The following is a 55941-nucleotide window of genomic DNA, read 5'->3' as shown; positions in this document are numbered from 1 at the left end:
CGCGGCCAAGATCGGCGCCGCCTGGACCACCTTCATGGACGAGGCCGGCGCTGAAAAGCTCGATGCCAAGCCGATCGCTCCCAAGCTTGCCGCCATCCGCAAGGTGAAGAGCCATGACGACATGGCCGCGCTGCAGGGCAAGTCGCTGGGCGGCGGCGGCTACCAGTCGATCCTCGGCGTCGGCATCGCGGACGATGCCAAGAACCCCAGCCGTTACGCGGTCTACGCCGGGACCGGCGGCATGGGCCTGCCCGATCGCGACTACTATCTGGACGCCAAGTTCGCGGACAAGAAGGCCGCCTATGAGGCCTACATTGCCCAGATGCTGACCATGGTGGGATGGGACAACCCCGCCCAGGCCGCCAAGGACATCGTCGCCTACGAGACGCGTATCGCCGAGGCGACCTGGTCCCGCGCAGAGCGTCGCAACCGCGACAAGACCTACAATCCCAAGACCCTGGCCGAGCTGCAGCAGATCAGCCCCGGCTTTGCCTGGAACCGCTATTTCGCCGAGAGCGGCCTGCCGGCGCGTGAACAGGTGATCGTCACCACCGATACCGCCTTCCCCAAACTGGCGGCCGTCTACGCCGAGACCTCGCTCGACACCCTCAAGGCCTGGCAGGCTTTCCACATCGCCGACGGCGCCGCCCCGTTGCTGTCCAAGCGCTTCGTGGACGCTCATTTCGAATTCCGCGGCAAGACCCTGAATGGCCAGCCGGAGCAGCAGCCCCGCTGGAAGCGCGGCGTCGCCTACGTCAACGGCCTGATGGGCGAGAGCGTCGGCCGCGTCTATGTCGCCCGCTACTTCCCGCCGGAGTCCAAGGCCAAGATGGACGCCCTGGTCGGCGACATCCGCATGGCCATGAAGCTGCGCATCGAAAAACTTGAGTGGATGGGCCCGGAGACCAAGGTCAAGGCGCTCGACAAGCTGGCCAAGTTCGGCGTGAAGATCGGCTATCCGACCGTCTGGAAGGACTATTCCAAGCTCAAGGTCGTCTCCGGCGACCTGTACGGCAACGCCAACCGCGCCGCCGCCTGGGACTGGGACCGCCGCGTCGCCCGCATCGACAAGCCGGTGGACAAGGCCGAATGGTCGATGACGCCCCAGACGGTCAACGCCTACTACAACAGCGTCAAGAACGAGATCGTCTTCCCGGCCGCCATCCTGCAGGCCCCCTTCTTCCACCCCGACGCCGATCCGGCCATCAACTACGGCGGCATCGGCGGAGTGATCGGCCACGAGATCAGCCACGGCTTCGACGATCAGGGCAGCAAGTCCAACGGCGACGGGGTGCTGACCAATTGGTGGGCGCCCGAGGACGAGGCCAAGTTCAAGGCCCAGGGCGACCGGCTGGACGCCCAGTACAGCCTGTTCGAGCCGCTGCCCGGCCACAAGGTCAACGGCCGCCTGACCCTGGGCGAGAACATCGGCGACATGGGCGGCCTCAGCCTGGCCCTCGACGCCTACCGAATCTCGCTGCACGGCAAGCCCTCGCCGGTCCTGGACGGGACCACCGGCGACCAGCGGGTGTTCTACGGCTGGGCGCAGGTGTGGCGCTCGAAGATTCGCGACGAGGCGCTCAAGCAGCGCCTGGTCAGCGACAGCCACAGCCCCGGCTACTACCGCGTCAACGGCACCATCCGGAACATCGACGCCTGGTACGAGGCGTTCGGCGTAAAGGAAGGCGACAAGCTGTACGTCAAGCCGGAAGACCGGGTCCGGATCTGGTAGGACCCAGGCAAATCAACGGGAACAGGGCGGCCTGACGGGCCGCCCTTTTTCTATCCGGTCAGGCGATCTTGCCCTCGAACCCCTGGCGCAACAGCCCGGCAATCTCGCGGCAGGCGATGTCGGCCGGCGGGATGGCGCCGCCGAAGGCGGTAAAGCCGTGGCCCAGGCCGTCGTAGCAGCGATAGAGCACCGGAACGCCGGCGGCCTTCAGCCGCCGGGCGTAGGCCTCGCACTGGTCGACCAGGGGATCGAATCCGGCGGTGACCACGATGGCCGGGGCCAGGCCGCTGAGGTCCTCTGACCGGATCGGCGACAGGCGCGGGTCGGCCGGATCGTCCTGCGGGCTCATGTAGTGGTCCATGAACCAGCTCATAGTCTCGCGCGACAGCGGGTAGGCGTCGGCATAGGTGCTCATCGACTGGGTCTCGGAGGCCACGTCGACGGCAGGATAGACCAGCAGCTGCAGCGCCGGCTGCGGCTCGCCGGTGCGCTTCATCTCCTGACAGAGGATGGCGGCGAAATTGCCCCCCATCGAGTCGCCTGCGATGGCCAGGCGGCCGCTCTCGGCCCCGAAGCGGGCAGTGTTGTCCCGGGCCCAGCGCCAGGCGGCCAGCATGTCGTCCAGCCCGGCCGGGAACTTGTGTTCGGGCGCCAGCCGATAGTCCACCGAAAGCACCGCGCAACGCGCCAGCTTGCTGAGGATCGAGCAGAAGGCGTGGTGGGTCTCCAGGTCGCCGATCACCCCGCCGCCCATATGAGCATGGACCAGCAGCGGCGCGTCCGGATCCTGATCGGTTGGCCGGTAGGCGCGGGCCCTCACCTCGCCCTCGCCGCCGGGGACCATCAGGTTCTCGATCGTCACCCCGGGTTCGGCCCCGGCCGCCAGCAGGGCCATGCCCTGGGCGGCGCCGGCGCGGCCCTCCTGGGCGGTCAAGGTCGACATGGCTGGCATGGCCCTGGCCTGGGCGGCCAGGAACTGGAACCGGGGATCGAGCGTCCGCCCCCCCTGGTAGACCGCCGAGCCCCCCGACATCAGCCGCAAGACCGGAGTCGGCAGGGACAGCAGGGTCTTCAGCACCAGCTTGCGGACGTCGGCCATCTCAGGGCTCCCGCAGGCGCGGCAGGGCGGGCAGGCCGCCCAGGATCATCCGCGCCGCAAAGTCCGCCGCCGCCGCCGTGTCGATCGGCCGGCGCATCAGCATCCGCTCTCCCACCTCCCGCGCCATGGCGATGCAGGCGGCGGTCAGATAGTCGGCATCGACGCGCGGCGCCCCGCCCCGCTCGATGGCGGCGGTGAAGGCCTCGCGCACCTCCTCGAACACCCGCTCCATTTCGGGCGTCTCCATCGAGACATGCGGGTGACGCTCGCCGATCGGCCGGCGGGCCTGCCAGCTCTCATGCTCATCGGCGAGAAAGTCGAAATAGGCCTGGATGGCGGCGCGCAGATAGCCTTCGAAGTCCTCCGCCTGCTCCCAGCAGGCCCGTAGGATCGGGCGGAAGCGCCGGGCGCCGTCGTCGGCCAGGGCCTCGAAGACCTCCTCGCGTGACCGGAAGTAGTTGTAGAAGGCGCCCACCGACAGCTCGGTGCGCCGGATGATGTCGCGCACCGTCGCCGTCTCATAGCCAAGCTCTGCGAACACCTCCCGCGCCGCATCGAGGATCGCCTGGCGATTGGCCAGCTTGGTCTGTTCGCGCTTACCTGTGGAAAGGACAGTGGTCGGACTCATCGTCCCGCGAGGCTAGCAGGCCTTGGCGCGGTCGCGAAAAGGAATTGCGTCGCACTCCCGCTTTGCGCGAAAGGGAGGTAGGGTCACGAGTACCCGGCGCGTAGAGCCGGATTTTGGGGTGCGGGGAAGATGTCTATCGCCGATCAAGGCGAGCTCCGGGAGCACCGCAGCGCGCGCGCCGACCAGCGCCGCCGCCAGATTCTCGACGCCGCCCGCAAGCTTGTGAACGAAAAAGGCTTCGCCTGCCGGATGGACGAGGTGGCCGCCGCGGTCGGTGTCACCAAGCCGGCGGTCTATCGCTATTTCCCCGGCAAGGACGTGCTGATCCAGGCGATGCTGGAGGAGGATCTGGTGATCCCCACCCGCGCCCTGACCGCCAGGATCGCCGCCTACAAGGGGCCGATCCGGGGCCTGCTGGAAATCTTCGCCGAGGGCACCCTGAAGATCCAGGAGGGCGGCCTGGCTCGCGGCTACATGGCCCTGGCGATGGACGAATCGGCCCGACGGCCAGACGTCGCCAGCCTGATCCGCGACCAGGTGCTGGGCCCCAGCGTCGGCACGGTTTCCCATGCCTTCGCCAAGTCCATCGCCTCCGGCGAGCTCAAGCCGACCAGCGACCCGGTCATGATGGTGCGCCTGTTCTTCGCCCCCTTCATGCAGATCGCCCTGGTGCGCGGCGGCTTCGGGGTGCCCATGACCCCCGAGGAATACCGCCCCTACGCCCAGTTCCACATCGACGCCTTCCTGCGGGCGTTCGGGGCCGAGGGGGCGTAACCACTGTCGTCCCCCGCAAGCGGGGGAGGATGGGGCCAGCCTAGTCCTCGCGGTAGACCACCCCGCCCTTCATCACGAAGCTGACCCGTTCCAGCACCGTCACATCGGCCAGGGGATCGCCCTTTACCGCCACGATGTCGGCCGCCTTGCCGGCGGTGAGCGAGCCGACGAGGCCTGACAGGCCCAGGTGCTCCGCCGCCCAGACGGTGGCCGCTCGGATGGCGTCCAGCGGGCTCATCCCGGCCTTGACCAGCAGGGCGAACTCCTGGGCGTTCTGACCATGCGGCGACACACCGCTGTCGGTGCCGAAGGCGATCTTCACCCCGCCGGTGTGGGCGCGGCGGGCCATGTCCAGCATCTTCGGCCCGGCCTCCAGGGCCTTGGCCTTTACGGCGGGCACCATCCAGGTGTCGGGCTTGGCCGCTTCGCGGGCCACGAAATCGCCGGCCAGCAGGGTGGGCACCAGCCAGGCGCCGCTCGACTTGAACAGCTTGATCGATTCCGCATCCAGGTAGGTGCCGTGCTCGATGGAATCGCCGCCGGCCTTGAGGAAGGTGTTGATGCCGTCCCCGCCGTGGGCGTGGGCGGTCACCTTGCGGCCCATGGAGTGGGCGGCCTCGACGATGGCCTCGATCTCGTCCTCGCTGAACTGTTGGGCCAGGCCCGCGGCTGTCGGCGACAGCACCCCGCCGGTGGCGGTGATCTTGATGATGTCCGCCCCGGCCCGCACCTGCTCGCGGGTGGCCCGGCGGCAGTCGTCCGCCCCCGAACAGACCGAGGAGCCGCGGAACAGGTGGACATAGCCTTCCGGCACGCCGTTCGCATCGTCCCCATGGCCGCCATGCACCGACACCGAATCCCCGGCCGCGATCAGCCGGGCCCCGGCCACCTTGCCGGACGCGATGGCCCCGCGCAGGGCGAAGATCACCTCATTGGGGGCGCCGAGGTCGGCCACGGTGGTGAAGCCGGCGCGCAGGGTGATGCCCGCATAGTTGGCGCCGTCCAGCGCGAGGTCGGATTTGGTCTTGGTGTAGCGCTCAAGCGCCCCGGCTGGCCCGTTCTGGCTGGTGATGTGCACGTGGCTATCGATCAGGCCAGGCAGCACGAAGCTATCCTTGAGGTCGACCACCTTGGCCCCCGGCGCCGAGGTGTAGCCGTTCTCGACCCGCAGCACCTTGCCGTCCTGGATCACCAGGGTCTTCTGCGTCTCCACCTTGCCCGAGGCCGGATCGGCCAACAGGCGGCCGGCCTGGACGTAGGTCAGCGGACTGGCCGGCGCCTGGGCGGTGGCGCCGGTGGTGAGCGCGATCGCGCCGAACGCGGCGGCGACGAGGCCAGCCTTGAGGGTGGATTTCATTTGATACGGCCCCTGAATAGTTCGGCGCACACTGCACTGTCAGAGCCACCCCAAACAACCCTTCTCCCTGAGGGAGAAGGAGGGGCCCGCCCCAACGTTGTGATTACGCCCCCGCCTTCTGGGCGAACTCCCAGGCGCCCTTGGCCAGCACCGGCACCCGGGCTTCCATTGTCGCGGCATGGGCCGAGTTGGCCGTGCCGTCGCGCACTCGCCCGACGATGCCCTGGCAGATGCCGGCCAGGCGGAACAGGTTGTAGGAGAAGTACCAGTCGAGGTTGGGCAGGCCGTCGCGGCCGGTTGCCTTGCAGTACTGCGCCACCGCCTCGTCGATGGTCGGGATGCCATAGGCGGTCAGGTCGTCGATGCCCGACAGCCCGCCGCGCTCCTGGCTGGGCATGACCCAGCTCATCAGGAAGTAGCTGAAGTCGGCCAGCGGGTTGCCCAGGGTCGACAGCTCCCAGTCCAGCACCGCCGCCACCTTCTGTTCGGTGGGGTGCAGGATCATGTTGTCGAGCCGGTAGTCGCCATGGACGATCGAGGTCTGGTCGTCCTCGGGCGTATGGTCCGGGAACCAGGCGATCAGCTTGTTCATCTCGGGGATGACGCTGGTTTCAGACGCCTGGTACTGCTTGGTCCAGCGGCTGACCTGGCGGGCGAAATAGTTGCCGGGCTTGCCGTAGTCCTCCAGCCCGATGGCCTTGTAATCGACGTTGTGCAGGGCCGCGAGCGTGCCGATTTCGGCCTCATAGATCTTGCGGCGGTCGGCGGGGCTGTAGTCGGGCAGGGTCCCGTCCCACAGGATGCGGCCCTCCACCTGCTCCATGACGTAGAAGATGGTCCCCAGCACGCTCTCGTCGAGGCAGAGGGCATAGGCCTTGGCGACAGGGAAGTTGACCTTGTTGAGGGCCGAAATCACCGTGTACTCGCGGTCCACCGCATGGGCGCTGGGCAACAGTTTGCCCGGAGGCTTGCGGCGCAGGACGTAGCGTTGGCCGGGGGTGACCAGCTGATAGGTCGGGTTGGACTGGCCGCCCTTGAACTTGCGGATTTCCAGCGGACCCTTGAAGCCCTCGACGTTGGCCTGCAGCCACGGCAGCAGCTTCTCGGCGTCGATCCAGGTGCGTTCGTCGAGCGGCTCGGTGCCGCTGTTCAGGTCCTGGGCGCTCGGCGCGGCGTCAGCCATGGTCGTTTCCCGTTTCGTACGCTTGTTTGAAGTTGGCGCACTTTAGCGGGGGCGATGGGGGGCGCAAGGATGACCATGCGGCGGGTCATCTCAGCGGCTTAGGCGGGCGAGAAGCCCGGCCACCTTTGGCTCAGCCCAGCCCACATACATCGGCCAGAACGGCAAGATGAGAAACCAAGCCGCCACGACAGCCACCCACGGTCCGAAATCGGAGCCCAGGTCGAGGGAGACAGTCCGCGCAAGAAAGTCGTTTATCAGCGCGCCAGCGGCGCGGAAGAGCGGCTCGCCGATATAAAGGACGGCACTCCAGACCAAGACAACGGGAGCCAGCAGGCCTAGTTGGACCAGCAGGCCCGGCTCGCCTGGCTTCTCGGTCATTCGATCAGCCCAGCATCAACGCGGCGACGAAAAGGGCCACCGCCCCGACCAACCCGACCGCCGTAAACTGGGTCCAGAAGCGCAGCGGTTCCTCGGCCCGCTCGATGTCCGGTCGCTTGGTGAAGAACACCGCCAACCGGCCCGTGCTCAATGATCGCACCAGCACCGCCGCGCAGAGCAGCCCGATGGCCGCCAGGCTGATCCCGACCGGCAGGTCGATCACAGCGCGACCTCGGCCCGCACCGCCGAGGCGATGAAGCCGCCGCCGAGCACCCTGTCCGGAGCCTCGGGCGCGTAGAGGACGCAGGCCTGACCCGGCGCGACGCCTTCCTCGTGGGTGTCGAGGGCCACGGCGATCTGGCCCTTTACCAAGGACAACCTCCCGGGCACGGGCTCACGGGTCGAGCGGACCCGGGCCAGCACCGGGCGGCCGGCGGCGGCGGCCTCGTCCAGCGTCTCGCCACCCAGCCAGTTGGTTTCCTTCAAGGTCAGGGCCGTGGTCAGCAGCGCCTCGCGCGGGCCGACGATCACCTGGCGCTTGTCGGCGTCGATGCGGGTGACGAACAACGGATCGCCCACGGCGATGTTCAGGCCCCGGCGCTGTCCGATGGTGTAGCGGGTGACCCCCTCATGGGTCCCCAGCACCCGGCCGTCCATATGCACGATCTCGCCCGGCAGCGCGCCTTGCGGCCGGATGCGGTCGATCACCGTGTGGTACTTGCCCTCGGGAACAAAGCAGATGTCCTGGCTGTCGGGCTTGTCGGCCGCGGTCAGGCCCAGTTCGGCGGCGATGGCCCGCACCTGTGGCTTGCTCATCCCGCCCAGGGGGAAGCGCAGGAAGTCCAGCTGCTCGGCCGTGGTGGCGAACAGGAAGTAGCTCTGGTCCTTGGCCGGGTCGGCGGCGCGCAGCAGCTGGGCGCGGTTGCCGGACTCCACCCGCTGGACGTAGTGGCCAGTCGCCATCGCCTCGGCGCCCAGGTCGCGGGCGACGTCCAGCAGGTCGCGGAACTTGACCGTCTGATTGCAGCGCACGCAGGGGATCGGCGTCTCGCCGCGCAGATAGGCGTCGGCGAACTCCTCGATCACCTGGTCGCGGAACCGGCTTTCGTAGTCGAGGACATAGTGCGGGATGCCGATCGCCTCGGCCGCCGTCCGGGCATCCAGGATATCCTGACCCGCGCAGCAGGCGCCCTTCTTCTGGACCGCCGCCCCGTGGTCGTAGAGCTGCAGGGTGACCCCGACCACGTCATAGCCGGCCCGGTGCAGCAGGGCGGCGGTCACCGTCGAGTCCACCCCGCCCGACATGGCCGCCACGATCCGCGTCCCGGCCGGCAGGCGCACGGCCTCGCGCACCGCGTCGAGCGCGGCGTCGATGGCAGAGGGGGCCAGGGCGGTGGTCATCGCCCGCTATGTAGAGGTTCGGGGCCTGTTTTGCGAGGCGCCCGCTAGAAGCGCCAGGCGATCCCCGCCCGGAAGTTCCGCCCCGGCTGCGGCGCCAGGTCCTTCAGGAAGGAGGCGTGCTCGCGGATCTCCTCGTCCGTCAGGTTGCGGACCTCGGCATAGAGCTTCACGCCTTCCAGGGCCGGCGGGCTCCAGCTGCCGCCCAGATTCACCTGGGTATAGCTGTCGGTCGGCAGTTCGAAGGCAGCCAGCCGATCCTGTTCGGCCACATGGCGCACCTCCAGCTTGGCCGCCAGCTGCGGGCCTTCCCAGACGAGGCGCCCGGTCAGCGACCACGGCGGGATGCGGGGCGGCGGCCCCAGATCGCTGTCGGCCTTCACATAGTCGGCCCCGGCTTCCAGCTTCAGCTTGCGCTCGCCGTTCTGCCAGGCGGTCCAGGAGCCCTCGGCCTCGAATCCGTAGAACTCGGCGTCGGTCTGGACATATTGGAAGACGTCCAGGTCATCGATCACCGCCCCGGTCGGGGTCAGGTCGATAAAGCCCTCGTACCGCACGCCATAGACATGCAGGTCGGCGCTCAGCCGCTCGCCGCCATAGTGGGCGGTGAATTCCAGGGAGGTGGCGACCTCTTCCTCGAGCGCGGCGTCGCCGATCTCGTAGCCGCGGGTGGCCACGTGCGGGCCATCGGCGAACAGCTCGGCCTCGGTCGGGGCGCGGCTGGTGCGCGAGATGCTGGCCCCCAGGAACCAGTCGTCGGCCGGCCGCACGAAGACACCGGCGGAGGCCGAGACATTGGTGAAGTCCCGCTCCCCGACCACGCTGTCCAGCTTGCGGCTATCCACCCGCAGGCCGCCCTCGTAACCCCAGCCGCCGAGGTCCACCCGCTGCAGGGTGAAGACGCCCAGCTCTTCGATCCGTGTGCGCGGTACATAGGCCTCGTCGCCCTCGGCGTCGAAGTTGCGGCGCAGGGCCTGAACGCCGACCGCCCCGTTCCAGCCGTCGCGCTCGATCTGGACCAGCTCCAACCGGCCCTCCAGGCCCTTGGAGGTGAACACCGTGCCCACCTCGGCGCCCTCGAACTCGGTGTGGGTATAGTCGGCATAGCCGCCGCTGAACCGGATGGTCTGGAACGGGCCGAGGGCGACGTTGCGCTTGCCGCGCATGTCCAGACGCGTCTGCTCCAGGCCGATGGTGACGAACTCTTCCGGCTCGGGGATCGGCGGCGGGACGGGCGGCTCCTCATGGGCGTGGCCGGGCACGCCGTAGGTGGTGTCGACGGTCTTCAGGGCGAGGCCGAAATAGCCCTCGTCGCCGACGAAGGAGACGCCGAGGCCGAAGGTGTCGAGGCTGACCGCCGAGTTCTCCAGCCGGTCGGGGAAGGGCTTTTCGGCGGTCTCGCCCTCGGCGGCCAGCTGCTGGCGCGATTCCGGATAGGCGGGGATGCGGTAGTCGTCGCTCTCCCGGGTCAGGAAGTCGAAGGAGAAGACGATCGGGCCGGTGGTCAGCCGCAGCGCGCCGGAGGTGGAGTAGCCATCGTCCACCGAGCTGACCGAGGCGTTGAACCGGCCGCTCACCGGGCGGTCCGGTAGGGTGCGGGCGATGCGGTCGTCGAAGATGTTGACCACGCCGCCGATCGCCGAGCCGCCGTAGAGCAGGGCCGCCGGCCCGCGCAGCACCTCGATCCGCGAGGCCTCGCCCGGATCGGAGGCCACTTGGTGATCCGGCGACAGGGCGCTGGCGTCGATCAGCCCGACACCGTTGGTCAGCACCGAGACGCGCGGCCCCGCCAGGCCCCGCACCACCGGCCGGCTGGCCCCCGGACCAAAGCTGGTCGACCGCAGCCCGGGCATACCGCCCAGCAGATCGCCCAGGCCGCCGGCCGGGGCCACGTCCAGGGCGTCGCGGTCGATGATGGCCACGCTGGTCGTCGCCGAGTCTTCGGAGATGGCATAGGGGGCGGCGGTGACCACCACCTCGGCGACATCCCCGCGCGGCGCGGCGTCCTGCGCCAGGGCGGGAACGGCGGAAAGGGCGGCAAGGCTGGCGCCGGCCAGCAGAACAGACATGCGCATCGGCGCCTCCAGGGAAGAACTGCGCAACTGTTATGAAATAACATATCTGCTCGTCAAGCGCTTCCGGCTTGACGCTGTTCGCCGACCGCGCTCTGTCGGCCTCAGCAGACTTGGGAGGCAGCGGATGATCGGTTCGAAGGCAGGACGTATCGCCCTGGTGGGCGCGGCGATTGCGGTGTGCGGCGGGCTGGCCCTGGCGCAGCAGGCGCGGCCGACGGGTTATCTGACCGCCGAGCAGCTGCCCGACAGCGTGGCCATCCTCTCCGCGCCACCGGCCGATGGCTCCGAGGCAGCCAAGGCCGACCGCGCCGCCTTCGAGGCCAGCCGGTCCCTGGCCGGCTCGCCCCGCTGGGCCCAGGCCATCGAGGATGTCGAGCTGTTCGGCCCCAAGGCGCACAGGAGCTTCGCCTGCGCCGCCGGCAAGGCGATCACCCCGGAGGCCACGCCGGTGCTCTCCCGGATGCTGGGCAAGCTGGTGATCGACGCGGGCGGCAGCACCAACAAGGCCAAGGCCAAGTACAGCCGCACCCGCCCGCTGATCGGCCATGACGACGCCCCGATCTGCGTGCCGCGCGAGGAATGGATGAAGACCAACGGCTCCTACCCCTCCGGCCATGCCGCCGCCGGCTGGGCCTGGGGCCTGGTGCTGACCGAGCTGGTCCCCGAACGGGCCACCCAGATCACCCTGCGGGCCCGCGAGTTCGGCGACAGCCGCTGGATCTGCGGCGTCCACTTCCCCAGCGACGTCGAAGCCGGCCGCATCATGGCCGCCGCCACGGTGGCCCGCCTCCACGCGGAACCGGGCTTTGTGGCCGACCTGGCCACCGCGAAGGCGGAACTGGCCAAGGCCCCGCCGGCGGAGGGGTGTGGGGTGTAGTGGGGACTGGTTACCCGCAGGGCTACCTGTCCCCGGTCAGCGTCGGTGGCTGATCGTTTCTCTATCCAGACGGATCGCGCGAAGGCGTCTGGAACGCGCATGGGGTCTCAGCCGGCGCTGACCGGGGACAGGTACGCCTATGGCGAACCAGTCCCCTAAGCCCTCGCTTCCCAGACCACATGCCGCTCGAGCGGATGGCCCTTGGGCAGTGCGGGGTGGTCGAAGTCGAGGTCCTTGCGGCGGATCATGCCGATGCGGGTCATCACTGCCTGGGAGGGCAGGTTGTCGGTCGCGGTGAAGGCGACGATGCTCTTCAGCCCCAGCGGCCCGAACCCATGCGCCAGCGACGCCCGCGCCGCCTCGGACGCATAGCCCTGCCCCCAGGCGTGGCGCGATAGTCGCCAGCCGGCTTCGACGCCGGGGGCCAGCGGATTGTCGGGGGCCAGGGTCTTCAGGCCGGTGAAGCCCAGGAGCAGGCGGTCGGCCTTGCGCTCAACCGCCCAGAAGCCAAAGCCGTGCTCGTCGATATGCGCTTGCGCGCGGACCATCACCGCCTCGGCTTCGGGCCTGGTCAGCACGGCGGGGAAATAGCGCATGACCTTCGGATCGGCGTTCATCGCCGCCCAGGGCTCCAGGTCCTCCGACCGCCAGTCCCGCAGGATCAGGCGCTCGGTCTCGATCACGCCGGCCGCCCGCTGCTCAGGGCGCCGTAGAGCTCAGGCCGCCGGTCGCGGAAGAAGCCCCAGGCGGCGCGGTGGGTGTCGAGGAAGTCGAGGTCGACCGTGGCCGTCACGATCCCCTCCTCGTCGCGGCCCATGTCGCCGATCAGGTCGCCGCGATGGTCGGCGATGAAGCTGGAGCCGTAGAACTGCTGACCGCCATTGGGGTAGCCGTCCCAGGGCTCGAAGCCGATGCGGTTGGCCCCCACCACAGGGATCACGTTGCTGACCGCATGGCCCTGCATGGCCCGGCGCCACGGCAGGGCGGTGTCGAGGCTGGCGTCATGCGGCTCGCTGCCGATGGCGGTGGGATAGAGCAGCGCCTGGGCGCCCATCAGGGCCATGGCGCGGGCGGCCTCCGGGTACCACTGGTCCCAGCAGATGCCGACGCCGATCCGTCCGTGCCGGGTGTCCCAGACCTTGAAGCCGGTGTCGCCGGGCCGGAAATAGTACTTCTCCTGGTAGCCCGGCCCATCGGGGATGTGGCTCTTGCGATAGACGCCCATCAGGCTGCCGTCGGCGTCGGCCATCACCAGGCTGTTGAAATAGTGCGGCCCCTCGCGCTCGAAGATCGAGATCGGCAGCACCACCCCCAGTTCCTGAGCCAGCGGCGCCAGGGCGGTGACGCAGGGGTGCTCGCGCCAGGGCTTTGCGGTGGCGAACCAGCGCTCCTCCTGGGCGATGCAGAAATAGGGTCCCTGGAACAGCTCGGACGGCAGGATCACCTGGGCGCCGGCGGCGGCGGCCTGGCGGATCAGGTCCTTGGTGCGGGCGATGTTGTCCTCCAGGTCCATCCCGTAGTGGGTCTGGAGGGCGGCGAGGGTCAGCGTCTTGGTCATCACACAGGCTCCTGCTGGGTGATGCAGTGGAAGGATCCACCGCCGGTCAGGATGGCCTTGGACGGCAGGCCGATCACCTTGCGCTCCGGGAACAGGCTGGCCAGGGCGTCGATCGCGAAGGACGCGGCCTTCTCGTCGTCATAGGTCGGCATGATCACCGCCTGGTTGGCGACGATGAAGTTCATGTGGCTGGCCGGAACCATCTCGCCCTCGGCGTCGACGGTCCAGCCGGGCGAGGGGATGCGCATCACCTGCAGTTTCTGGCCTCGGCTATCGGTCATGGCGCGCAGCAGGCCGGCGGTCTCGTCATAGAGGTCGGCGTTGGGATCGCGCTTACCCCAGGCGATGGGGCAGGCCACCACCCCCGGCGCCACGAAGCGGGCCAGGTTGTCGACATGACCATCGGTGTGGTCGCGGCGCAGGCCATCGCCCAGCCACAGCACCTTCTTCGCCCCGAGCGCGGCGGTCAGGGCGGCTTCCGCCTCGGCCTCGCCCCAGCCGGGGTTGCGGTTGGGGTTGGTCAGGCACTGGCGCGTGGTCAGCACCGTGCCGTGGCCGTCGTGGTCGAGGGCGCCGCCCTCCAGCACGAAATCGTTGCGCACCAGGGGCGCCCCGGCGGCCGCGGCGAGCTGGTCGGCGACCGTATCGTCCCCGTCCAGCTGGTATTTTCCGCCCCAGCCGTTGAACCGGAACCCCAGCGCCCGGCCATCGCCGGAGAAGATCGGCCCGGTGTCGCGCAGCCAGATGTCGCCGAACTGCCCCCGCACGATCTCGATGCCGGAAACCTCGCCCAGCCGCGCCCAGGCGCTGGCCTCGGCCTCGTCGCCGCAGACCATCAGCCGCACCCGCTCGGCCCCCGGCCCGGCCATGGCCGCGGCCAGGGCGGCCACCTCCTCGCGGGCGGGCTCCAGGTCCTCCTCCCACAGCTCGCCGTGGCTGGGATAGCCCAGCCACATGGCGCGGTGGGGAGACCATTCGGCGGGGATGACGGGGGTGGTGCTCATGGGTTGGCGCAAGTGGCCCCGAGGGGCGATGTCGTCAAGAGTGCAAAAGAAAAGGGCGGCCCGTGAGGACCGCCCTTCCCTGTACTCTGCCGTTCTCTCGTCCGGGTCTTAGAACCGGATGTTGAGGGTCGCCTGGAAGGTGCGCGGGGCGCCGATCGAGACGAAGGCGGTGTTGGGGTTGCGCGGCGTGACGGCCGGACCCGGGTTCACGTCCGGGATGATCAGGTTGTTCGTACCCGAGCTGATGTTGCCGTAGTACTTTTCGTCGAAGGCGTTGGTGACGTTGAACTGCACGTACGAACCCTTGCCACCGAAGAACGGCAGGTCGTAGCGGATGTCGAAGTCGACCACGGTGTATTCCGGGGTCTCTTCGTCGTTCACGTCGGTGGTGAAGCGCTTGCCGACGTACTTGGCCTGACCGCCGATGCTCAGGGCTTCGGTGATGTTGTACTGGGCGCGCAGGCCAGCCATCCACTCCGGCGTCTCGACCAGTTGCTTGCCCTTGATCGGCAGTTCGGTCGTGGCGCTGAGGATCAGGTTATCCTGCAGTTCGCTGTTGGTGTAGGTCACCGAGCCGTAGAGGCTGAACTTCTCGTTCGGGGTCCAGCCGGCCTGGGCGTCGAAGCCCCACAGGTCGACGGTGCCGACGTTCCGGTCGACGCTGAAGCCGAGGTCCGGGTCGAAGGACGAGACGATGCGGTTCTCGAAGGTGTTGTACCACAGGGCGGTCGAGACGATCACTTCCGGCGAGCGGAAGCGGTAGCCCAGGTCGATCGCCTTGCTGGTTTCCGGCTCGACGTCGGCGTAGGTCACGCGGTTGGTCACGGTGTCGAAACCGACGGTGTAGAGGTTGTCGGTCCGCGGGGCCGAAAGGCCTTCGGCGTAGCTGGCGAAGATGGTGTGGTTTTCCAGGAAGCGGAACGACACGCCGACGTTCGGCAGAACGGCGTCATAGCTGACGCTGCGCTTGTAGGGCACGATGTACTGGGTGCCGGTGCCGGCGGCGACCAGGGCCACCACGTTCGGGTTCGACTGGACGCCGGCAGTGGCCGAGTCCAGATCGGCCGCGAACAGCGGTTGGGTCGTGCAGAGCACGGTGGTCGAACCACGCTGGCTGAGGCAGAACTGGTTCAGATCGCGGTCGAAGGTCGGGGCGCGCAGGCCGATGTTGACCTGCAGGGCGTCGTCGAAGAAGCGGCCGCGGTATTCCAGCGAGATCTGGTTCAGGGTCGCGAACGACTGACGGTCGCGGGTGCGCAGGGCGTAACCGTCGGCGCCGAGGACCTTGCGGCCTTGGCCATCCTTGCCGCCGAACACGTTTTGCGGCTCGCCACGCCGGGTCAGGTAGCCGTAGTGGCCGGTCTGACGGTGGTCACCGTAGTCATAGGTGTAGGACAGGCGGACGGTGTTGTTGTCGTTGATGTCCCAGATCAGCGAGCCGAGCGTGGTGTAACGACGGGTGTTGGTGGTGTTCGGCGCGTAGACGCGAACGGTGTCCAGCACGTCCCCATCGCCGTTGTAGTCGACGCCGGGCAGGGCCGAAGAGCCGCGCACCAGGGCCGAGTTCTCGGTGATGGTGGTGGAGCCGCCGCCGTTGGCCAGGGTGTACTGGACGGCGCTGTCCAGGGTGAAGGTCAGGCGATCGGGAATGATCGTGAACTTCGACTGGCCACGGATGTTGCCGGTGTTCGACGGGTTGATCCGCAGACCGTAGAAGTTGGCGCAGCTGCCGGTGTAGGCCGGGTTGTCAGCCGGGGCCCGGCCGTTGTCGAGGCCCGGGTTGAAGTTCTGGCCGATCACGGCGCCGGCCGGCACGCCGAAGGGCGCGGCGGGGGCCGTGGTGAAGTTGTCGTTGTCGGCGACGCCGGGGGTCGCCGGGTCACGGGTGCAGCGGCTCAGGTTGTCATAGCCGCGGCCGAAGGTCTCGAAGTTGGCGATCGTGGTGGTGCGGTAGAAGTCGTTGCGGTTCTCGTTGTAATGGACCGCCAGCGAGACGAAGTCGCCGTTGTCACCGATCGGCTGGTAGACCTTGGCGTTGACCTGCCACTTCTTCAGGTCGCCCGGGCCCTTGAACTTGTCGTACTTCTGTTGCGAGGCCGAGAACCAGGCGGTGGTGCCGAACGGGGTGAACTCGCCGGTTTCGATCAGGCCGAACACGCGACCGTAGGCGTAGGAGCCGACCGAGACCGAGCCGCGGCCGCCGAACTCGGTGCCGGGCTTCAGGGAGATGTAGTTGATGGTGCCGCCGGTGGCCGAGGCCGTCGGGCTGTCCACGTCGGTGGTGCCCATGTTGACGCTGGCGCGGGCGACCAGTTCCGGGTCGAGCTGCTGGTTGGTGTAGATGGCGTAGTTGCCGGTGTCGTTCAGCGGGACGCCGTCGAAGGTCAGGCTGATGCGGTTGCCGTCGAAGCCGCGGATGCGGAGGTTACCGCCCGACGAGCCGTAGGGGTCGCTGTTGGTGAAGTTCAGGCCCGGGGTCAGGTTCAGGGTCTGGATGATGGTCTGGCCGGACGCCTGGGTGGAGATGAACTCCTGGTCGACCGAGGCCTTGGCCTTCGGCGCGGTTTCGGCGGTGATCACCCCATCGATGCTGGGCTGGCCGGCGGTCGAGATGATCTCGATCTCTTCGACCTCGGTGGTGCCGGTGGATTGCGCGAAGGCGCCGGTGGCGGCCAGCAGGCTGCCGACCAGGGCGGTCGTCGCCACGGCGGCGAGCTTGAACGTTCTCATTGATATCCCCTTGTCATCCCGACAGGCGCCCGACTTGGATCGCCCGAAATTTGCGGACTTGGCCGCCCCATTAGCGCCCGATTGCAAAGCTTTGGTGACCGATCTGATGCCCCGGCACCACACCACCGCCTTGTAATGACACGGCTTCCAGTGACAAGCAGCCGTTAACACTTGAAGGCGGAATTGAGACGCCTTGTCGCAAGATTGCGACACCTTTTGCCGGACCCTGCCCTATAGAAGGGCGGAATCGGCCCTTTAGACGATTTGCCCAAATTAGAGAATCGTCGGGAGACGGAGCGTTGACCCTCACGGACACGGAGCGACTCGCCCGGCTGGAAGCCACCCGTCCCTGGCGGTTCGCCCTGGCGGCCACCATGCTGCTCACCGGGCTTCGGCTGTTCGCCCTGTTCGCCACCCCACTGGAGCTCTACCCGGACGAGGCGCAGTACTGGCTGTGGTCGCGCGACCTCGACGTCGGCTACTTCTCGAAGCCGCCGATGGTCGCCTGGCTGATCCATCTGACCACCCGGCTGGGAGACGCCGAAGCCTACGTACGGCTGGCCTCCCCGCTGTTGCATGCCGCGACCGGCCTGGCCCTGTTCGCGGTCGGCCGGCGGCTGTTCGGCGCCTGGACCGGGTTCGGCGCCCTTTTGGTCTATCAGCTGATGCCGGGCGTGGCCGTCTCCAGCGGGATCATCTCCACCGACGCGGCCCTGCTCTGCTTTCTCAGCTTCGCCCTGCTGGCCTATGTCGACCTGCCCAGCGCCAAGCGGCCGCTGTTCACCGCCGCCGGCCTGGGCGCGGCCATGGGCTTGGCCATGCTGTCGAAATATGCGGCCCTCTACGCGGTGGCCGGCATCGTCCTGCACCTGATCCTCGACCGCGAGGCGCGGCGGCCGTGGACGTTGAAGACGACCCTCACGGCCATCCTCGTCTTTCTGGTCGTCATTGCCCCCAACCTGATCTGGAACGCCTTGCACGGTTTCGCCACCGTCGGCCACACGGCGGCCAACGCCAGCTTCGAGTCCGGTCTGACCTTCGACGTCGCCGAGACCCTCCGCCTGTTGCTCGAACAGTTCGGGGTGTTCGGCCTGCCCTTCGCCATCCTGATCTGGGCCACCGTGCTGGCCTTCCGCCGACGGCTGGAGCCGGGTGAACTTCTGTTGCTCTGCTGGACCGCCCCGCCGATCCTGTTCGTCACCGTTCAGGCCTTCCTGACCCGGGCCAACGCCAACTGGACGGCGGCCGCCTATGTGGCCGGGGCGGTGCTGGCGGCGGGAATGATGCGGCGGCTGAAGCCCTGGTGGATCCTGCCGGCCGGTCTGATCCCGCAGGCGACGTTCGCCGTCATCCTGCTGGTGGTCATGCTCAATCCGCGCACGGCCGAAACCCTGGGCCAGGAAAACGCCATCAAGCGGCTGAAGGGCTGGGAGGACACCGCCCAGGCCATGGTCCTCCGGGCCGAGGTGGAGATGGCCGACCAGGGCCTGAGCGCCATCGCCGTGGACGACCGTTTCCTGTTCAACGCCATGGCCTATTACGGCCGCGACTTCTTCGCCAAACCGGGCGCCCCGCCCCTGACCATCTGGCTGCGGAAGAACCGGGCTGGGAACCAGGCTGAGGCCAGCGCGCCGCTGACCCCGGCGCTGGGCTCGCGGGTGCTGGTGGTCACGGCGGCCGAGGTGCGGCTGGCCGAAGACCCCGACATCAAGATGAAGCCGCGCGAGGACCTGATCGTCGCCGACTTCGCCCGCGTCCAGACCGTCGACGTCAGCCGCAGCCGGCTCGACTCCAAGCGCATGCGCCGGGCAGTGCTGATCCTGGGCGAGGAATTCCGGCCCAAGCCAAAGGACTAGAGGCGGGCGATCCGGAAGCCGAAGGGCCCGGCTGCTTCCAGCAAGGTCTCCCCCTCCTGCCAGGCCGGATCGGCCGGCGGCGCCTCCGCCCCAAGGCTGAAGGCGCAGAGCAGCCGCTCGCCTTCCCACGACCGCTCGAAAACCGCCATCGGTGACGGGGCGTCCCGAAAGGTCAGACCCCCCAGCCGCAGGGCCGGATGGGCCCGGCGCAGGGCCAGCAGCGCCTTCGACAGCGCCAGGGCAGAGTCGGGGTCGGCCTCCTGGGCGGCGACGGTCAGCCCGGCATGCTCCGGCGCGGCGGGCAGCCAAGGCGTGGCAGTCGAAAACCCCAGGTGCTCACCCGGCGCCCAGGGCATCGGGGTGCGGCAGCCGTCGCGGCCCTTGTGGGCCGGCCAGTAGAGGTCGCCCACCGGGTCCTTCAGCTGCTCACGGGTCAGGTCCGCCTCCGGCAGGCCCAGTTCCTCGCCCTGGTAGAGCAGGATCGAGCCGCGCAGGGTCAACAGCAGGGCAAGCATCACCTTGGCCACCGGCAGCGAGCCGTCGCCAAACCGGCTGGGCGTGCGCGGCACGTCATGGTTGGAGAAGGTGATGCAGGGCCAGTGGTCCGGATAGCGAGCCAGAAGCTCCATATGATTGCGGATGAAGTCCGGCCCCATCCGCCGGGCGATCAGCAGCGGAAAGCTGTAGCCGGCGTGCAGCCCCTCGTCCGGGGCCGCGAACCCGCCGCAGCGGTCGGCTTCCTCCGAGAACTCGCCGAATACGAACCGGTCCGGATGGGCGTCGACCGTGCGCCGCACCGCATCCAGCGCCTCGATGTTCTCCACCAGGTTCGAATCGTTGAAGTGGCGCTGGAAATTGGCCGCCGCCGACCAGCGCAGCCCCGTGTCGCTGTCATCCACCGGATTGTCGGTCAGGGCGGGGTCGTGGAGATAGGCGTTGGCCACGTCGAGCCGGAACCCATCGACCCCCTTCGAAAGCCAGAAATCCAGCACCTCCAGCGCAGCCGCCCGCGCCGGCGCATGGCGCCAGTTCAGCTTCGGCTGCTGGCGCAGGAACTTGTGGTGATAGGCCTGGCGCATCAGCGGCTGGTAGGCCCAGGCCGGCCCGCCGAAGGCGCTGAGCCAGTTGTTGGGCGCCGTGCCGTCGTCCTTCAGCGGCGCCCAGACATACCAGTCGGCCTTGTCGCCGCCCTTCAGGCTCTCGCGGAACCAGGCGTGCTCGTCGCTGGTATGGGCCAGCACCTCGTCGAGCAGCAGCTTCATGCCCCGCGCATGGGCGCCGTCGATCACCGCCTGCAGGTCGTCCATCGTCCCGTAGTCGGGATGGACCCCGTGGTAGTCGCTGACGTCATAGCCCCAGTCGCGGTTGGGCGAGGGGTGCACGGGGCTCAGCCAGATAGCGTCGACGCCGAGCGACTGGATGTAGTCGAGCTTGGCCAGCACGCCCTGCAGGTCGCCATGGCCGTCCCCATCGCTGTCGAAGAAGCTGCGGACGTAGATGTGATAGACGCTCGCGCCGCGCCACCAGGGTGTCGATTGAGTCATGGCGCGAGCCTAGCCTTTTCGCTCTCCGCCCGCGAGAGCGGGCGGAGGACGGTTCGGAGCGTGAGCGACGGACCAGGAGGCGGGCCCGCGCCGGCGGCGGGAGGTTCATCCTCAACTGGCGGCGGACCCCCTCGGTTTGGCTCGCTTGCAGCGCTCGCCAAATCCACTCCCCCATTTCATGGGGGAGAGCGACCGCCAGGCATCCTTCCCTTAAGCCAACCACACCATCATCCGCGTCGCCGCCTCTTCGCCGCGCGCCAGGCTGTGCTTGAGCTGCACCTCGCCGGTGTAGAGGAAGCCAGCCTTGCACAGCACCGCGCCCGACGCCGGGTTGTCGCTGAAGTGGCCTGCCACGACGTATCGCTTACGCCAGCTAGCCTTGGCCCAGGCCAGCGCCCCCTGCAGGGCCTCCGAGGCGAAGCCCCGGCCCCACCAGTCGCGGCCGATCCAATACCCCACTTCCAACGGCTCGCCGGGCGGGGTGAAGAAGCCGATACCGCCAACCATGCCGTCGTCCTCGGTCTCGATGACGAAGTTGTGGTCCTTCGCTGGATCGTTCCCCTGCACCTTCTCGACGAAGGCCGCGGCATCAGCCAGGGAATAGGGGTGCGGCACCCGGCTGGTCATCCTGGCGATGGCATAGTCGGCCATCAGTTCGGCCAGCCGCGACTCGTCGCCCGGCGCCGGGCTGCGCAGCGCCAGCCGCCGTGTCTCGATCCTTGGGGTCTGTTCGATCAGACACATGGTTAGCCTCCCAGGTCCTCTGGCGGGACCCTGAAATAGAAAGAGGGGAGCCCGGCGATCCGGACTCCCCTCTGGAAGCTCTAGGTCCGGAACGCTTTTCGGCGATCCGGAGGGTGGCTTGCGCCTTACTCGGCGGCTTCAGCCATCTTCGGAACCACCGTCGCGTAGGTGCGGTCGTTCTTCTTGGTTACGAACTTCACGTTGCCGGTTTCGAGGGCAAAGAGGGTGTGGTCCTTGCCGATGCCGACGTTGTCGCCCGGCCAGAACTTGGTGCCGCGCTGGCGCACGATGATGTTGCCGGCGAGCACAGCTTCGCCGCCGAACTTCTTCACGCCGAGACGGCGGCCGGCCGAGTCGCGCCCGTTGCGCGAGGAGCCGCCTGATTTCTTGTGAGCCATATCGCTCTCCTATCCTCTATCGACGAGGCCCTTAGGCTTCGTCGGCGTCCTTCTTGGCGGCCTTTTTCGGGGCGGCCTTCTTGGCGGGGGCGGCGTCACCGTCTTCGGCCTTGGCGGCCTTCGGAGCGGCGGCCTTCTTGGCCTTCGGAGCCTCGTCCTTCACTTCCACTTCGGGAGCGGCGGCGGCGGCTTCAACGACCGGAGCCTCGGCGGCCACGATGGTTTCTTCCTCGGTCACCACGGCCTTGGCCTTGGTCGCCTTCTTCGGCGCGGGCGCGGGCGCTGGGGCGGCCTCGGCCTTTTCGGCGAATTCCGGCAGCTTCAGGCCGCGCGAGCGGGCGTTCAGCTCGGCCTTGGTGGTCAGGTCCACCTTGCCGTCCCACTTGGCGTCGCCGATGGCGGTAACGCGCAGGACAGTCTCTTGCTGGCGGTGGCCGCGGGTGCGGCGGTAGCCCTGGCGGCGGATCTTCTTGAAGACCTTCACCTTCTCGCCCTTGCGGGTCTCGACCAGGGTCGCGGTGACGGCGGCGCCGGCCACCATCGGGGCGCCCACGGTGACCGTGTCGCCATCGCCCAGCATCAGGACTTGGTCGAAGGAAACTTCAGCGCCGGGTTCACCAGCCAGTTTTTCGACAACCAGCAGGTCACCGGGGGAGACCCGGTATTGCTTGCCGCCGGTTTTGATCACCGCGTACATCGGTCCGTCCTGAACGTGAGATAGCAAAAAACGAATGCGCCCGCGGACGGGGCCCGCGAGCGAAGGGTCGCGTCTTATACAGAGGGACTCGCCTGAGTCAACGCTCGCGGGACAGGCTTTCAGGCCGGCCGCAGCCCCACGACCAGCAGAAACAGGCCCAGCGCCAGGGCGGGTAGCGACCAGGTTTCCATGGGCAGGCCGCAGAATCGGTGCCGGGCCGGATAGCGGAACCGGCCGGTGGTGTGGCCCTTGCGTGGATCGAGCGGCCGCATGTTGAGCCGGCAGCCCGCATACCAGTTCACCGCCGCCGCCAGAAACCAGCCGACACCCCACAGCCAGGGCCAGCGCTCCATGCCCTGGCCACCGGTCGAGAAGCTGACGATCGCGCCGAACGCCCCGAAGACGCCGATTACCGTCAGCAGCACCAGAAAGCCCCGCCCGGTCCACCAGAACACCATGGATCACCCCCATCGTCGAACCAAGGCTCGACCGGCGGAGCGTGAAAGTAAAGCCGACGCCGATGCCCGCTGGCGCGTTACAATGTAACAGGCTATAGCCCGCCCGTGACCCTGACCGTCCTCGCCTCCCTGGCCGCCGCCGGCTTCTTCGTGGCTTTCATGCACGCGATCCTGCCGACCCATTGGCTGCCCTTCGTGCTGGTCGGGCGCGAGCAGGGCTGGACGGCGCGCAAGACCCTGGGCGTCGCCGCCCTGGCCAGCGTCGGCCATGTGGCCTTCACCGTGCTGATCGGGGCCGTGGTGGTGGCCGTGGGCATGGCCGCCGCGCCGGAGCTGGACCGCTATTTCAAATGGCTGGTGGCGGGCCTGCTGGTGGCGCTGGGCGTCTTCTGCCTGACCCGCCAGGCCCACCGGCATCCGGAGGCGCCGCGCCGCTACCTCTCCGATCGGGCGGCGATCGCCGGTCTGGTGCTGCTGCTGACCCTGTCGCCCTGCGAGGCCTATTTCGGGGTCTATACCACCGCCATCAAGCACGGCTGGCCGGCCTTCGCCCTGCTCAGTTTTGTGCTGCTGACCGCCACGGTGGGAGCCATGCTGCTGTTCACCGGCCTGACCCTGGCGGGCGCCCGCTTCATCCGCCTGGACGCCCTGCAGGAACGGGAGTCGATGATCCTCGGCTGGGCGCTGATCCTGATGGCCGGGGCGGTGGTGCTGTTCGATCTATAGATCAGGGAAGCGCGCGACCCGTTTCACAACGGCGCGCGAACCCCTAGATAGGCGCGATGACGTCCTCGACCGCTTCCAAGACCCCCGTCACTGTCCTCACCGGCTACCTCGGCGCCGGCAAGACCACCTTGCTCAACCGCATCCTCACCGAGGACCACGGCAAGCGCTACGCCGTGATCGTCAACGAGTTCGGCGAGGTGGGCATCGACAACGACCTGGTGGTCGGCGCCGACGAGGAAGTGTTCGAGATGAACAACGGGTGCGTCTGCTGCACGGTGCGCGGCGACCTGATCCGGGTGCTCTCGGGCCTGATGAAGCGCAAAGGCGGCTTCGATGCCATCATCGTGGAGACCACCGGCCTGGCCGATCCCGGCCCGGTGGCCCAGACCTTCTTCGTGGATGACGATGTAAAGGCCCGGACCCAGCTGGATTCGGTAACCACCGTGGTCGACGCCAAGCACCTGCCGCTTCGCCTGGCCGACTCCAAAGAGGCCGTCGAGCAGATCGCCTTCGCCGACCAGATCGTGCTCAACAAGACCGATCTGGTGACCGAGGCCGAGCTGAAGGCCGTCGAGGCCTCCATCCGCAAGATCAACCCCCTGGCCCCGATCCACCGCACCACCCGCAGCCAGGTTCCCCTGGACGCCATCCTCGGCCGCCACAGCTTCGACTTGGACCGGATCACCGACATCGCCCCGGAATTCCTCAACCCCGCCCACGGCGAGGAAGGCCATGTGCACGATGAGCATTGCGAGCACGACCACGGGCACGACCATCACCACCACGATCACGGACATGACCATGTCCACGACCACGCCGCCGAGGCCGGGATCAAGGGCATCAGCCTGACCTCGCAGAAGCCGCTCGACGGCATCAAGGTGACGAACTGGCTGAACCAGCTGCTGGCCGAGAAGGGCGTCGACATCCTGCGGGCCAAAGGCATCCTGGACATCAAGGGCGACAACCGCCGGCTGGTCTTCCAGGCGGTGCACATGATCCTGGAAGGCGACTACCAGCGCGATTGGACCGACAAGGACCAGCGCTACAGCCGCATGGTGTTCATCGGCCGCGACCTGGACGAAGCGGCCCTGCGCGCCGGCTTCGAGGGGTGCGTGGCTTAGGGGGCGAGACTTCAGGCGCTTCGCTCTCCCCCCGCGAAGCGGGAGGAGGACAGGTTTCGAGCCTAAGCGAGAAACCAGGAGGCGGGCCCCACCGGCGGTAGGGAGGTTCCTCCTGAAACGGACTTGCCCCCCTCCTGCTCTGTCGCTGAGCGCTCCAGAGCGGTCCTCCCCCCGCGAAGCGGGGGGAGGGGGCAACGAAAAAGGGCCCGGATTGCTCCGGGCCCTTTCGCGTCTTTCAGGCGTGAGCCCTACTCGATTTCTTCGTTGATGATCCCGACCTTGAAGTAGCCGTTCTCCTGCAGGATGTTCAGCACTTCCATGAACTTGTCATAGGTCACGTCCGGTTGGGCCTGGAGGAACACGCGCTCCTCCTGGGGAACGCCGGTGACGCCCTTCTTGGTCATGTCGGCCGGAATGTCGGCCGGCAGATTCTCGAGGCGGGTCTGGACGCCGTCGATGAACAGGGCGCCGGTGTCCTGGATGAAGACGATGGTCGGATCCGGCGGCTTCTTCTCGCTCGGGGGCGGCGGGATGGCCGGGGGCAGGTCGATCGCGATCGACACCGTGGCCATAGGCGCCGCGACCATGAAGATGATCAGCAGCACAAGCATGACGTCCACGAACGGCGTGACGTTGATCTCGGAGTTCTGACCGAGATCCCACTTCTTGCCGCCGCCGCCGCCGAGTTTCGCACCCATTCGAACACTCCTTCGCGCGGTCCGTCGGCACGGCCCGCTGTCTTTGTTGCCTCACCCATTGCGCACGAGAGCCGGCTTGTAAAGCCTGTCTCGCGCACCGGGGGAATCTGAACGCCGCTCTGGCAAGGCGGGGTCCATCTGGTCTAAGCCGCCGATCATGAACGCCCAATTCGACGCCTATGTGACCGCGGCCCTGTTCGACGCCAAGGGCATACCAATGTTCGCTCTCGGCGACGGGACCGTGCGCCTTGTAACGCTTGAAGGATTCATCACGATTCAGGCCCACGACGGCGCGGTGCTGAGCGCCTGCGCCCACCCATCGGGCCAGGGGATGATCACCGGCGGGGACGACGGGAAGGTGGTCTGGACACGCGCGGAAGGCGATGAAATGGCCGCCACCGAAATTGCCAAGATCAAGGGCCGATGGATCGACGCCGTGGCCGCCAGCGCGGAATCGGGCCTGATCGCCTTCACCGCCGGGCGCGACCTGCACGTCCGCGATTCGAAGGACGCCGCCTTCGAACGAACCTTCACCCATGACAAATCGGTGGCCGACGTCGCCTTCGATCCGAAGGGCCGCCGCCTGGCCGCCGCCACCTATGGCGGGGCCGCCCTCTGGTACGCGCGAATCGAGAAACAGCAGCCGCAGATGCTGAAATGGGCCGGCAGCCACCAGCTGGTCCTGTGGAGCCCGGATGGCAAGTTCCTGATGAGTTCGATGCAGGAGAACAGTCTGCACGGCTGGCGCATGTCCGACTCCAAGGACATGCGGATGGGCGGCTATCCGGCCAAGGTGAAGAGCCTGGCCTTCCTGTCCGGCGGGCTGATGCTGGCCACCGCCGGGGCCAACGGGGCGGTGATCTGGCCGTTCCAGGGCGCCAACGGCCCGATGGGCAAGGAAGCGGCGGAGATCGCCTACGACCAGGACGCCATGGTGGTCCGGGTCGCCGCCACGCCGGCCGGGGCCGTGCTGGCCGGGGGGCTGGACGATGGCCGAGTCTGGGCCTGCGAGCTCAAGAGCGGCCGGCGCGAGATGCTGAAGGCCGAGAAGGGTCCGCCGATCAGCGGCCTGGCCATCACCCCGGACGGACGCAGCGTCGCCTGGGGCGACGAGGACGGCGGCGCGGGGGTGCTCCCCAGCGGGCTCTAGGCCTTGGGGGTCGCCGGGTCTGGCAGCAGGTTCTTGTCGGCGAAACTTTCCGCATAGGACTGCGGATCGACCCACTTGCGACCCGCCTTCTGCTCGGCGGCCAGGTGGGCGTCCCAATGACCCTTCACCCGCGCGCCGTAGTCGGGCGGCAGGCGCAGCACGCCCTCGATGACCTGCTCCCACGTCCCCTCGACCTTGAAGGTGGCCGAGAGCTTCGGCGCCATCTCGGCCATCCGCCGGGCGCGTTCCTTGTCCAGCCGGCCGATCTTGGCCAGGATGTACATCTCGACCAGCTGCAGCAGCGGCTTGCCGTCATAGCGGCCCATAGCGATCCCTTCAGGCGAACCCGCGCATGTCGGCCCAGACGTCGAACGGATCGCGCCGAGTGCGCAGGCCGTTGATCGGAGCCGTCTCGTCCGCATAGCCGAGCGCCATGCCCGAGAACAGCATGTGATCGTCGGGCAGGCCGACGAACTCGGCGAAGGTCTTGGGATAGCGGGCCCAGAACTCCTGGGCGCAGGTGGACAGGCCCCGCTCCACCGCCAGCAGCATCACCGTCTGCATATACATGCCGACGTCCGCCCACTGTGGCGGTCCCAGGTTGCGGTCGAGGCTGAAGAACAGGCCCACCGGGGCGCCGAAGAACTGGGTGTTCTTGAACAGCTGGCCGATCCGGGCCGGCTTGTCCTCACGGGGGATGCCGAGGGTGGCGTAGAGGTCCTCGCCGCATTCGAACCGGCGGGTGCGGAAGGGGTCCCAGAGGTTGGCCGGATAGACGTCGTATTCCGGCTCCTCGCCGGACAGATTGGTCGCCACCTTGGCCTTGAAGGCCTCCAGTGGCTCGCCGGCCAAGGCATGGACCCGCCAGGGCTGCAGGTTGCCGCCGCTGGGCGCGCGGTGGGCGGCCTCGAGGATCTCGCGCACCAGGGCGCCGGGGACGGGGTCGGGCTTGAAGGCGCGGATCGACACCCGGGCGGCGACAGCTTCGGTGACGTTCATGCGGGGGCTCCAGCCAACCAAGACAAGACGAGGCCGGCTGGTTACCATGGCGTCCTAACGTCATGGCAAGGGGCGCTGCGCTTGGCCGACCAGACTTCCGAGGACGAGGTTCCGGAAACGCCGCAGGCGCCGCCCGAACCCGAAACCTCCGCCCCCTGGTCCGGGCTGGAGCCGGGCGAGGATGCGGGACCGCCGCCGCGGGCCGAGCAGACGGACCTGCCGCCTAACGCCGCCCCGGCCGAGGTCGAGCCCCAGCCGGCGCCCGAACCCCCGCTGGCCATCGGGCCGCCGGCGGCCCGATGGCCAGCGGGGGTTCGGGCGCCGGCTGGGGCTCGACCTCGGCCGGGGCGGCGTTAGGCGGCAGGTCCGTCTGCTCGGCCCGCGGCGGCGGTCCCGCATCCTCGCCCGGCTCCAGCCCGGACCAGGGGGCGGAGGTTTCGGGTTCGGGCGGCGCCTGCGGCGTTTCCGGAACCTCGTCCTCGGAAGTCTGGTCGGCCAAGCGCAGCGCCCCTTGCCATGACGTTAGGACGCCATGGTAACCAGCCGGCCTCGTCTTGTCTTGGTTGGCTGGAGCCCCCGCATGAACGTCACCGAAGCTGTCGCCGCCCGGGTGTCGATCCGCGCCTTCAAGCCCGACCCCGTCCCCGGCGCCCTGGTGCGCGAGATCCTCGAGGCCGCCCACCGCGCGCCCAGCGGCGGCAACCTGCAGCCCTGGCGGGTCCATGCCTTGGCCGGCGAGCCACTGGAGGCCTTCAAGGCCAAGGTGGCGACCAATCTGTCCGGCGAGGAGCCGGAATACGACGTCTATCCGGCCAACCTCTGGGACCCCTTCCGCACCCGCCGGTTCGAATGCGGCGAGGACCTCTACGCCACCCTCGGCATCCCCCGTGAGGACAAGCCGGCCCGGATCGGCCAGCTGTTCAAGAACACCCAGTTCTTCGGCGCCCCGGTGGGCCTGTTCTTCAGCCTCGACCGCAACCTGGGACCGCCACAGTGGGCGGACGTCGGCATGTATATGCAGACGGTGATGCTGCTGGCGGTGGAGCGGGGCCTGTCCACCTGCGCCCAGGAGTTCTGGGCCCGCTATCCCAAGACCTTCGCCGAGTTCGTCGGCCTGCCCGACGATCACATGCTGTTCTCGGGCATGGCGCTCGGCTATGCGGACGAGACGGCTCCGATCAACGGCCTGCGCACTCGGCGCGATCCGTTCGACGTCTGGGCCGACATGCGCGGGTTCGCCTGAAGGGATCGCTATGGGCCGCTATGACGGCAAGCCGCTGCTGCAGCTGGTCGAGATGTACATCCTGGCCAAGATCGGCCGGCTGGACAAGGAACGCGCCCGGCGGATGGCCGAGATGGCGCCGAAGCTCTCGGCCACCTTCAAGGTCGAGGGGACGTGGGAGCAGGTCATCGAGGGCGTGCTGCGCCTGCCGCCCGACTACGGCGCGCGGGTGAAGGGTCATTGGGACGCCCACCTGGCCGCCGAGCAGAAGGCGGGTCGCAAGTGGGTCGATCCGCAGTCCTATGCGGAAAGTTTCGCCGACAAGAACCTGCTGCCAGACCCGGCGACCCCCAAGGCCTAGAGCCCGCTGGGGAGCACCCCCGCGCCGCCGTCCTCGTCGCCCCAGGCGACGCTGCGTCCGTCCGGGGTGATGGCCAGGCCGCTGATCGGCGGACCCTTCTCGGCCTTCAGCATCTCGCGCCGGCCGCTCTTGAGCTCGCAGGCCCAGACTCGGCCATCGTCCAGCCCCCCGGCCAGCACGGCCCCGGCCGGCGTGGCGGCGACCCGGACCACCATGGCGTCCTGGTCGTAGGCGATCTCCGCCGCTTCCTTGCCCATCGGGCCGTTGGCGCCCTGGAACGGCCAGATCACCGCCCCGTTGGCCCCGGCGGTGGCCAGCATCAGCCCGCCGGACAGGAAGGCCAGGCTCTTCACCTTGGCCGGATAGCCGCCCATCCGCATGTCCTTGGAGTCGGACATGCGCCAGCCGTGCAGACTGTTCTCCTGCATCGAACTCATCAGGAACTTGCCATCCGGGCTCCACAGGACCAGCTGGTGGCTGCCGGCCCATTTCAGCATCTGCGGCTGCTGTTTCTCGATTCGCGCGTACCAGAGGGCGGCCCCGCCATAGGTGGCGGCGGCCAGGCGGCGGCCCTTCGGATCGAAGGCGACGTCGGCCACCGATTTGTCATGGGTGAAGGTTCGTTCGAAGGCGGCGTCCTTCGAATCGCGGACGTGCAGGTCGCGCCCGGCGGTGAAGGCGATCAGGCCCGATTCCGCGCTGGCGGCCACGGCGTCGATCCATCGGCCCTTGATCTTGGCAATTTCGGTGGCGGCCATTTCATCGCCTTCCGCGCGTGTCCAGACCACCTTCCCGTCGTCCCCGCCGGTGATCATCCCCTGGCCCGATGGGTGGGCGCAGGCGCTCAGCACCGCGCCGTCGTGGGCCTGAATCGTGATGAATCCTTCAAGCGTTACAAGGCGCACGGTCCCGTCGCCGAGAGCGAACATTGGTATGCCCTTGGCGTCGAACAGGGCCGCGGTCACATAGGCGTCGAATTGGGCGTTCATGATCGGCGGCTTAGACCAGATGGACCCCGCCTTGCCAGAGCGGCGTTCAGATTCCCCCGGTGCGCGAGACAGGCTTTACAAGCCGGCTCTCGTGCGCAATGGGTGAGGCAACAAAGACAGCGGGCCGTGCCGACGGACCGCGCGAAGGAGTGTTCGAATGGGTGCGAAACTCGGCGGCGGCGGCGGCAAGAAGTGGGATCTCGGTCAGAACTCCGAGATCAACGTCACGCCGTTCGTGGACGTCATGCTTGTGCTGCTGATCATCTTCATGGTCGCGGCGCCTATGGCCACGGTGTCGATCGCGATCGACCTGCCCCCGGCCATCCCGCCGCCCCCGAGCGAGAAGAAGCCGCCGGATCCGACCATCGTCTTCATCCAGGACACCGGCGCCCTGTTCATCGACGGCGTCCAGACCCGCCTCGAGAATCTGCCGGCCGACATTCCGGCCGACATGACCAAGAAGGGCGTCACCGGCGTTCCCCAGGAGGAGCGCGTGTTCCTCCAGGCCCAACCGGACGTGACCTATGACAAGTTCATGGAAGTGCTGAACATCCTGCAGGAGAACGGCTACTTCAAGGTCGGGATCATCAACGAAGAAATCGAGTAGGGCTCACGCCTGAAAGACGCGAAAGGGCCCGGAGCAATCCGGGCCCTTTTTCGTTGCCCCCTCCCCCCGCTTCGCGGGGGGAGGACCGCTCTGGAGCGCTCAGCGACAGAGCAGGAGGGGGGCAAGTCCGTTTCAGGAGGAACCTCCCTACCGCCGGTGGGGCCCGCCTCCTGGTTTCTCGCTTAGGCTCGAAACCTGTCCTCCTCCCGCTTCGCGGGGGGAGAGCGAAGCGCCTGAAGTCTCGCCCCCTAAGCCACGCACCCCTCGAAGCCGGCGCGCAGGGCCGCTTCGTCCAGGTCGCGGCCGATGAACACCATGCGGCTGTAGCGCTGGTCCTTGTCGGTCCAATCGCGCTGGTAGTCGCCTTCCAGGATCATGTGCACCGCCTGGAAGACCAGCCGGCGGTTGTCGCCCTTGATGTCCAGGATGCCTTTGGCCCGCAGGATGTCGACGCCCTTCTCGGCCAGCAGCTGGTTCAGCCAGTTCGTCACCTTGATGCCGTCGAGCGGCTTCTGCGAGGTCAGGCTGATGCCCTTGATCCCGGCCTCGGCGGCGTGGTCGTGGACATGGTCATGTCCGTGATCGTGGTGGTGATGGTCGTGCCCGTGGTCGTGCTCGCAATGCTCATCGTGCACATGGCCTTCCTCGCCGTGGGCGGGGTTGAGGAATTCCGGGGCGATGTCGGTGATCCGGTCCAAGTCGAAGCTGTGGCGGCCGAGGATGGCGTCCAGGGGAACCTGGCTGCGGGTGGTGCGGTGGATCGGGGCCAGGGGGTTGATCTTGCGGATGGAGGCCTCGACGGCCTTCAGCTCGGCCTCGGTCACCAGATCGGTCTTGTTGAGCACGATCTGGTCGGCGAAGGCGATCTGCTCGACGGCCTCTTTGGAGTCGGCCAGGCGAAGCGGCAGGTGCTTGGCGTCGACCACGGTGGTTACCGAATCCAGCTGGGTCCGGGCCTTTACATCGTCATCCACGAAGAAGGTCTGGGCCACCGGGCCGGGATCGGCCAGGCCGGTGGTCTCCACGATGATGGCATCGAAGCCGCCTTTGCGCTTCATCAGGCCCGAGAGCACCCGGATCAGGTCGCCGCGCACCGTGCAGCAGACGCACCCGTTGTTCATCTCGAACACTTCCTCGTCGGCGCCGACCACCAGGTCGTTGTCGATGCCCACCTCGCCGAACTCGTTGACGATCACGGCGTAGCGCTTGCCGTGGTCCTCGGTGAGGATGCGGTTGAGCAAGGTGGTCTTGCCGGCGCCGAGGTAGCCGGTGAGGACAGTGACGGGGGTCTTGGAAGCGGTCGAGGACGTCATCGCGCCTATCTAGGGGTTCGCGCGCCGTTGTGAAACGGGTCGCGCGCTTCCCTGATCTATAGATCGAACAGCACCACCGCCCCGGCCATCAGGATCAGCGCCCAGCCGAGGATCATCGACTCCCGTTCCTGCAGGGCGTCCAGGCGGATGAAGCGGGCGCCCGCCAGGGTCAGGCCGGTGAACAGCAGCATGGCTCCCACCGTGGCGGTCAGCAGCACAAAACTGAGCAGGGCGAAGGCCGGCCAGCCGTGCTTGATGGCGGTGGTATAGACCCCGAAATAGGCCTCGCAGGGCGACAGGGTCAGCAGCAGCACCAGACCGGCGATCGCCGCCCGATCGGAGAGGTAGCGGCGCGGCGCCTCCGGATGCCGGTGGGCCTGGCGGGTCAGGCAGAAGACGCCCAGCGCCACCAGCAGGCCCGCCACCAGCCATTTGAAATAGCGGTCCAGCTCCGGCGCGGCGGCCATGCCCACGGCCACCACCACGGCCCCGATCAGCACGGTGAAGGCCACATGGCCGACGCTGGCCAGGGCGGCGACGCCCAGGGTCTTGCGCGCCGTCCAGCCCTGCTCGCGCCCGACCAGCACGAAGGGCAGCCAATGGGTCGGCAGGATCGCGTGCATGAAAGCCACGAAGAAGCCGGCGGCGGCCAGGGAGGCGAGGACGGTCAGGGTCACGGGCGGGCTATAGCCTGTTACATTGTAACGCGCCAGCGGGCATCGGCGTCGGCTTTACTTTCACGCTCCGCCGGTCGAGCCTTGGTTCGACGATGGGGGTGATCCATGGTGTTCTGGTGGACCGGGCGGGGCTTTCTGGTGCTGCTGACGGTAATCGGCGTCTTCGGGGCGTTCGGCGCGATCGTCAGCTTCTCGACCGGTGGCCAGGGCATGGAGCGCTGGCCCTGGCTGTGGGGTGTCGGCTGGTTTCTGGCGGCGGCGGTGAACTGGTATGCGGGCTGCCGGCTCAACATGCGGCCGCTCGATCCACGCAAGGGCCACACCACCGGCCGGTTCCGCTATCCGGCCCGGCACCGATTCTGCGGCCTGCCCATGGAAACCTGGTCGCTACCCGCCCTGGCGCTGGGCCTGTTTCTGCTGGTCGTGGGGCTGCGGCCGGCCTGAAAGCCTGTCCCGCGAGCGTTGACTCAGGCGAGTCCCTCTGTATAAGACGCGACCCTTCGCTCGCGGGCCCCGTCCGCGGGCGCATTCGTTTTTTGCTATCTCACGTTCAGGACGGACCGATGTACGCGGTGATCAAAACCGGCGGCAAGCAATACCGGGTCTCCCCCGGTGACCTGCTGGTTGTCGAAAAACTGGCTGGTGAACCCGGCGCTGAAGTTTCCTTCGACCAAGTCCTGATGCTGGGCGATGGCGACACGGTCACCGTGGGCGCCCCGATGGTGGCCGGCGCCGCCGTCACCGCGACCCTGGTCGAGACCCGCAAGGGCGAGAAGGTGAAGGTCTTCAAGAAGATCCGCCGCCAGGGCTACCGCCGCACCCGCGGCCACCGCCAGCAAGAGACTGTCCTGCGCGTTACCGCCATCGGCGACGCCAAGTGGGACGGCAAGGTGGACCTGACCACCAAGGCCGAGCTGAACGCCCGCTCGCGCGGCCTGAAGCTGCCGGAATTCGCCGAAAAGGCCGAGGCCGCCCCAGCGCCCGCGCCCGCGCCGAAGAAGGCGACCAAGGCCAAGGCCGTGGTGACCGAGGAAGAAACCATCGTGGCCGCCGAGGCTCCGGTCGTTGAAGCCGCCGCCGCCGCTCCCGAAGTGGAAGTGAAGGACGAGGCTCCGAAGGCCAAGAAGGCCGCCGCTCCGAAGGCCGCCAAGGCCGAAGACGGTGACGCCGCCCCCGCCAAGAAGGCCGCCCCGAAAAAGGCCGCCAAGAAGGACGCCGACGAAGCCTAAGGGCCTCGTCGATAGAGGATAGGAGAGCGATATGGCTCACAAGAAATCAGGCGGCTCCTCGCGCAACGGGCGCGACTCGGCCGGCCGCCGTCTCGGCGTGAAGAAGTTCGGCGGCGAAGCTGTGCTCGCCGGCAACATCATCGTGCGCCAGCGCGGCACCAAGTTCTGGCCGGGCGACAACGTCGGCATCGGCAAGGACCACACCCTCTTTGCCCTCGAAACCGGCAACGTGAAGTTCGTAACCAAGAAGAACGACCGCACCTACGCGACGGTGGTTCCGAAGATGGCTGAAGCCGCCGAGTAAGGCGCAAGCCACCCTCCGGATCGCCGAAAAGCGTTCCGGACCTAGAGCTTCCAGAGGGGAGTCCGGATCGCCGGGCTCCCCTCTTTCTATTTCAGGGTCCCGCCAGAGGACCTGGGAGGCTAACCATGTGTCTGATCGAACAGACCCCAAGGATCGAGACACGGCGGCTGGCGCTGCGCAGCCCGGCGCCGGGCGACGAGTCGCGGCTGGCCGAACTGATGGCCGACTATGCCATCGCCAGGATGACCAGCCGGGTGCCGCACCCCTATTCCCTGGCTGATGCCGCGGCCTTCGTCGAGAAGGTGCAGGGGAACGATCCAGCGAAGGACCACAACTTCGTCATCGAGACCGAGGACGACGGCATGGTTGGCGGTATCGGCTTCTTCACCCCGCCCGGCGAGCCGTTGGAAGTGGGGTATTGGATCGGCCGCGACTGGTGGGGCCGGGGCTTCGCCTCGGAGGCCCTGCAGGGGGCGCTGGCCTGGGCCAAGGCTAGCTGGCGTAAGCGATACGTCGTGGCAGGCCACTTCAGCGACAACCCGGCGTCGGGCGCGGTGCTGTGCAAGGCTGGCTTCCTCTACACCGGCGAGGTGCAGCTCAAGCACAGCCTGGCGCGCGGCGAAGAGGCGGCGACGCGGATGATGGTGTGGTTGGCTTAAGGGAAGGATGCCTGGCGGTCGCTCTCCCCCATGAAATGGGGGAGTGGATTTGGCGAGCGCTGCAAGCGAGCCAAACCGAGGGGGTCCGCCGCCAGTTGAGGATGAACCTCCCGCCGCCGGCGCGGGCCCGCCTCCTGGTCCGTCGCTCACGCTCCGAACCGTCCTCCGCCCGCTCTCGCGGGCGGAGAGCGAAAAGGCTAGGCTCGCGCCATGACTCAATCGACACCCTGGTGGCGCGGCGCGAGCGTCTATCACATCTACGTCCGCAGCTTCTTCGACAGCGATGGGGACGGCCATGGCGACCTGCAGGGCGTGCTGGCCAAGCTCGACTACATCCAGTCGCTCGGCGTCGACGCTATCTGGCTGAGCCCCGTGCACCCCTCGCCCAACCGCGACTGGGGCTATGACGTCAGCGACTACCACGGGGTCCATCCCGACTACGGGACGATGGACGACCTGCAGGCGGTGATCGACGGCGCCCATGCGCGGGGCATGAAGCTGCTGCTCGACGAGGTGCTGGCCCATACCAGCGACGAGCACGCCTGGTTCCGCGAGAGCCTGAAGGGCGGCGACAAGGCCGACTGGTATGTCTGGGCGCCGCTGAAGGACGACGGCACGGCGCCCAACAACTGGCTCAGCGCCTTCGGCGGGCCGGCCTGGGCCTACCAGCCGCTGATGCGCCAGGCCTATCACCACAAGTTCCTGCGCCAGCAGCCGAAGCTGAACTGGCGCCATGCGCCGGCGCGGGCGGCTGCGCTGGAGGTGCTGGATTTCTGGCTTTCGAAGGGGGTCGATGGGTTCCGGCTCGACGTGGCCAACGCCTATCTCCACGACCCCGCCCTGACCGACAATCCGGTGGATGACAGCGACACGGGGCTGCGCTGGTCGGCGGCGGCCAATTTCCAGCGCCACTTCAACGATTCGAACCTGGTGGAGAACATCGAGGCGCTGGATGCGGTGCGGCGCACGGTCGACGCCCATCCGGACCGGTTCGTATTCGGCGAGTTCTCGGAGGAAGCCGACCGCTGCGGCGGGTTCGCGGCCCCGGACGAGGGGCTGCACGCCGGCTACAGCTTTCCGCTGCTGATCGCCCGGCGGATGGGGCCGGACTTCATCCGCAATCATATGGAGCTTCTGGCTCGCTATCCGGACCACTGGCCCTGCATCACCTTCTCCAACCATGACGTGCCGCGCACGCCCAGCCGGTTTGGCGACGGCTCGCTGCCGGTGGCCAAGGTGATGCTTGCCCTGCTGTTGACCCTGCGCGGCTCGATCCTGCTCTACCAGGGCGAGGAACTGGGCCTGCCGGAGGCGGACCTGACCCGTGAGCAGCTGAAGGACCCGGTGGGCGACCTCTACTGGCCGGCCCACAAGGGCCGCGACGGCTGCCGCACCCCGATGCCCTGGGCGCCGGGTGAGCACCTGGGGTTTTCGACTGCCACGCCTTGGCTGCCCGCCGCGCCGGAGCATGCCGGGCTGACCGTCGCCGCCCAGGAGGCCGACCCCGACTCTGCCCTGGCGCTGTCGAAGGCGCTGCTGGCCCTGCGCCGGGCCCATCCGGCCCTGCGGCTGGGGGGTCTGACCTTTCGGGACGCCCCGTCACCGATGGCGGTTTTCGAGCGGTCGTGGGAAGGCGAGCGGCTGCTCTGCGCCTTCAGCCTTGGGGCGGAGGCGCCGCCGGCCGATCCGGCCTGGCAGGAGGGGGAGACCTTGCTGGAAGCAGCCGGGCCCTTCGGCTTCCGGATCGCCCGCCTCTAGTCCTTTGGCTTGGGCCGGAATTCCTCGCCCAGGATCAGCACTGCCCGGCGCATGCGCTTGGAGTCGAGCCGGCTGCGGCTGACGTCGACGGTCTGGACGCGGGCGAAGTCGGCGACGATCAGGTCCTCGCGCGGCTTCATCTTGATGTCGGGGTCTTCGGCCAGCCGCACCTCGGCCGCCGTGACCACCAGCACCCGCGAGCCCAGCGCCGGGGTCAGCGGCGCGCTGGCCTCAGCCTGGTTCCCAGCCCGGTTCTTCCGCAGCCAGATGGTCAGGGGCGGGGCGCCCGGTTTGGCGAAGAAGTCGCGGCCGTAATAGGCCATGGCGTTGAACAGGAAACGGTCGTCCACGGCGATGGCGCTCAGGCCCTGGTCGGCCATCTCCACCTCGGCCCGGAGGACCATGGCCTGGGCGGTGTCCTCCCAGCCCTTCAGCCGCTTGATGGCGTTTTCCTGGCCCAGGGTTTCGGCCGTGCGCGGATTGAGCATGACCACCAGCAGGATGACGGCGAACGTCGCCTGCGGGATCAGACCGGCCGGCAGGATCCACCAGGGCTTCAGCCGCCGCATCATTCCCGCCGCCAGCACCGCCCCGGCCACATAGGCGGCCGCCGTCCAGTTGGCGTTGGCCCGGGTCAGGAAGGCCTGAACGGTGACGAACAGGATCGGCGGGGCGGTCCAGCAGAGCAACAGAAGTTCACCCGGCTCCAGCCGTCGGCGGAAGGCCAGCACGGTGGCCCAGATCAGGATGGCGAAGGGCAGGCCGAACACCCCGAACTGTTCGAGCAACAGGCGGAGGGTCTCGGCGACGTCGAAGGTCAGACCGGACTCGAAGCTGGCGTTGGCCGCCGTGTGGCCGACGGTGGCGAAACCGTGCAAGGCGTTCCAGATCAGGTTGGGGGCAATGACGACCAGAAAGACGAGGATGGCCGTGAGGGTCGTCTTCAACGTCCACGGCCGCCGCGCCTCGCGGTCGAGGATCAGGTGCAGGACGATGCCGGCCACCGCGTAGAGGGCCGCATATTTCGACAGCATGGCCAAGCCCATGGCCGCGCCCAGGCCGGCGGCGGTGAACAGCGGCCGCTTGGCGCTGGGCAGGTCGACATAGGCCAGCAGGGCGAAGCTGAGAAAGCAGAGCAGGGCCGCGTCGGTGGAGATGATCCCGCTGGAGACGGCCACGCCCGGCATCAGCTGATAGACCAAAAGGGCGCCGAACCCGGTCCAGGCGCCGAACAGCCGCCGGCCGACCGCGAACAGGGCCAGGCCGGTCGCGGCATGCAACAGCGGGGAGGCCAGCCGTACGTAGGCTTCGGCGTCTCCCAGCCGGGTGGTCAGATGGATCAGCCAGGCGACCATCGGCGGCTTCGAGAAGTAGCCGACGTCGAGGTCGCGCGACCACAGCCAGTACTGCGCCTCGTCCGGGTAGAGCTCCAGTGGGGTGGCGAACAGGGCGAACAGCCGAAGCCCGGTGAGCAGCATGGTGGCCGCCAGGGCGAACCGCCAGGGACGGGTGGCTTCCAGCCGGGCGAGTCGCTCCGTGTCCGTGAGGGTCAACGCTCCGTCTCCCGACGATTCTCTAATTTGGGCAAATCGTCTAAAGGGCCGATTCCGCCCTTCTATAGGGCAGGGTCCGGCAAAAGGTGTCGCAATCTTGCGACAAGGCGTCTCAATTCCGCCTTCAAGTGTTAACGGCTGCTTGTCACTGGAAGCCGTGTCATTACAAGGCGGTGGTGTGGTGCCGGGGCATCAGATCGGTCACCAAAGCTTTGCAATCGGGCGCTAATGGGGCGGCCAAGTCCGCAAATTTCGGGCGATCCAAGTCGGGCGCCTGTCGGGATGACAAGGGGATATCAATGAGAACGTTCAAGCTCGCCGCCGTGGCGACGACCGCCCTGGTCGGCAGCCTGCTGGCCGCCACCGGCGCCTTCGCGCAATCCACCGGCACCACCGAGGTCGAAGAGATCGAGATCATCTCGACCGCCGGCCAGCCCAGCATCGATGGGGTGATCACCGCCGAAACCGCGCCGAAGGCCAAGGCCTCGGTCGACCAGGAGTTCATCTCCACCCAGGCGTCCGGCCAGACCATCATCCAGACCCTGAACCTGACCCCGGGCCTGAACTTCACCAACAGCGACCCCTACGGCTCGTCGGGCGGTAACCTCCGCATCCGCGGCTTCGACGGCAACCGCATCAGCCTGACCTTCGACGGCGTCCCGCTGAACGACACCGGCAACTACGCCATCTACACCAACCAGCAGCTCGACCCGGAACTGGTCGCCCGCGCCAGCGTCAACATGGGCACCACCGACGTGGACAGCCCGACGGCCTCGGCCACCGGCGGCACCATCAACTACATCTCCCTGAAGCCCGGCACCGAGTTCGGCGGCCGCGGCTCGGTCTCGGTCGGCTCCTACGCCTACGGTCGCGTGTTCGGCCTGATCGAAACCGGCGAGTTCACCCCGTTCGGCACCACCGCCTGGTTCTCGGCCTCGCAACAGAAGTACGACAAGTTCAAGGGCCCGGGCGACCTGAAGAAGTGGCAGGTCAACGCCAAGGTCTACCAGCCGATCGGTGACAACGGCGACTTCGTCTCGCTGGCGGTCCATTACAACGAGAACCGCAACGACTTCTACCGCACCACCACGATCGCCAACTTCGAGACCTTCGGCCGCGGCTATGACAACCTGAGCCGCTGCACCCGTGACCCGGCGACCCCCGGCGTCGCCGACAACGACAACTTCACCACGGCCCCCGCCGCGCCCTTCGGCGTGCCGGCCGGCGCCGTGATCGGCCAGAACTTCAACCCGGGCCTCGACAACGGCCGGGCCCCGGCTGACAACCCGGCCTACACCGGCAGCTGCGCCAACTTCTACGGTCTGCGGATCAACCCGTCGAACACCGGCAACATCCGTGGCCAGTCGAAGTTCACGATCATTCCCGATCGCCTGACCTTCACCCTGGACAGCGCCGTCCAGTACACCCTGGCCAACGGCGGCGGCTCCACCACCATCACCGAGAACTCGGCCCTGGTGCGCGGCTCTTCGGCCCTGCCCGGCGTCGACTACAACGGCGATGGGGACGTGCTGGACACCGTTCGCGTCTACGCGCCGAACACCACCAACACCCGTCGTTACACCACGCTCGGCTCGCTGATCTGGGACATCAACGACAACAACACCGTCCGCCTGTCCTACACCTATGACTACGGTGACCACCGTCAGACCGGCCACTACGGCTACCTGACCCGGCGTGGCGAGCCGCAAAACGTGTTCGGCGGCAAGGATGGCCAAGGCCGCAAGGTCCTCGGCGCCGACGGTTACGCCCTGCGCACCCGCGACCGTCAGTCGTTCGCGACCCTGAACCAGATCTCGCTGGAATACCGCGGCCGCTTCTTCGACGACGCCCTGCAGGTCAACATCGGCCTGCGCGCCCCGACCTTCGACCGCGATCTGAACCAGTTCTGCCTCAGCCAGCGTGGTTCGACCACCGTGCTCTGCACGACCCAACCGCTGTTCGCGGCCGATCTGGACTCGGCCACTGCCGGCGTCCAGTCGAACCCGAACGTGGTGGCCCTGGTCGCCGCCGGCACCGGCACCCAGTACATCGTGCCCTACAAGCGCAGCGTCAGCTATGACGCCGTTCTGCCGAACGTCGGCGTGTCGTTCCGCTTCCTGGAAAACCACACCATCTTCGCCAGCTACGCCGAAGGCCTTTCGGCCCCGCGGACCGACAACCTCTACACCGTCGGTTTCGACACCGTGACCAACCGCGTGACCTACGCCGACGTCGAGCCGGAAACCAGCAAGGCGATCGACCTGGGCTACCGCTTCCGCTCGCCGGAAGTGATCGTCTCGACCGCCCTGTGGTACAACACCTTCGAGAACCGCATCGTCTCGTCCTTCGACCCGGACCTCGGCTTCAGCGTCGACCGGAACGTCGGCACCGTCGACCTGTGGGGCTTCGACGCCCAGGCCGGCTGGACCCCGAACGAGAAGTTCAGCCTCTACGGCTCGGTGACCTACACCAACAGCGAACTGCAGGATAACCTGATCCTCAGCGCCACGACCGAACTGCCGATCAAGGGCAAGCAACTGGTCGAGACGCCGGAGTGGATGGCTGGCCTGCGCGCCCAGTACAACATCACCGAAGCCCTGAGCATCGGCGGTCAGGCCAAGTACGTCGGCAAGCGCTTCACCACCGACGTGAACGACGAAGAGACCCCGGAATACACCGTGGTCGACTTCGACATCCGCTACGACCTGCCGTTCTTCGGTGGCAAGGGTTCGTACGTGCAGTTCAACGTCACCAACGCCTTCGACGAAAAGTACTACGGCAACATCAGCTCGGGTACGAACAACCTGATCATCCCGGACGTGAACCCGGGTCCGGCCGTCACGCCGCGCAACCCCAACACCGCCTTCGTCTCGATCGGCGCCCCGCGCACCTTCCAGGCGACCCTCAACATCCGGTTCTAAGACCCGGACGAGAGAACGGCAGAGTACAGGGAAGGGCGGTCCTCACGGGCCGCCCTTTTCTTTTGCACTCTTGACGACATCGCCCCTCGGGGCCACTTGCGCCAACCCATGAGCACCACCCCCGTCATCCCCGCCGAATGGTCTCCCCACCGCGCCATGTGGCTGGGCTATCCCAGCCACGGCGAGCTGTGGGAGGAGGACCTGGAGCCCGCCCGCGAGGAGGTGGCCGCCCTGGCCGCGGCCATGGCCGGGCCGGGGGCCGAGCGGGTGCGGCTGATGGTCTGCGGCGACGAGGCCGAGGCCAGCGCCTGGGCGCGGCTGGGCGAGGTTTCCGGCATCGAGATCGTGCGGGGGCAGTTCGGCGACATCTGGCTGCGCGACACCGGGCCGATCTTCTCCGGCGATGGCCGGGCGCTGGGGTTCCGGTTCAACGGCTGGGGCGGAAAATACCAGCTGGACGGGGACGATACGGTCGCCGACCAGCTCGCCGCGGCCGCCGGGGCGCCCCTGGTGCGCAACGATTTCGTGCTGGAGGGCGGCGCCCTCGACCACGACGGCCACGGCACGGTGCTGACCACGCGCCAGTGCCTGACCAACCCCAACCGCAACCCCGGCTGGGGCGAGGCCGAGGCGGAAGCCGCCCTGACCGCCGCGCTCGGGGCGAAGAAGGTGCTGTGGCTGGGCGATGGCCTGCGCCGCGACCACACCGATGGTCATGTCGACAACCTGGCCCGCTTCGTGGCGCCGGGGGTGGTGGCCTGCCCCATCGCCTGGGGTAAGCGCGATCCCAACGCCGACCTCTATGACGAGACCGCCGGCCTGCTGCGCGCCATGACCGATAGCCGAGGCCAGAAACTGCAGGTGATGCGCATCCCCTCGCCCGGCTGGACCGTCGACGCCGAGGGCGAGATGGTTCCGGCCAGCCACATGAACTTCATCGTCGCCAACCAGGCGGTGATCATGCCGACCTATGACGACGAGAAGGCCGCGTCCTTCGCGATCGACGCCCTGGCCAGCCTGTTCCCGGAGCGCAAGGTGATCGGCCTGCCGTCCAAGGCCATCCTGACCGGCGGTGGATCCTTCCACTGCATCACCCAGCAGGAGCCTGTGTGATGACCAAGACGCTGACCCTCGCCGCCCTCCAGACCCACTACGGGATGGACCTGGAGGACAACATCGCCCGCACCAAGGACCTGATCCGCCAGGCCGCCGCCGCCGGCGCCCAGGTGATCCTGCCGTCCGAGCTGTTCCAGGGACCCTATTTCTGCATCGCCCAGGAGGAGCGCTGGTTCGCCACCGCAAAGCCCTGGCGCGAGCACCCCTGCGTCACCGCCCTGGCGCCGCTGGCTCAGGAACTGGGGGTGGTGCTGCCGATCTCGATCTTCGAGCGCGAGGGGCCGCACTATTTCAACAGCCTGGTGATGGCCGACGCCGACGGCAGCCTGATGGGCGTCTATCGCAAGAGCCACATCCCCGATGGGCCGGGCTACCAGGAGAAGTACTATTTCCGGCCCGGCGACACCGGCTTCAAGGTCTGGGACACCCGGCACGGACGGATCGGCGTCGGCATCTGCTGGGACCAGTGGTACCCGGAGGCCGCCCGCGCCATGGCCCTGATGGGCGCCCAGGCGCTGCTCTATCCCACCGCCATCGGCAGCGAGCCGCATGACGCCAGCCTCGACACCGCCCTGCCGTGGCGCCGGGCCATGCAGGGCCATGCGGTCAGCAACGTGATCCCTGTGGTGGGGGCCAACCGCATCGGCTTCGAGCCCTGGGACGGCTACCCCAATGGCGGTCAGCAGTTCTACGGCTCCAGCTTCATCGCCGACCATCGCGGCGACCTGATCGGCGACATGGGCCGCGACGAGGAGGGGATCGTGACGGCCACGGTCGACCTCGACTTCCTCGACACCCACCGCGCCGCCTGGGGCTTCTTCCGCGACCGGCGGCCTGAGCTCTACGGCGCCCTGAGCAGCGGGCGGCCGGCGTGATCGAGACCGAGCGCCTGATCCTGCGGGACTGGCGGTCGGAGGACCTGGAGCCCTGGGCGGCGATGAACGCCGATCCGAAGGTCATGCGCTATTTCCCCGCCGTGCTGACCAGGCCCGAAGCCGAGGCGGTGATGGTCCGCGCGCAAGCGCATATCGACGAGCACGGCTTTGGCTTCTGGGCGGTTGAGCGCAAGGCCGACCGCCTGCTCCTGGGCTTCACCGGCCTGAAGACCCTGGCCCCCGACAATCCGCTGGCCCCCGGCGTCGAAGCCGGCTGGCGACTATCGCGCCACGCCTGGGGGCAGGGCTATGCGTCCGAGGCGGCGCGGGCGTCGCTGGCGCATGGGTTCGGGCCGCTGGGGCTGAAGAGCATCGTCGCCTTCACCGCGACCGACAACCTGCCCTCCCAGGCAGTGATGACCCGCATCGGCATGATCCGCCGCAAGGACCTCGACTTCGACCACCCCGCACTGCCCAAGGGCCATCCGCTCGAGCGGCATGTGGTCTGGGAAGCGAGGGCTTAGGGGACTGGTTCGCCATAGGCGTACCTGTCCCCGGTCAGCGCCGGCTGAGACCCCATGCGCGTTCCAGACGCCTTCGCGCGATCCGTCTGGATAGAGAAACGATCAGCCACCGACGCTGACCGGGGACAGGTAGCCCTGCGGGTAACCAGTCCCCACTACACCCCACACCCCTCCGCCGGCGGGGCCTTGGCCAGTTCCGCCTTCGCGGTGGCCAGGTCGGCCACAAAGCCCGGTTCCGCGTGGAGGCGGGCCACCGTGGCGGCGGCCATGATGCGGCCGGCTTCGACGTCGCTGGGGAAGTGGACGCCGCAGATCCAGCGGCTGTCGCCGAACTCGCGGGCCCGCAGGGTGATCTGGGTGGCCCGTTCGGGGACCAGCTCGGTCAGCACCAGGCCCCAGGCCCAGCCGGCGGCGGCATGGCCGGAGGGGTAGGAGCCGTTGGTCTTCATCCATTCCTCGCGCGGCACGCAGATCGGGGCGTCGTCATGGCCGATCAGCGGGCGGGTGCGGCTGTACTTGGCCTTGGCCTTGTTGGTGCTGCCGCCCGCGTCGATCACCAGCTTGCCCAGCATCCGGGAGAGCACCGGCGTGGCCTCCGGGGTGATCGCCTTGCCGGCGGCGCAGGCGAAGCTCCTGTGCGCCTTGGGGCCGAACAGCTCGACATCCTCGATGGCCTGGGCCCAGCGGGGCGAGCCGGCCAGGGACCGGCTGGCCTCGAAGGCGGCGCGGTCGGCCTTGGCTGCCTCGGAGCCATCGGCCGGTGGCGCGGAGAGGATGGCCACGCTGTCGGGCAGCTGCTCGGCGGTCAGATAACCCGTCGGCCGCGCCTGCTGCGCCAGGGCCAGCCCGCCGCACACCGCAATCGCCGCGCCCACCAGGGCGATACGTCCTGCCTTCGAACCGATCATCCGCTGCCTCCCAAGTCTGCTGAGGCCGACAGAGCGCGGTCGGCGAACAGCGTCAAGCCGGAAGCGCTTGACGAGCAGATATGTTATTTCATAACAGTTGCGCAGTTCTTCCCTGGAGGCGCCGATGCGCATGTCTGTTCTGCTGGCCGGCGCCAGCCTTGCCGCCCTTTCCGCCGTTCCCGCCCTGGCGCAGGACGCCGCGCCGCGCGGGGATGTCGCCGAGGTGGTGGTCACCGCCGCCCCCTATGCCATCTCCGAAGACTCGGCGACGACCAGCGTGGCCATCATCGACCGCGACGCCCTGGACGTGGCCCCGGCCGGCGGCCTGGGCGATCTGCTGGGCGGTATGCCCGGGCTGCGGTCGACCAGCTTTGGTCCGGGGGCCAGCCGGCCGGTGGTGCGGGGCCTGGCGGGGCCGCGCGTCTCGGTGCTGACCAACGGTGTCGGGCTGATCGACGCCAGCGCCCTGTCGCCGGATCACCAAGTGGCCTCCGATCCGGGCGAGGCCTCGCGGATCGAGGTGCTGCGCGGGCCGGCGGCCCTGCTCTACGGCGGCTCGGCGATCGGCGGCGTGGTCAACATCTTCGACGACCGCATCGCCCGCACCCTACCGGACCGCCCGGTGAGCGGCCGGTTCAACGCCTCGGTCAGCTCGGTGGACGATGGCTACTCCACCTCCGGCGCGCTGCGGCTGACCACCGGCCCGATCGTCTTCTCCTTCGACTTCCTGACCCGGGAGAGCGACGACTACCGCATCCCCGCCTATCCGGAATCGCGCCAGCAGCTGGCCGCCGAGGGCGAGACCGCCGAAAAGCCCTTCCCCGACCGGCTGGAGAACTCGGCGGTCAGCCTCGACACCTTCGGCCTCGGCGTCTCCTTCGTCGGCGACGAGGGCTATTTCGGCCTCGCCCTGAAGACCGTCGACACCACCTACGGCGTGCCCGGCCACGCCCATGAGGAGCCGCCCGTCCCGCCGCCGATCCCCGAGCCGGAAGAGTTCGTCACCATCGGCCTGGAGCAGACGCGTCTGGACATGCGCGGCAAGCGCAACGTCGCCCTCGGCCCGTTCCAGACCATCCGGTTCAGCGGCGGCTATGCCGACTATACCCACACCGAGTTCGAGGGCGCCGAGGTGGGCACGGTGTTCACCTCCAAGGGCCTGGAGGGCCGGTTGGAGCTGGTCCAGATCGAGCGCGACGGCTGGAACGGGGCGGTCGGCGTTCAGGCCCTGCGCCGCAACTTCGACGCCGAGGGCGACGAGGCCTATGTACCGCGCACACGGATCGAAGAGCTGGGCGTCTTCACCCTGCAGCGGGTGGACCTCGGCGGCTGGGGTTACGAGGGCGGCCTGCGGGTGGATAGCCGCAAGCTGGACAGCGTGGTCGGGGAGCGGGACTTCACCAATGTCTCGGCCTCCGCCGGTGTCTTCGTGCGGCCGGCCGACGACTGGTTCCTGGGGGCCAGCATCTCGCGCACCAGCCGCGCCCCGACCGAGGCCGAGCTGTTCGCCGATGGCCCGCACGTGGCCACCCGCGGCTACGAGATCGGCGACGCCGCGCTCGAGGAAGAGGTCGCCACCTCCCTGGAATTCACCGCCCACTATGGCGGCGAGCGGCTGAGCGCCGACCTGCATGTCTATGGCGTGCGGTACGAGGGCTTTATCGACCTGACCCCGACCGGGGCGGTGATCGATGACCTGGACGTCTTCCAATATGTCCAGACCGACGCCGAGTTCTACGGATTCGAGGCCGAGGGCTCCTGGACCGCCTGGCAGAACGGCGAGCGCAAGCTGAAGCTGGAAGCCGGGGCCGACTATGTGAAGGCCGACAGCGATCTGGGGCCGCCGCCCCGCATCCCGCCGTGGTCGCTGACCGGGCGCCTCGTCTGGGAAGGCCCGCAGCTGGCGGCCAAGCTGGAGGTGCGCCATGTGGCCGAACAGGATCGGCTGGCTGCCTTCGAACTGCCGACCGACAGCTATACCCAGGTGAATCTGGGCGGCAGCTGGAGCCCGCCGGCCCTGGAAGGCGTGAAGCTCTATGCCGAGGTCCGCAACCTGACGGACGAGGAGATCCGCGAGCACGCCTCCTTCCTGAAGGACCTGGCGCCGCAGCCGGGGCGGAACTTCCGGGCGGGGATCGCCTGGCGCTTCTAGCGGGCGCCTCGCAAAACAGGCCCCGAACCTCTACATAGCGGGCGATGACCACCGCCCTGGCCCCCTCTGCCATCGACGCCGCGCTCGACGCGGTGCGCGAGGCCGTGCGCCTGCCGGCCGGGACGCGGATCGTGGCGGCCATGTCGGGCGGGGTGGACTCGACGGTGACCGCCGCCCTGCTGCACCGGGCCGGCTATGACGTGGTCGGGGTCACCCTGCAGCTCTACGACCACGGGGCGGCGGTCCAGAAGAAGGGCGCCTGCTGCGCGGGTCAGGATATCCTGGATGCCCGGACGGCGGCCGAGGCGATCGGCATCCCGCACTATGTCCTCGACTACGAAAGCCGGTTCCGCGACCAGGTGATCGAGGAGTTCGCCGACGCCTATCTGCGCGGCGAGACGCCGATCCCCTGCGTGCGCTGCAATCAGACGGTCAAGTTCCGCGACCTGCTGGACGTCGCCCGCGACCTGGGCGCCGAGGCGATGGCGACTGGCCACTACGTCCAGCGGGTGGAGTCCGGCAACCGCGCCCAGCTGCTGCGCGCCGCCGACCCGGCCAAGGACCAGAGCTACTTCCTGTTCGCCACCACGGCCGAGCAGCTGGACTTCCTGCGCTTCCCCCTGGGCGGGATGAGCAAGCCACAGGTGCGGGCCATCGCCGCCGAACTGGGCCTGACCGCGGCCGACAAGCCCGACAGCCAGGACATCTGCTTTGTTCCCGAGGGCAAGTACCACACGGTGATCGACCGCATCCGGCCGCAAGGCGCGCTGCCGGGCGAGATCGTGCATATGGACGGCCGGGTGCTGGGGACCCATGAGGGGGTCACCCGCTACACCATCGGACAGCGCCGGGGCCTGAACATCGCCGTGGGCGATCCGTTGTTCGTCACCCGCATCGACGCCGACAAGCGCCAGGTGATCGTCGGCCCGCGCGAGGCGCTGCTGACCACGGCCCTGACCTTGAAGGAAACCAACTGGCTGGGTGGCGAGACGCTGGACGAGGCCGCCGCCGCCGGCCGCCCGGTGCTGGCCCGGGTCCGCTCGACCCGTGAGCCCGTGCCCGGGAGGTTGTCCTTGGTAAAGGGCCAGATCGCCGTGGCCCTCGACACCCACGAGGAAGGCGTCGCGCCGGGTCAGGCCTGCGTCCTCTACGCGCCCGAGGCTCCGGACAGGGTGCTCGGCGGCGGCTTCATCGCCTCGGCGGTGCGGGCCGAGGTCGCGCTGTGATCGACCTGCCGGTCGGGATCAGCCTGGCGGCCATCGGGCTGCTCTGCGCGGCGGTGCTGGTGCGATCATTGAGCACGGGCCGGTTGGCGGTGTTCTTCACCAAGCGACCGGACATCGAGCGGGCCGAGGAACCGCTGCGCTTCTGGACCCAGTTTACGGCGGTCGGGTTGGTCGGGGCGGTGGCCCTTTTCGTCGCCGCGTTGATGCTGGGCTGATCGAATGACCGAGAAGCCAGGCGAGCCGGGCCTGCTGGTCCAACTAGGCCTGCTGGCTCCCGTTGTCTTGGTCTGGAGTGCCGTCCTTTATATCGGCGAGCCGCTCTTCCGCGCCGCTGGCGCGCTGATAAACGACTTTCTTGCGCGGACTGTCTCCCTCGACCTGGGCTCCGATTTCGGACCGTGGGTGGCTGTCGTGGCGGCTTGGTTTCTCATCTTGCCGTTCTGGCCGATGTATGTGGGCTGGGCTGAGCCAAAGGTGGCCGGGCTTCTCGCCCGCCTAAGCCGCTGAGATGACCCGCCGCATGGTCATCCTTGCGCCCCCCATCGCCCCCGCTAAAGTGCGCCAACTTCAAACAAGCGTACGAAACGGGAAACGACCATGGCTGACGCCGCGCCGAGCGCCCAGGACCTGAACAGCGGCACCGAGCCGCTCGACGAACGCACCTGGATCGACGCCGAGAAGCTGCTGCCGTGGCTGCAGGCCAACGTCGAGGGCTTCAAGGGTCCGCTGGAAATCCGCAAGTTCAAGGGCGGCCAGTCCAACCCGACCTATCAGCTGGTCACCCCCGGCCAACGCTACGTCCTGCGCCGCAAGCCTCCGGGCAAACTGTTGCCCAGCGCCCATGCGGTGGACCGCGAGTACACGGTGATTTCGGCCCTCAACAAGGTCAACTTCCCTGTCGCCAAGGCCTATGCCCTCTGCCTCGACGAGAGCGTGCTGGGGACCATCTTCTACGTCATGGAGCAGGTGGAGGGCCGCATCCTGTGGGACGGGACCCTGCCCGACTACAGCCCCGCCGACCGCCGCAAGATCTATGAGGCCGAAATCGGCACGCTCGCGGCCCTGCACAACGTCGATTACAAGGCCATCGGGCTGGAGGACTACGGCAAGCCCGGCAACTATTTCGCCCGCCAGGTCAGCCGCTGGACCAAGCAGTACCAGGCGTCTGAAACCAGCGTCATCCCCGAGATGAACAAGCTGATCGCCTGGTTCCCGGACCATACGCCCGAGGACGACCAGACCTCGATCGTCCATGGCGACTACCGGCTCGACAACATGATCCTGCACCCCACCGAACAGAAGGTGGCGGCGGTGCTGGACTGGGAGCTGTCGACCCTGGGCAACCCGCTGGCCGACTTCAGCTACTTCCTGATGAGCTGGGTCATGCCCAGCCAGGAGCGCGGCGGGCTGTCGGGCATCGACGACCTGACCGCCTATGGCATCCCGACCATCGACGAGGCGGTGGCGCAGTACTGCAAGGCAACCGGCCGCGACGGCCTGCCCAACCTCGACTGGTACTTCTCCTACAACCTGTTCCGCCTGGCCGGCATCTGCCAGGGCATCGTCGGGCGAGTGCGCGACGGCACGGCCAACTCGGCCCATGCCGCGACAATGGAAGCCCGGGTGCCGGTGCTGGCCAAGGGCGCCTGGGAGTTCGCCCAGAAGGCGGGGGCGTAATCACAACGTTGGGGCGGGCCCCTCCTTCTCCCTCAGGGAGAAGGGTTGTTTGGGGTGGCTCTGACAGTGCAGTGTGCGCCGAACTATTCAGGGGCCGTATCAAATGAAATCCACCCTCAAGGCTGGCCTCGTCGCCGCCGCGTTCGGCGCGATCGCGCTCACCACCGGCGCCACCGCCCAGGCGCCGGCCAGTCCGCTGACCTACGTCCAGGCCGGCCGCCTGTTGGCCGATCCGGCCTCGGGCAAGGTGGAGACGCAGAAGACCCTGGTGATCCAGGACGGCAAGGTGCTGCGGGTCGAGAACGGCTACACCTCGGCGCCGGGGGCCAAGGTGGTCGACCTCAAGGATAGCTTCGTGCTGCCTGGCCTGATCGATAGCCACGTGCACATCACCAGCCAGAACGGGCCAGCCGGGGCGCTTGAGCGCTACACCAAGACCAAATCCGACCTCGCGCTGGACGGCGCCAACTATGCGGGCATCACCCTGCGCGCCGGCTTCACCACCGTGGCCGACCTCGGCGCCCCCAATGAGGTGATCTTCGCCCTGCGCGGGGCCATCGCGTCCGGCAAGGTGGCCGGGGCCCGGCTGATCGCGGCCGGGGATTCGGTGTCGGTGCATGGCGGCCATGGGGACGATGCGAACGGCGTGCCGGAAGGCTATGTCCACCTGTTCCGCGGCTCCTCGGTCTGTTCGGGGGCGGACGACTGCCGCCGGGCCACCCGCGAGCAGGTGCGGGCCGGGGCGGACATCATCAAGATCACCGCCACCGGCGGGGTGCTGTCGCCGACAGCCGCGGGCCTGGCCCAACAGTTCAGCGAGGACGAGATCGAGGCCATCGTCGAGGCCGCCCACTCCATGGGCCGCAAGGTGACCGCCCACGCCCACGGCGGGGACGGCATCAACACCTTCCTCAAGGCCGGCGGCGATTCCATCGAGCACGGCACCTACCTGGATGCGGAATCGATCAAGCTGTTCAAGTCGAGCGGCGCCTGGCTGGTGCCCACCCTGCTGGCCGGCGATTTCGTGGCCCGCGAAGCGGCCAAGCCCGACACCTGGATGGTGCCCGCCGTAAAGGCCAAGGCCCTGGAGGCCGGGCCGAAGATGCTGGACATGGCCCGCCGCGCCCACACCGGCGGGGTGAAGATCGCCTTCGGCACCGACAGCGGTGTGTCGCCGCATGGTCAGAACGCCCAGGAGTTCGCCCTGCTGGTCAAGGCCGGGATGAGCCCGCTGGACGCCATCCGAGCGGCCACCGTCTGGGCGGCGGAGCACCTGGGCCTGTCAGGCCTCGTCGGCTCGCTCACCGCCGGCAAGGCGGCCGACATCGTGGCGGTAAAGGGCGATCCCCTGGCCGATGTGACGGTGCTGGAACGGGTCAGCTTCGTGATGAAGGGCGGGGTGGTCTACCGCGAGGACTAGGCTGGCCCCATCCTCCCCCGCTTGCGGGGGACGACAGTGGTTACGCCCCCTCGGCCCCGAACGCCCGCAGGAAGGCGTCGATGTGGAACTGGGCGTAGGGGCGGTATTCCTCGGGGGTCATGGGCACCCCGAAGCCGCCGCGCACCAGGGCGATCTGCATGAAGGGGGCGAAGAACAGGCGCACCATCATGACCGGGTCGCTGGTCGGCTTGAGCTCGCCGGAGGCGATGGACTTGGCGAAGGCATGGGAAACCGTGCCGACGCTGGGGCCCAGCACCTGGTCGCGGATCAGGCTGGCGACGTCTGGCCGTCGGGCCGATTCGTCCATCGCCAGGGCCATGTAGCCGCGAGCCAGGCCGCCCTCCTGGATCTTCAGGGTGCCCTCGGCGAAGATTTCCAGCAGGCCCCGGATCGGCCCCTTGTAGGCGGCGATCCTGGCGGTCAGGGCGCGGGTGGGGATCACCAGATCCTCCTCCAGCATCGCCTGGATCAGCACGTCCTTGCCGGGGAAATAGCGATAGACCGCCGGCTTGGTGACACCGACCGCGGCGGCCACCTCGTCCATCCGGCAGGCGAAGCCTTTTTCGTTCACAAGCTTGCGGGCGGCGTCGAGAATCTGGCGGCGGCGCTGGTCGGCGCGCGCGCTGCGGTGCTCCCGGAGCTCGCCTTGATCGGCGATAGACATCTTCCCCGCACCCCAAAATCCGGCTCTACGCGCCGGGTACTCGTGACCCTACCTCCCTTTCGCGCAAAGCGGGAGTGCGACGCAATTCCTTTTCGCGACCGCGCCAAGGCCTGCTAGCCTCGCGGGACGATGAGTCCGACCACTGTCCTTTCCACAGGTAAGCGCGAACAGACCAAGCTGGCCAATCGCCAGGCGATCCTCGATGCGGCGCGGGAGGTGTTCGCAGAGCTTGGCTATGAGACGGCGACGGTGCGCGACATCATCCGGCGCACCGAGCTGTCGGTGGGCGCCTTCTACAACTACTTCCGGTCACGCGAGGAGGTCTTCGAGGCCCTGGCCGACGACGGCGCCCGGCGCTTCCGCCCGATCCTACGGGCCTGCTGGGAGCAGGCGGAGGACTTCGAAGGCTATCTGCGCGCCGCCATCCAGGCCTATTTCGACTTTCTCGCCGATGAGCATGAGAGCTGGCAGGCCCGCCGGCCGATCGGCGAGCGTCACCCGCATGTCTCGATGGAGACGCCCGAAATGGAGCGGGTGTTCGAGGAGGTGCGCGAGGCCTTCACCGCCGCCATCGAGCGGGGCGGGGCGCCGCGCGTCGATGCCGACTATCTGACCGCCGCCTGCATCGCCATGGCGCGGGAGGTGGGAGAGCGGATGCTGATGCGCCGGCCGATCGACACGGCGGCGGCGGCGGACTTTGCGGCGCGGATGATCCTGGGCGGCCTGCCCGCCCTGCCGCGCCTGCGGGAGCCCTGAGATGGCCGACGTCCGCAAGCTGGTGCTGAAGACCCTGCTGTCCCTGCCGACTCCGGTCTTGCGGCTGATGTCGGGGGGCTCGGCGGTCTACCAGGGGGGGCGGACGCTCGATCCCCGGTTCCAGTTCCTGGCCGCCCAGGCCAGGGCCATGCCAGCCATGTCGACCTTGACCGCCCAGGAGGGCCGCGCCGGCGCCGCCCAGGGCATGGCCCTGCTGGCGGCCGGGGCCGAACCCGGGGTGACGATCGAGAACCTGATGGTCCCCGGCGGCGAGGGCGAGGTGAGGGCCCGCGCCTACCGGCCAACCGATCAGGATCCGGACGCGCCGCTGCTGGTCCATGCTCATATGGGCGGCGGGGTGATCGGCGACCTGGAGACCCACCACGCCTTCTGCTCGATCCTCAGCAAGCTGGCGCGTTGCGCGGTGCTTTCGGTGGACTATCGGCTGGCGCCCGAACACAAGTTCCCGGCCGGGCTGGACGACATGCTGGCCGCCTGGCGCTGGGCCCGGGACAACACTGCCCGCTTCGGGGCCGAGAGCGGCCGCCTGGCCATCGCAGGCGACTCGATGGGGGGCAATTTCGCCGCCATCCTCTGTCAGGAGATGAAGCGCACCGGCGAGCCGCAGCCGGCGCTGCAGCTGCTGGTCTATCCTGCCGTCGACGTGGCCTCCGAGACCCAGTCGATGAGCACCTATGCCGACGCCTACCCGCTGTCGCGCGAGACTATGAGCTGGTTCATGGACCACTACATGAGCCCGCAGGACGATCCGGCCGACCCGCGCCTGTCGCCGATCCGGTCAGAGGACCTCAGCGGCCTGGCCCCGGCCATCGTGGTCACCGCCGGATTCGATCCCCTGGTCGACCAGTGCGAGGCCTACGCCCGGCGGCTGAAGGCCGCCGGCGTTCCGGTGCTCTATCGCTGCTACGACGGCCTGGGCCACGGCTTTACCGCCTTCGGCGGCGCCATCCCGCCGGCCGACATCGCCTGCCGCGAGATTGCCGGGCTGTTGCGCCAGGGGTTCGAGGGCAAGATCGCCTGACCGGATAGAAAAAGGGCGGCCCGTCAGGCCGCCCTGTTCCCGTTGATTTGCCTGGGTCCTACCAGATCCGGACCCGGTCTTCCGGCTTGACGTACAGCTTGTCGCCTTCCTTTACGCCGAACGCCTCGTACCAGGCGTCGATGTTCCGGATGGTGCCGTTGACGCGGTAGTAGCCGGGGCTGTGGCTGTCGCTGACCAGGCGCTGCTTGAGCGCCTCGTCGCGAATCTTCGAGCGCCACACCTGCGCCCAGCCGTAGAACACCCGCTGGTCGCCGGTGGTCCCGTCCAGGACCGGCGAGGGCTTGCCGTGCAGCGAGATTCGGTAGGCGTCGAGGGCCAGGCTGAGGCCGCCCATGTCGCCGATGTTCTCGCCCAGGGTCAGGCGGCCGTTGACCTTGTGGCCGGGCAGCGGCTCGAACAGGCTGTACTGGGCGTCCAGCCGGTCGCCCTGGGCCTTGAACTTGGCCTCGTCCTCGGGCGCCCACCAATTGGTCAGCACCCCGTCGCCGTTGGACTTGCTGCCCTGATCGTCGAAGCCGTGGCTGATCTCGTGGCCGATCACTCCGCCGATGCCGCCGTAGTTGATGGCCGGATCGGCGTCGGGGTGGAAGAAGGGGGCCTGCAGGATGGCGGCCGGGAAGACGATCTCGTTCTTGACGCTGTTGTAGTAGGCGTTGACCGTCTGGGGCGTCATCGACCATTCGGCCTTGTCCACCGGCTTGTCGATGCGGGCGACGCGGCGGTCCCAGTCCCAGGCGGCGGCGCGGTTGGCGTTGCCGTACAGGTCGCCGGAGACGACCTTGAGCTTGGAATAGTCCTTCCAGACGGTCGGATAGCCGATCTTCACGCCGAACTTGGCCAGCTTGTCGAGCGCCTTGACCTTGGTCTCCGGGCCCATCCACTCAAGTTTTTCGATGCGCAGCTTCATGGCCATGCGGATGTCGCCGACCAGGGCGTCCATCTTGGCCTTGGACTCCGGCGGGAAGTAGCGGGCGACATAGACGCGGCCGACGCTCTCGCCCATCAGGCCGTTGACGTAGGCGACGCCGCGCTTCCAGCGGGGCTGCTGCTCCGGCTGGCCATTCAGGGTCTTGCCGCGGAATTCGAAATGAGCGTCCACGAAGCGCTTGGACAGCAACGGGGCGGCGCCGTCGGCGATGTGGAAAGCCTGCCAGGCCTTGAGGGTGTCGAGCGAGGTCTCGGCGTAGACGGCCGCCAGTTTGGGGAAGGCGGTATCGGTGGTGACGATCACCTGTTCACGCGCCGGCAGGCCGCTCTCGGCGAAATAGCGGTTCCAGGCAAAGCCGGGGCTGATCTGCTGCAGCTCGGCCAGGGTCTTGGGATTGTAGGTCTTGTCGCGGTTGCGACGCTCTGCGCGGGACCAGGTCGCCTCGGCGATACGCGTCTCGTAGGCGACGATGTCCTTGGCGGCCTGGGCGGGGTTGTCCCATCCCACCATGGTCAGCATCTGGGCAATGTAGGCCTCATAGGCGGCCTTCTTGTCCGCGAACTTGGCGTCCAGATAGTAGTCGCGATCGGGCAGGCCCATGCCGCCGGTCCCGGCGTAGACCGCGTAACGGCTGGGGTTCTTGGCATCGTCCGCGATGCCGACGCCGAGGATCGACTGGTAGCCGCCGCCGCCCAGCGACTTGCCCTGCAGCGCGGCCATGTCGTCATGGCTCTTCACCTTGCGGATGGCGGCAAGCTTGGGAGCGATCGGCTTGGCATCGAGCTTTTCAGCGCCGGCCTCGTCCATGAAGGTGGTCCAGGCGGCGCCGATCTTGGCCGCGTCCTTGTCCTGCACCTTCCCGGCGGCGGCGTCCTCGAGGATCGAGCGGACGCGGGCCTCGGAGAGGATGGCCAGGGCGTCGAAGTTGCCGAAGCGGGTGCGGTCCGAGGGGATCTGAGTGCGGTCGTCCCACGCGCCGTTGGCGAAGCGGTAGAAATCCTCGCCCGGCTTGGCGGCCGGGTCGCGGCCGGTCATGTCGAAGCCCCAGGTCCCGTAGCGCGGGCTCTCCAGGCTGATCGGGGCGGCGCCGCCGGGGGCGGCTTCCGCGAACTCGAATAGCGATTGGGTGACGCAAGCCTCGTCCAGACAGAGGTGGTCCTCGTGGCCGGCGTCGTTGGCGCTGGCGGAGGCGACCGCGAGGGTGAGGGCGGCCGCGGCGGCGGCGCTGAGAAGCAGGGTTTTCATGAATCCAGGGCCTCTGGCGTGAATTTGTGGCCAAACCATGCCAGGGGCGGGACATTGGAGCGCGTTAAACTTTGTTCATGGGGCAGATTGTCCCCCGGCCCCCACCACCATTCGCGTCGCGCGAGGCCGGAATAGCAAAAGGGCCCGGATTGCTCCGGGCCCTTCGCTTACTTCAGTCGTCGATCGGATCAGAAGTTGATCGAGATCGTCGAGCGGCGGTTCAGGGGCTCCTTCACGCCGTCGCCGGTGGCGACCGCGGGGGAGGTTTCACCCTTCCAGTCGACCGACAGCTTGGAGCTGTCGACGCCGAGACCGACCAGGGCGTCAGCGACGGCCTTGGACCGGCGCTGCGACAGGCCGACGTTGTACTTGGCCGAGCCCGAGGTGTCGGCGTGACCGACGACCACGATCTGGGTCGCGCCACCGGCCTGAGCGTACTGGGCCGCTTCAGAGACCACCGCCTGGGCGTCCGCAGTCAGGATCGACTGGTCGAACGGGAAGTAGACGATGAACTCGCGCGCTTCGTACTGCGGCGGCGGGGGCGGCGGCGGCGGTTCAACCGGCGGCGCCGCCCCCGCCGCCGCAGTAC

Annotated in this window: 54 protein-coding genes and 2 pseudogenes (1 of these 56 only partly in view); 28 read left to right on the top strand and 28 right to left on the bottom strand. The window is 68.2% G+C overall.

Going from position 1 to position 55941, the window contains the following annotated elements; translation table 11 throughout:
• Positions 1-1732 carry the 3' portion of a M13-type metalloendopeptidase gene (locus GVN21_RS15285; protein ID WP_166575627.1) on the top strand. Its footprint begins 404 nt before the window's first position, so only the last 1732 of its 2136 coding nucleotides appear in the window; its start codon lies beyond the left edge, outside the window; it ends in the stop codon at positions 1730-1732.
• A gap of 58 nt (positions 1733-1790) precedes the next feature.
• On the opposite strand, the gene GVN21_RS15290 is transcribed toward GVN21_RS15285, so the two are convergent.
• Both GVN21_RS15290 and GVN21_RS15295 read right to left on the bottom strand, forming a co-directional pair.
• Positions 1791-2831, bottom strand: coding sequence for an alpha/beta hydrolase (locus GVN21_RS15290; protein ID WP_166575628.1), 1041 nt, complete (start codon positions 2829-2831; stop codon positions 1791-1793).
• A 1-nt stretch (position 2832) separates the two neighbouring features.
• Positions 2833-3459 (bottom strand): TetR/AcrR family transcriptional regulator, encoded by a 627-nt coding sequence (locus GVN21_RS15295; protein WP_166575629.1) that lies wholly within the window; start codon positions 3457-3459, stop codon positions 2833-2835.
• Between the two features lie 129 nt (positions 3460-3588).
• Here GVN21_RS15295 and GVN21_RS15300 point away from each other — a divergent pair, with 129 nt between their 5' ends.
• Entirely contained in the window at positions 3589-4233 is a 645-nt protein-coding gene (locus GVN21_RS15300; RefSeq protein ID WP_166575630.1) for a TetR/AcrR family transcriptional regulator, read from the top strand.
• Positions 4234-4273: 40 nt separating this feature from the next.
• Here the strand turns inward: GVN21_RS15300 and GVN21_RS15305 are convergent, their stop codons facing one another.
• From GVN21_RS15305 to GVN21_RS15330, 6 genes are all read right to left on the bottom strand, one after another.
• Complete coding sequence (locus GVN21_RS15305) at positions 4274-5590, bottom strand: amidohydrolase family protein (protein ID WP_166575631.1); 1317 nt, start codon at positions 5588-5590, stop codon at positions 4274-4276.
• 103 nt (positions 5591-5693) lie between these two features.
• Complete coding sequence (locus tag GVN21_RS15310; protein WP_166575632.1) at positions 5694-6773, bottom strand: phosphotransferase family protein; 1080 nt, start codon at positions 6771-6773, stop codon at positions 5694-5696.
• Between the two features lie 90 nt (positions 6774-6863).
• Positions 6864-7151: a hypothetical protein gene (locus GVN21_RS15315; protein ID WP_166575633.1), complete on the bottom strand. Its 288-nt coding sequence runs from the start codon at positions 7149-7151 to the stop codon at positions 6864-6866.
• Between the two features lie 4 nt (positions 7152-7155).
• The gene (locus GVN21_RS15320) at positions 7156-7374 is read right to left on the bottom strand and encodes a hypothetical protein (RefSeq protein WP_166575634.1); all 219 of its coding nucleotides are present in this window, start codon (positions 7372-7374) and stop codon (positions 7156-7158) included.
• Entirely contained in the window at positions 7371-8552 is a 1182-nt protein-coding gene (gene mnmA, locus GVN21_RS15325; protein ID WP_166575635.1) for a tRNA 2-thiouridine(34) synthase MnmA, read from the bottom strand. Before mnmA (GVN21_RS15325) ends, GVN21_RS15320 begins: the two co-directional genes overlap by 4 nt.
• A 44-nt stretch (positions 8553-8596) precedes the next feature.
• Positions 8597-10624 (bottom strand): TonB-dependent receptor, encoded by a 2028-nt coding sequence (locus GVN21_RS15330; protein WP_166575636.1) that lies wholly within the window; start codon positions 10622-10624, stop codon positions 8597-8599.
• A 124-nt stretch (positions 10625-10748) separates the two neighbouring features.
• Between GVN21_RS15330 and GVN21_RS15335 the strand changes: the two genes are divergently transcribed.
• The gene (locus GVN21_RS15335) at positions 10749-11501 is read left to right on the top strand and encodes a phosphatase PAP2 family protein (protein WP_166575637.1); all 753 of its coding nucleotides are present in this window, start codon (positions 10749-10751) and stop codon (positions 11499-11501) included.
• A gap of 155 nt (positions 11502-11656) precedes the next feature.
• Here GVN21_RS15335 and GVN21_RS15340 read toward each other — a convergent pair whose 3' ends face one another.
• The 4 genes from GVN21_RS15340 to GVN21_RS15355 form a co-directional block, all read right to left on the bottom strand.
• Complete coding sequence (locus tag GVN21_RS15340) at positions 11657-12184, bottom strand: GNAT family N-acetyltransferase (RefSeq protein ID WP_166575638.1); 528 nt, start codon at positions 12182-12184, stop codon at positions 11657-11659.
• On the bottom strand, positions 12181-13059 hold the full coding sequence (gene aguB, locus GVN21_RS15345) for an N-carbamoylputrescine amidase (protein ID WP_166575639.1): 879 nt from the start codon (positions 13057-13059) through the stop codon (positions 12181-12183). Before aguB (GVN21_RS15345) ends, GVN21_RS15340 begins: the two co-directional genes overlap by 4 nt.
• Positions 13059-14063, bottom strand: coding sequence for an agmatine deiminase family protein (locus GVN21_RS15350; protein WP_166575640.1), 1005 nt, complete (start codon positions 14061-14063; stop codon positions 13059-13061). Before GVN21_RS15350 ends, aguB (GVN21_RS15345) begins: the two co-directional genes overlap by 1 nt.
• Positions 14064-14171: 108 nt before the next feature.
• Positions 14172-16793 (bottom strand): TonB-dependent receptor, encoded by a 2622-nt coding sequence (locus GVN21_RS15355; RefSeq protein WP_166575641.1) that lies wholly within the window; start codon positions 16791-16793, stop codon positions 14172-14174.
• Between the two features lie 299 nt (positions 16794-17092).
• Between GVN21_RS15355 and GVN21_RS15360 the strand changes: the two genes are divergently transcribed.
• Positions 17093-18649 carry a glycosyltransferase family 39 protein gene (locus tag GVN21_RS15360; protein WP_240902968.1) on the top strand — a complete coding sequence of 519 codons (1557 nt, stop codon included), beginning with the start codon at positions 17093-17095 and terminating at the stop codon, positions 18647-18649.
• Here the strand turns inward: GVN21_RS15360 and GVN21_RS15365 are convergent.
• The 5 genes and pseudogenes from GVN21_RS15365 to GVN21_RS15385 form a co-directional block, all read right to left on the bottom strand.
• Entirely contained in the window at positions 18646-20193 is a 1548-nt protein-coding gene (locus tag GVN21_RS15365; RefSeq protein ID WP_166575642.1) for an alpha-amylase family glycosyl hydrolase, read from the bottom strand. The genes GVN21_RS15360 and GVN21_RS15365 overlap by 4 nt on opposite strands.
• 210 nt (positions 20194-20403) lie before the next feature.
• Entirely contained in the window at positions 20404-20937 is a 534-nt protein-coding gene (locus GVN21_RS15370) for a GNAT family N-acetyltransferase (RefSeq protein WP_166575643.1), read from the bottom strand.
• 125 nt (positions 20938-21062) lie between these two features.
• Entirely contained in the window at positions 21063-21335 is a 273-nt protein-coding gene (gene rpmA, locus GVN21_RS15375; RefSeq protein WP_166575644.1) for a 50S ribosomal protein L27, read from the bottom strand.
• Positions 21336-21576: 241 nt separating this feature from the next.
• Positions 21577-22032 (bottom strand): annotated as a pseudogene (gene rplU / locus GVN21_RS15380) (50S ribosomal protein L21); the annotation flags it as partial.
• A 119-nt stretch (positions 22033-22151) separates the two neighbouring features.
• Positions 22152-22490 carry a hypothetical protein gene (locus tag GVN21_RS15385; protein ID WP_166575646.1) on the bottom strand — a complete coding sequence of 113 codons (339 nt, stop codon included), beginning with the start codon at positions 22488-22490 and terminating at the stop codon, positions 22152-22154.
• Positions 22491-22595: 105 nt separating this feature from the next.
• Between GVN21_RS15385 and GVN21_RS15390 the strand changes: the two genes are divergently transcribed.
• Both GVN21_RS15390 and GVN21_RS15395 read left to right on the top strand, forming a co-directional pair.
• Entirely contained in the window at positions 22596-23216 is a 621-nt protein-coding gene (locus GVN21_RS15390; RefSeq protein ID WP_346764276.1) for a hypothetical protein, read from the top strand.
• A gap of 56 nt (positions 23217-23272) precedes the next feature.
• Positions 23273-24337, top strand: coding sequence for a GTP-binding protein (locus tag GVN21_RS15395; protein WP_166575647.1), 1065 nt, complete (start codon positions 23273-23275; stop codon positions 24335-24337).
• A 248-nt stretch (positions 24338-24585) separates the two neighbouring features.
• Here GVN21_RS15395 and GVN21_RS15400 read toward each other — a convergent pair whose 3' ends face one another.
• Positions 24586-25035 carry a biopolymer transporter ExbD gene (locus tag GVN21_RS15400; protein WP_166575648.1) on the bottom strand — a complete coding sequence of 150 codons (450 nt, stop codon included), beginning with the start codon at positions 25033-25035 and terminating at the stop codon, positions 24586-24588.
• Positions 25036-25192: 157 nt separating this feature from the next.
• On the opposite strand from GVN21_RS15400, the gene GVN21_RS15405 reads away from it, so the two are divergent.
• A complete protein-coding gene (locus GVN21_RS15405; protein WP_166575649.1) occupies positions 25193-26185 on the top strand; it encodes a WD40 repeat domain-containing protein in 993 nt (330 codons plus the stop codon).
• On the opposite strand, the gene GVN21_RS15410 is transcribed toward GVN21_RS15405, so the two are convergent.
• Complete coding sequence (locus GVN21_RS15410) at positions 26182-26511, bottom strand: hypothetical protein (protein WP_166575650.1); 330 nt, start codon at positions 26509-26511, stop codon at positions 26182-26184. The two genes, GVN21_RS15405 and GVN21_RS15410, sit on opposite strands and share 4 nt — an antisense overlap.
• Positions 26512-26521: 10 nt before the next feature.
• On the bottom strand, positions 26522-27184 hold the full coding sequence (locus GVN21_RS15415) for a nitroreductase (protein ID WP_166575651.1): 663 nt from the start codon (positions 27182-27184) through the stop codon (positions 26522-26524).
• 81 nt (positions 27185-27265) lie between these two features.
• On the opposite strand from GVN21_RS15415, the gene GVN21_RS21395 reads away from it, so the two are divergent.
• From GVN21_RS21395 to GVN21_RS15430, 3 genes are all read left to right on the top strand, one after another.
• A complete protein-coding gene (locus GVN21_RS21395) occupies positions 27266-27541 on the top strand; it encodes a hypothetical protein (protein WP_166575652.1) in 276 nt (91 codons plus the stop codon).
• Between the two features lie 223 nt (positions 27542-27764).
• Positions 27765-28427 (top strand): nitroreductase, encoded by a 663-nt coding sequence (locus GVN21_RS15425; RefSeq protein WP_166575651.1) that lies wholly within the window; start codon positions 27765-27767, stop codon positions 28425-28427.
• A gap of 10 nt (positions 28428-28437) precedes the next feature.
• Positions 28438-28767, top strand: a complete 330-nt coding sequence (locus GVN21_RS15430; RefSeq protein ID WP_166575650.1) for a hypothetical protein — start codon at positions 28438-28440, stop codon at positions 28765-28767.
• Here GVN21_RS15430 and GVN21_RS15435 read toward each other — a convergent pair.
• Entirely contained in the window at positions 28764-29756 is a 993-nt protein-coding gene (locus GVN21_RS15435; protein WP_166575649.1) for a WD40 repeat domain-containing protein, read from the bottom strand. The genes GVN21_RS15430 and GVN21_RS15435 overlap by 4 nt on opposite strands.
• 157 nt (positions 29757-29913) lie before the next feature.
• Between GVN21_RS15435 and GVN21_RS15440 the strand changes: the two genes are divergently transcribed.
• Positions 29914-30363 carry a biopolymer transporter ExbD gene (locus tag GVN21_RS15440; RefSeq protein WP_166575648.1) on the top strand — a complete coding sequence of 150 codons (450 nt, stop codon included), beginning with the start codon at positions 29914-29916 and terminating at the stop codon, positions 30361-30363.
• A 248-nt stretch (positions 30364-30611) separates the two neighbouring features.
• Here GVN21_RS15440 and GVN21_RS15445 read toward each other — a convergent pair whose 3' ends face one another.
• Both GVN21_RS15445 and GVN21_RS15450 read right to left on the bottom strand, forming a co-directional pair.
• Positions 30612-31676: a GTP-binding protein gene (locus GVN21_RS15445; RefSeq protein ID WP_166575647.1), complete on the bottom strand. Its 1065-nt coding sequence runs from the start codon at positions 31674-31676 to the stop codon at positions 30612-30614.
• A 56-nt stretch (positions 31677-31732) separates the two neighbouring features.
• Positions 31733-32353, bottom strand: coding sequence for a hypothetical protein (locus GVN21_RS15450; protein WP_346764276.1), 621 nt, complete (start codon positions 32351-32353; stop codon positions 31733-31735).
• Between the two features lie 105 nt (positions 32354-32458).
• Between GVN21_RS15450 and GVN21_RS15455 the strand changes: the two genes are divergently transcribed.
• From GVN21_RS15455 to GVN21_RS15475, 5 genes and pseudogenes are all read left to right on the top strand, one after another.
• Positions 32459-32797 carry a hypothetical protein gene (locus tag GVN21_RS15455; RefSeq protein ID WP_166575646.1) on the top strand — a complete coding sequence of 113 codons (339 nt, stop codon included), beginning with the start codon at positions 32459-32461 and terminating at the stop codon, positions 32795-32797.
• Positions 32798-32916: 119 nt separating this feature from the next.
• A pseudogene (rplU, locus tag GVN21_RS15460) lies at positions 32917-33372 on the top strand (50S ribosomal protein L21); the annotation flags it as partial.
• 241 nt (positions 33373-33613) lie between these two features.
• Positions 33614-33886 carry a 50S ribosomal protein L27 gene (rpmA, locus tag GVN21_RS15465; protein WP_166575644.1) on the top strand — a complete coding sequence of 91 codons (273 nt, stop codon included), beginning with the start codon at positions 33614-33616 and terminating at the stop codon, positions 33884-33886.
• A 125-nt stretch (positions 33887-34011) separates the two neighbouring features.
• Positions 34012-34545: a GNAT family N-acetyltransferase gene (locus tag GVN21_RS15470; RefSeq protein ID WP_166575643.1), complete on the top strand. Its 534-nt coding sequence runs from the start codon at positions 34012-34014 to the stop codon at positions 34543-34545.
• Between the two features lie 210 nt (positions 34546-34755).
• Positions 34756-36303, top strand: a complete 1548-nt coding sequence (locus tag GVN21_RS15475) for an alpha-amylase family glycosyl hydrolase (protein WP_166575642.1) — start codon at positions 34756-34758, stop codon at positions 36301-36303.
• Here GVN21_RS15475 and GVN21_RS15480 read toward each other — a convergent pair.
• On the bottom strand, positions 36300-37856 hold the full coding sequence (locus GVN21_RS15480; RefSeq protein WP_240902968.1) for a glycosyltransferase family 39 protein: 1557 nt from the start codon (positions 37854-37856) through the stop codon (positions 36300-36302). The two genes, GVN21_RS15475 and GVN21_RS15480, sit on opposite strands and share 4 nt — an antisense overlap.
• 299 nt (positions 37857-38155) lie before the next feature.
• On the opposite strand from GVN21_RS15480, the gene GVN21_RS15485 reads away from it, so the two are divergent.
• The 4 genes from GVN21_RS15485 (at position 38156) to GVN21_RS15500 (ending at position 43292) form a co-directional block, all read left to right on the top strand.
• Complete coding sequence (locus GVN21_RS15485) at positions 38156-40777, top strand: TonB-dependent receptor (RefSeq protein ID WP_166575641.1); 2622 nt, start codon at positions 38156-38158, stop codon at positions 40775-40777.
• A 108-nt stretch (positions 40778-40885) separates the two neighbouring features.
• Complete coding sequence (locus GVN21_RS15490) at positions 40886-41890, top strand: agmatine deiminase family protein (RefSeq protein WP_166575640.1); 1005 nt, start codon at positions 40886-40888, stop codon at positions 41888-41890.
• Positions 41890-42768, top strand: a complete 879-nt coding sequence (aguB, locus tag GVN21_RS15495; protein ID WP_166575639.1) for an N-carbamoylputrescine amidase — start codon at positions 41890-41892, stop codon at positions 42766-42768. Before GVN21_RS15490 ends, aguB (GVN21_RS15495) begins: the two co-directional genes overlap by 1 nt.
• Entirely contained in the window at positions 42765-43292 is a 528-nt protein-coding gene (locus tag GVN21_RS15500; RefSeq protein ID WP_166575638.1) for a GNAT family N-acetyltransferase, read from the top strand. Before aguB (GVN21_RS15495) ends, GVN21_RS15500 begins: the two co-directional genes overlap by 4 nt.
• Before the next feature lie 155 nt (positions 43293-43447).
• Here the strand turns inward: GVN21_RS15500 and GVN21_RS15505 are convergent, their stop codons facing one another.
• Positions 43448-44200, bottom strand: a complete 753-nt coding sequence (locus GVN21_RS15505) for a phosphatase PAP2 family protein (protein WP_166575637.1) — start codon at positions 44198-44200, stop codon at positions 43448-43450.
• Positions 44201-44324: 124 nt separating this feature from the next.
• Here GVN21_RS15505 and GVN21_RS15510 point away from each other — a divergent pair, with 124 nt between their 5' ends.
• From GVN21_RS15510 to GVN21_RS15535, 6 genes are all read left to right on the top strand, one after another.
• On the top strand, positions 44325-46352 hold the full coding sequence (locus GVN21_RS15510; RefSeq protein ID WP_166575636.1) for a TonB-dependent receptor: 2028 nt from the start codon (positions 44325-44327) through the stop codon (positions 46350-46352).
• 44 nt (positions 46353-46396) lie between these two features.
• Positions 46397-47578, top strand: a complete 1182-nt coding sequence (gene mnmA, locus GVN21_RS15515; protein WP_166575635.1) for a tRNA 2-thiouridine(34) synthase MnmA — start codon at positions 46397-46399, stop codon at positions 47576-47578.
• Positions 47575-47793, top strand: a complete 219-nt coding sequence (locus GVN21_RS15520; protein WP_166575634.1) for a hypothetical protein — start codon at positions 47575-47577, stop codon at positions 47791-47793. The genes mnmA (GVN21_RS15515) and GVN21_RS15520 overlap by 4 nt, the downstream gene beginning before the upstream one ends.
• Before the next feature lie 4 nt (positions 47794-47797).
• The gene (locus GVN21_RS15525) at positions 47798-48085 is read left to right on the top strand and encodes a hypothetical protein (RefSeq protein ID WP_166575633.1); all 288 of its coding nucleotides are present in this window, start codon (positions 47798-47800) and stop codon (positions 48083-48085) included.
• A 90-nt stretch (positions 48086-48175) separates the two neighbouring features.
• The gene (locus GVN21_RS15530) at positions 48176-49255 is read left to right on the top strand and encodes a phosphotransferase family protein (RefSeq protein ID WP_166575632.1); all 1080 of its coding nucleotides are present in this window, start codon (positions 48176-48178) and stop codon (positions 49253-49255) included.
• Positions 49256-49358: 103 nt separating this feature from the next.
• Positions 49359-50675, top strand: coding sequence for an amidohydrolase family protein (locus tag GVN21_RS15535; RefSeq protein ID WP_166575631.1), 1317 nt, complete (start codon positions 49359-49361; stop codon positions 50673-50675).
• A 40-nt stretch (positions 50676-50715) separates the two neighbouring features.
• Here the strand turns inward: GVN21_RS15535 and GVN21_RS15540 are convergent, their stop codons facing one another.
• Complete coding sequence (locus GVN21_RS15540) at positions 50716-51360, bottom strand: TetR/AcrR family transcriptional regulator (RefSeq protein ID WP_166575630.1); 645 nt, start codon at positions 51358-51360, stop codon at positions 50716-50718.
• 129 nt (positions 51361-51489) lie between these two features.
• On the opposite strand from GVN21_RS15540, the gene GVN21_RS15545 reads away from it, so the two are divergent.
• Positions 51490-52116 (top strand): TetR/AcrR family transcriptional regulator, encoded by a 627-nt coding sequence (locus tag GVN21_RS15545; protein WP_166575629.1) that lies wholly within the window; start codon positions 51490-51492, stop codon positions 52114-52116.
• A 1-nt stretch (position 52117) separates the two neighbouring features.
• Positions 52118-53158 carry an alpha/beta hydrolase gene (locus GVN21_RS15550; protein WP_166575628.1) on the top strand — a complete coding sequence of 347 codons (1041 nt, stop codon included), beginning with the start codon at positions 52118-52120 and terminating at the stop codon, positions 53156-53158.
• 58 nt (positions 53159-53216) lie between these two features.
• Here the strand turns inward: GVN21_RS15550 and GVN21_RS15555 are convergent, their stop codons facing one another.
• Together GVN21_RS15555 and GVN21_RS15560 are read right to left on the bottom strand one after the other, a co-directional pair.
• Entirely contained in the window at positions 53217-55352 is a 2136-nt protein-coding gene (locus tag GVN21_RS15555) for a M13-type metalloendopeptidase (RefSeq protein WP_166575627.1), read from the bottom strand.
• A gap of 188 nt (positions 55353-55540) precedes the next feature.
• Positions 55541-55941: OmpA family protein (locus GVN21_RS15560; protein ID WP_166575626.1), on the bottom strand; the 401-nt coding region annotated here is incomplete at its 5' end.

Origin of the sequence: Caulobacter sp. SLTY, assembly GCF_009905535.1 — a bacterium.
Taxonomy (GTDB): Bacteria; Pseudomonadota; Alphaproteobacteria; order Caulobacterales; family Caulobacteraceae; genus Caulobacter.
Note: the sequence above shows the minus strand (reverse complement) of the source record. Positions and strands in the feature narration are given on the sequence as shown.

Coding starts and splice junctions, on each gene's coding strand:
- GVN21_RS15295 (WP_166575629.1), bottom strand. CDS start 3,459: ATGAGTCCGACCACTGTCCTTTCCACAGGTAAGCGCGAACAGACCAAG.
- GVN21_RS15530 (WP_166575632.1), top strand. CDS start 48,176: ATGGCTGACGCCGCGCCGAGCGCCCAGGACCTGAACAGCGGCACCGAG.
- mnmA (WP_166575635.1), bottom strand. CDS start 8,552: ATGACCACCGCCCTGGCCCCCTCTGCCATCGACGCCGCGCTCGACGCG.
- GVN21_RS15525 (WP_166575633.1), top strand. CDS start 47,798: ATGACCGAGAAGCCAGGCGAGCCGGGCCTGCTGGTCCAACTAGGCCTG.
- GVN21_RS15290 (WP_166575628.1), bottom strand. CDS start 2,831: ATGGCCGACGTCCGCAAGCTGGTGCTGAAGACCCTGCTGTCCCTGCCG.
- GVN21_RS15475 (WP_166575642.1), top strand. CDS start 34,756: ATGACTCAATCGACACCCTGGTGGCGCGGCGCGAGCGTCTATCACATC.
- GVN21_RS15435 (WP_166575649.1), bottom strand. CDS start 29,756: ATGAACGCCCAATTCGACGCCTATGTGACCGCGGCCCTGTTCGACGCC.
- aguB (WP_166575639.1), bottom strand. CDS start 13,059: ATGACCAAGACGCTGACCCTCGCCGCCCTCCAGACCCACTACGGGATG.
- GVN21_RS15365 (WP_166575642.1), bottom strand. CDS start 20,193: ATGACTCAATCGACACCCTGGTGGCGCGGCGCGAGCGTCTATCACATC.
- GVN21_RS15440 (WP_166575648.1), top strand. CDS start 29,914: ATGGGTGCGAAACTCGGCGGCGGCGGCGGCAAGAAGTGGGATCTCGGT.
- GVN21_RS15535 (WP_166575631.1), top strand. CDS start 49,359: ATGAAATCCACCCTCAAGGCTGGCCTCGTCGCCGCCGCGTTCGGCGCG.
- GVN21_RS15330 (WP_166575636.1), bottom strand. CDS start 10,624: ATGCGCATGTCTGTTCTGCTGGCCGGCGCCAGCCTTGCCGCCCTTTCC.
- aguB (WP_166575639.1), top strand. CDS start 41,890: ATGACCAAGACGCTGACCCTCGCCGCCCTCCAGACCCACTACGGGATG.
- rpmA (WP_166575644.1), bottom strand. CDS start 21,335: ATGGCTCACAAGAAATCAGGCGGCTCCTCGCGCAACGGGCGCGACTCG.
- mnmA (WP_166575635.1), top strand. CDS start 46,397: ATGACCACCGCCCTGGCCCCCTCTGCCATCGACGCCGCGCTCGACGCG.
- GVN21_RS15385 (WP_166575646.1), bottom strand. CDS start 22,490: ATGGTGTTCTGGTGGACCGGGCGGGGCTTTCTGGTGCTGCTGACGGTA.
- GVN21_RS15545 (WP_166575629.1), top strand. CDS start 51,490: ATGAGTCCGACCACTGTCCTTTCCACAGGTAAGCGCGAACAGACCAAG.
- GVN21_RS15490 (WP_166575640.1), top strand. CDS start 40,886: ATGAGCACCACCCCCGTCATCCCCGCCGAATGGTCTCCCCACCGCGCC.
- GVN21_RS15555 (WP_166575627.1), bottom strand. CDS start 55,352: ATGAAAACCCTGCTTCTCAGCGCCGCCGCCGCGGCCGCCCTCACCCTC.
- GVN21_RS15455 (WP_166575646.1), top strand. CDS start 32,459: ATGGTGTTCTGGTGGACCGGGCGGGGCTTTCTGGTGCTGCTGACGGTA.
- GVN21_RS15315 (WP_166575633.1), bottom strand. CDS start 7,151: ATGACCGAGAAGCCAGGCGAGCCGGGCCTGCTGGTCCAACTAGGCCTG.
- GVN21_RS15395 (WP_166575647.1), top strand. CDS start 23,273: ATGACGTCCTCGACCGCTTCCAAGACCCCCGTCACTGTCCTCACCGGC.
- GVN21_RS15335 (WP_166575637.1), top strand. CDS start 10,749: ATGATCGGTTCGAAGGCAGGACGTATCGCCCTGGTGGGCGCGGCGATT.
- GVN21_RS15505 (WP_166575637.1), bottom strand. CDS start 44,200: ATGATCGGTTCGAAGGCAGGACGTATCGCCCTGGTGGGCGCGGCGATT.
- GVN21_RS15425 (WP_166575651.1), top strand. CDS start 27,765: ATGAACGTCACCGAAGCTGTCGCCGCCCGGGTGTCGATCCGCGCCTTC.
- GVN21_RS15430 (WP_166575650.1), top strand. CDS start 28,438: ATGGGCCGCTATGACGGCAAGCCGCTGCTGCAGCTGGTCGAGATGTAC.
- GVN21_RS15540 (WP_166575630.1), bottom strand. CDS start 51,360: ATGTCTATCGCCGATCAAGGCGAGCTCCGGGAGCACCGCAGCGCGCGC.
- GVN21_RS15410 (WP_166575650.1), bottom strand. CDS start 26,511: ATGGGCCGCTATGACGGCAAGCCGCTGCTGCAGCTGGTCGAGATGTAC.
- GVN21_RS15415 (WP_166575651.1), bottom strand. CDS start 27,184: ATGAACGTCACCGAAGCTGTCGCCGCCCGGGTGTCGATCCGCGCCTTC.
- GVN21_RS15405 (WP_166575649.1), top strand. CDS start 25,193: ATGAACGCCCAATTCGACGCCTATGTGACCGCGGCCCTGTTCGACGCC.
- GVN21_RS15400 (WP_166575648.1), bottom strand. CDS start 25,035: ATGGGTGCGAAACTCGGCGGCGGCGGCGGCAAGAAGTGGGATCTCGGT.
- GVN21_RS15550 (WP_166575628.1), top strand. CDS start 52,118: ATGGCCGACGTCCGCAAGCTGGTGCTGAAGACCCTGCTGTCCCTGCCG.
- GVN21_RS15300 (WP_166575630.1), top strand. CDS start 3,589: ATGTCTATCGCCGATCAAGGCGAGCTCCGGGAGCACCGCAGCGCGCGC.
- GVN21_RS15310 (WP_166575632.1), bottom strand. CDS start 6,773: ATGGCTGACGCCGCGCCGAGCGCCCAGGACCTGAACAGCGGCACCGAG.
- GVN21_RS15355 (WP_166575641.1), bottom strand. CDS start 16,793: ATGAGAACGTTCAAGCTCGCCGCCGTGGCGACGACCGCCCTGGTCGGC.
- rpmA (WP_166575644.1), top strand. CDS start 33,614: ATGGCTCACAAGAAATCAGGCGGCTCCTCGCGCAACGGGCGCGACTCG.
- GVN21_RS15350 (WP_166575640.1), bottom strand. CDS start 14,063: ATGAGCACCACCCCCGTCATCCCCGCCGAATGGTCTCCCCACCGCGCC.
- GVN21_RS15305 (WP_166575631.1), bottom strand. CDS start 5,590: ATGAAATCCACCCTCAAGGCTGGCCTCGTCGCCGCCGCGTTCGGCGCG.
- GVN21_RS15470 (WP_166575643.1), top strand. CDS start 34,012: ATGTGTCTGATCGAACAGACCCCAAGGATCGAGACACGGCGGCTGGCG.
- GVN21_RS15485 (WP_166575641.1), top strand. CDS start 38,156: ATGAGAACGTTCAAGCTCGCCGCCGTGGCGACGACCGCCCTGGTCGGC.
- GVN21_RS15510 (WP_166575636.1), top strand. CDS start 44,325: ATGCGCATGTCTGTTCTGCTGGCCGGCGCCAGCCTTGCCGCCCTTTCC.
- GVN21_RS15445 (WP_166575647.1), bottom strand. CDS start 31,676: ATGACGTCCTCGACCGCTTCCAAGACCCCCGTCACTGTCCTCACCGGC.
- GVN21_RS15370 (WP_166575643.1), bottom strand. CDS start 20,937: ATGTGTCTGATCGAACAGACCCCAAGGATCGAGACACGGCGGCTGGCG.